Origin of the sequence: Bradyrhizobium iriomotense, assembly GCF_030160715.1 — a bacterium.
In the GTDB taxonomy this organism is placed as follows: Bacteria; Pseudomonadota; Alphaproteobacteria; order Rhizobiales; family Xanthobacteraceae; genus Bradyrhizobium; species Bradyrhizobium iriomotense.
Genome location: NZ_BSOW01000032.1, coordinates 1 through 57,671, shown reverse-complemented (window position 1 = coordinate 57,671; position 57,671 = coordinate 1). Strand labels below are relative to the sequence as shown.

Genomic DNA, 57,671 nt, shown 5'->3' with positions numbered 1-57,671 from the left:
ATCAGGTGGTGCAACGCATCCTCTTCGAAGAAGACGTCGCCTTCAAGAAGGAAGCAGTCTCCGGAAAGAAGCGCGTCGCGTGCCAGCCAGAGGGAGTAGGCGCTGCCGGTGCGGTCGAAGACGGACGATTCGACATAGTCGATCTCGAGGCCGCCGAAGTGCTTGCCGCAGGCATACTCGATAGCGTCCTTGCGGTAGCCGACAACAATTGTGACGTTTTCCACGCCTACCGCTTCCAAATGCCCCAAGGCGTTATGGAGTATCGGCGTTCCATTGACCTCGACGAGCGGCTTGGGCCGCAGATCGGTCAGCGGTCGCAAACGGGAGCCGAAGCCGGCGGCAAGAATGACGGCTTTCTTAGGAGGCGCTTTGGTGGTCATTTCATTCCCTCGTCATTCTTCGTATCGTGTCCGCGCTCCCAAGCGTTAAGGACTGAGACCGAGTCTGTTCGAACCAATCCAGGAACTCAGTTCCACTTATGCAGAGCCGGTCAGACCCCGCGGCACTCGGATCGGTGGACTCGCCAAATCTCGAAAGACCAGCTTGCCGCCGCCCACGACCCGTTGGGCCGCGGACGTCCAATGGGGCGCGGGGATCAGCACTTCGTTCCCGGGATTCCAACGAACCGGGTCGGATTGACGAGCGCCTGATTGGCGCCGGTCATCACCGCAATTTAATGGCCGATCGGAGTTGACCGGTCTCGGCAGAACTCCTGAGCTTAGAGGGATGGCGCTCCCCCATCAGACCGAGCGCTTCAGTGCAGCGCTTGACGTTTAGCTCATTACGTCGCGTGCCTCCGCGCCGGCAATTACACGGGCTTGCTGCAGGTCTCTTCGGCGGTGAATCGATGGTTTCCTTGCCAATCGTGGCAACTGCATCTGTGGAGTCATTGCGGCAGCGGTACCCGACGATTTGAACAAGATGGTCCCTTGCGCCGGCACAAGCGCTTGCGTCCGGTCCACAGGGTCATTTGGTTCCATGAAGAACGGACCCCCGTAGCTCAGGAGAGATGGATCGTCGTCCGCGTTTGGCATTTCCAAAAAGAAATGCGCTCGTGGCTCTTTGTCGGTGATTGGATGGGTCGTGAGATCGGGAAAGCGGGTCGAGATATTGTGGCAATGGACAGATCGGCCGCGTAAGAGCGAGCGCGGCAGTCGGTGTTATGCTCAATTTCAGGATCGAAAACCTGTGCTTTGCCGGTACATGCGGCTGAGCGCAAGGAAAAGGGAGCCGGCTGCATGGCGATGGTCCTTTGTGCACGGGTGTGTTCCAGCATGAACGAGACGTTAGCCCTCAGTCAGGAGGTGTGAAGATAACGAGCTTCCGCACGCGCGAGTTCGTCGTACCTTAATAGTTCGAAAACCTCATCGAGGGTGGCGATATTTGGCTCAATGCGTGCAGTATTCTCCTCAGCGAGGATGCGATGGCAAACCTGCCGCATCGCCGCTGTTGCCGCTCGCATGGAGTGGTTAGCCCAGATCACTGTAGAGATGCGGGCGTTTCGATACGCAGAAACCGGCGTTCGATAGTATTTGGTTGGAACGATCAAGACCGGTAACCGGTTCTGCCAGGCACTTGCGAACGCAAGGATCTCGTCCGCGGCCCTCCTTCGCGAATGAATGAGGATTGCGTCGGCTCCGGCGTCAGCATAAGCGTGAGCCCGCAGGATTGCTTCGTCCATTCCATGGCCGCCGATCAGCGCTTCAATGCGAGCAACAAGAATGAAGTCTTCCGCGACTGCATCCTTCACTGCGCGTAGACGGCCAGCGAATTCGTCGATATCGGCGAGGGGATGCCGATCACCAATTAGCGAGTTCATCTTCGGAAAACAGCTGTCCTCCAGCGCGACCCCGCCGGCGCCACGCTGCCGGAGTTTGCGTGCCAGCAGACGAGCATTGTTGAAGTTGCCGAAGCCACCATCGCCGTCAACCAGAACAGGCAGGGTGGTGGAGTCCACGATCCGCTCAACCGCGTCAACGAGTTGGCTCCATGACGCCTCGTTGGCATCGCGGTAGCCGAGAGAGCACGCGATCGACAGGCCTGATGCCCAGAGACCTTTGAAACCTGCGCGTTGGGCGATCGCGGCGGAGAGCCCATCATGCGCCTCCATGAGGAAAGAGAGTTCAGTGCTGAAGCAGAGTTCAGCAAGGGAAGAATGAGCGCTTTGATCAGGGCCGCTGGCGAGGACGGAGTGGGATTGGTATTGCATGCTGAGGGCCTGCGCGTGCCGACTGACCGAGTGACGTTCATCGGTGCAAGGTGACATGTTTCTGTCATCTCGGTAAATGACGAGGATTGGTAGTTGACCGGGCCGCACACTCGTTGCGTCTCGCATAGATGGTGTTACGGCCGTTGGTGGTGCAAGCTGGAGGAATGGGGGTGGACGGCGGCCAATGCGTAGCTTGAGTGCGCCCGCTGCATCGGTCACATTGCAACCCGGCGTGAGACTCGAAAACGTTAGCCGCCGTGAATTCCTTCGTTCGACGGCGGCTTTTGCGGTGTTTGCTGTGGCTGACGAGATTTCCGGCCTGGCGCCGGCCCTGGTCGGATTTGACCCTATGTTCGCCCTTGGGTGGCCCGCTTGGCGGCGAGCCTTACGAGGGGCGCGCCGGATGAGCCGGCGCGGAGCCTGAGGCATGCGAAGCGGGCCTGACGAACGTATAGCCGGCCTTGAGCAGCGTGCTTTCGATGCAGCAAGTATTTTTTCGCTGCTCTATGCCGGATCCCTACGACGGAGGAATACTTGTTGAACTAACCCATTTCCTGCCTTCTCTACTCATCCCCGTCGCCGATCTCATGTTGCGATTGGCGCTCGACGGGGGCGGTCGTGGCGGTCACTTCAATTCATTCGGAAGCCTTCTCGCGTGGCGCACGCATGCTGCGCACCGCGCTTGGCCCCGCGATTGCCACCTTCCTTGAAGATCCCTCGATCGTCGAGGTGATGCTCAACCCCGACGGTCGGCTCTGGGTCGACCGGCTGTCCGGCGGGCTGGAGGATAGCGGACGGACGATGTCCGCGGCGGATGGCGAGCGGATCGTGCGCCTGGTCGCGCACCATGTCGGCGCTGAGGTGCATGCCGGAAGCCCTCGCGTCTCCGCCGAGCTTCCCGAGACGGGGGAGAGGTTCGAGGGGCTTCTCCCGCCCGTCGTTGCGGCGCCAACTTTTGCGATCCGCAAGCCTGCCGTTGCTGTCTTCACGTTGGATGACTACGCGGCGGCCGGTATCATGACGGCCGGCCAGGCAGGCGTGCTCCGCGAAGCCGTCGCCGCCCGCAAGAACATCCTGGTGGCTGGCGGCACCTCGACCGGCAAGACTACGCTGACGAACGCGCTGCTGGCCGAGATCGCCGGCACCACCGATCGCGTGGTTCTCATCGAGGATACGCGTGAACTGCAATGCCGCGCTCCGAACCTGGTCGCGCTGCGTACCAAGGATGGCGTGGCGTCGCTATCCGATCTGGTTCGGTCCTCCCTCCGCCTACGCCCCGACCGGATTCCGGTCGGCGAGGTGCGGGGCAGCGAAGCGTTGGAGCTCCTCAAAGCCTGGGGCACCGGCCACCCCGGTGGGATCGGCACGATTCACGCCGGCACGGCGCTGGGCGCGCTTCGCCGCCTCGAGCAGCTCATCCAGGAAGCGGTCCTCACCGTTCCCAAGGCGCTGATCGCCGAGACTATCGATCTCGTCGCAGTGCTGCGCGGCCGCGGCAGCGAACGCCGCCTCGCCGAACTCGCGCTCGTCGGCGGCCTCGATCCCGCCACCGGCGATTACCGCGTCCAGTCCGCCAAGGCGGGCGGCCAATCCTCGCTTTCCAAGGAGCCATCATGATCGAGTGCCCTTCCGCGATCCGTCACGCTCGCCGCGCGGCGATTGCCTTCATCTCCATCGCTTTCGCGCCCGCAGCCTACGCCTCCGGCTCGTCGATGCCATGGGAGACGCCGCTCAATCAGATCCTGGAGTCGGTGCAAGGTCCGGTCGCGAAGATCATGTCGGTGATCATCATCACTGTGACCGGCCTGACGCTCGCGTTCGGCGATACGTCCGGCGGCTTCCGCCGGCTGATCCAGATCGTCTTCGGCCTGTCGATCGCCTTCGCCGCGTCGAGCTTTTTCCTGACCTTCTTCAGCTTCTCCGGCGGAGCCTTGGTGTGATGGCCGGCATCGCCGATCCGGAAGTGCCGGGCTTTTTCGCGCCGGTCCATCGCGCGCTCACCGACCCGATCCTGATGGGTGGCGCGCCCCGCACCGTTGCGATCGCCAACGGCACGTTGGCGGCCGCCATCGCGCTCGGCCTCCACCTCTGGATCCCCGGAGTGCTGATTTGGGCTGTGGGCAATGCTGCGGCCGTCTGGGCGGCCAAGCGCGACCCGCAGTTCGTGGACGTCGTTCGACGCCACCTCCGCTATCCATCTTACCTCGGCGCGTGAGGCCTCCATGCTGAACCTTGCCGAATACCGCAACCGGCCCACAAGCCTCGCCGACTTCCTGCCCTGGGCCGCTTTGGTCGCAAAGGGCGTCGTCCTCAACAAGGACGGCGCGCTCCAGCGCACTGCGCGCTTCCGCGGCCCGGACCTCGACAGCGCAACGCCTGCCGAGCTGGTAGGGGTGACCGCCCGCCTCAACAACGCGCTGCGGCGTCTGGGCTCAGGTTGGGCGATCTTCGTCGAGGCCCAGCGCATCGCCGCCCAGACGTATCCGCACAACACCTTTCCCGACGCTGCATCTGCGCTGGTCGACCTGGAGCGACGGGACGCTTTCGAGGAGGCGGGGGCGCATTTCGAGAGCCGCTATCTCTTGACCTTCGTCTGGCTCCCGCCGGCCGAGGACGCCTCGCGCATCGAGGGCTGGCTCTATGAGGGCCGCGCGCAGGGCGGCGTCGATCCGCACGAGCTGCTGCGTGGCTTCGTCGCTCGGACCAACCGTGTCCTGCAACTGGTCGAAGGGTTCATGCCCGAAGTGGCGTGGCTCGACGACGGCGAGACGCTGACCTACCTGCATTCGACTATCTCGACCCGGCACCAGAGCGTCCGCGTTCCCGAGACGCCGATGCATCTCGACGCGCTGCTCGCGGACGAGCCGCTTGCCGGCGGCCTCGAGCCGCGCCTCGGCAGCCATCATCTTCGCACGCTCACGGTGGTTGGTTTTCCGACCGCGACCCATCCGGGGATCCTCGACGAACTGAACCGGCTTGCCTTTCCCTATCGCTGGTCGACCCGCGCGATCCTGCTCGACAAGACCGAGGCGGTAAAACTGCTGACCAAGATCCGCCGGCAGTGGTTCGCCAAGCGAAAGTCGATCGCCGCGATCGTCAAGGAGGTGATGACCAACGAGGCCTCGACCCTGGTCGATAGCGATGCGGCCAACAAGGCTGCCGATGCCGATCTCGCCTTGCAGGAACTGGGCACCGACGATGTCGGCCAGGCCTATGTCACCGCGACCGTCACCGTCTGGGACGAGGACGGAGGTCTCGCCGCTGAGAAGCTGCGCCTCGTCGAAAAGGTGATCCAGGGGCGCGACTTCACCTGCATGCCGGAAGGGGTGAACGCGCTCGAAGCCTGGCTCGGCTCTCTGCCTGGACACGCCTACGCCAACGTTCGTCAGCCGCCGCTCTCGACCTTGAACCTCGCCCACATGATTCCGCTTTCGGCAGTCTGGGCCGGGCCAGACCGCGATGAACATTTCCGCAGCGCCCCGCTGTTCTTCGGCAAGACCGAGGGCTCGACGCCGTTCCGCTTTTCGCTGCATGTCGGCGACGTCGGCCACACCCTGATCGTCGGCCCGACCGGCGCCGGCAAATCCGTGCTGCTGGCGCTGATGGCGATCCAGTTCCGCCGCTACCGGAAAAGCCAGATCTTCGCCTTCGATTTCGGCGGTTCGATCCGCACGGCCGCGCTTGCCATGGGCGGCGACTGGCACGACCTCGGCGGAAGTCTGTCGAGCAGCGCGGAGGACTCCGTCTCTCTTCAACCGCTCGCGCGTATCGGCGATGCGGCGGAGCGCGCCTGGGCGGCCGAATGGGTAACCGCGATCCTCGCCAAGGAAGGCGTCACCATCGATCCGACCGCGAAGGAGCATGTCTGGTCGGCGTTGACCTCGCTGGCTTCCTCGCCGGTCGAGGAACGCACGATCACCGGCCTGACGGTTCTATTGCAATCGACCGCGCTCAAGCAGGCTCTGCAACCTTATTGCGTCGGCGGCTCCTCCGGCCGCCTGCTCGACGCGGAGGCCGAGCAGCTCGGCTTCGCTTCGGTGCAGGCGTTCGAGACCGAGGGCTTGATCGGCGCTGGCGCGGCGCCCGCCGTCCTCACCTACCTCTTCCATCGCATCGAGGGACGGCTCGACGGCCGGCCGACCCTCCTCATCATCGACGAGGGTTGGCTTGTCCTCGACGATCCGGCCTTCGCCCAGCAGCTTCGCGAGTGGCTGAAGACGCTCCGGAAGAAGAACGCTTCGGTCGTCTTCGCAACCCAATCGCTCTCCGATATCGACGGCAGCAACATCGCACCCGCAATCGTCGAGAGCTGCCCGACGCGCATCTTCCTGCCCAACGAGCGCGCGATCGAACCGCAGATCACCGCCATCTACCAGCGGTTCGGTTTGAACGACCGCCAGATCGAGATCATCGCGCGGGCGACGCCGAAGCGAGACTATTACTGCCAATCCCGCCGCGGCAATCGGCTCTTTGAGCTCGGCCTCGGGCCGATTGCGCTCGCCTTCTGCGCCGCTTCCTCCAAGGCCGACCATGCCGCGATCGAGCGGCTGCTCGCCGATCACGGCCGCGACGATTTTGTGGCCGCCTGGCTCGCTGATCACGAGCTGCTCTGGGCCGCCGATCTCATCCCTGACCTGACAAACCTGGAGGTGCAATTATGACCGCCCTTAAGACACGGCGCGCTGGCTTGGTCACCGCGACCGCTCTCTTGCTTACCGTACCAATCACGCCGCTTTTGACGGCGCCGGCCTTTGCACAGTGGATCGTCTATGACCCCACCAACTTCAGCCAGAACGTTCTGACTGCGGCGCGTGAGCTGCAGCAGATCAACAATCAGATCCAGATGCTGACCAATCAGGCGCAGAGCCTGGTGAACCAGGGAAAGAACCTCGCCAACCTGCCGTTGTCGACGCTGACCCAGCTTCAGGCACAGGTCGCACGGACCCAGTCGCTGCTGAGTCAGGCCCAGAACATCGCCTTCAACGTCGAGCGCATCCAGACAGCGTACTCCACGACATACGGCACCGCGGCGACCACGGGATCCAATGCGGCGATGTTTGCCGCGGCTCAAAGTCGTTGGCAGAACTCGGCAGGCGCCTTCGAGGACTCCCTGAAAGTGCAGGCCGGCGTCGTCGGCAACATCTCGACCAACTCCAGCGCAATGAGCTCGCTGGTGACCGCCAGCCAGTCGGCAAGTGGCGCCCTGCAGGCGGCTCAAGCCGGAAACCAGCTCCTGGCCCTCCAATCCCAGCAGCTCTCCGATCTCGTCGCGGTGCTCGCCGCGAAGGGACGGGCGGATGCGTTGGAGCAGGCCCGCGTGACGGCGACCGAATCGCAAGCGCAGCAGCAGTACAAAATCTTTTCGACACGCAGCGGCTATCAGCCCGGCAACGTCACCATGTTCAGCGGCAACTGAGGCTCGGGTCATGGAGCGCTCGGATATCCTTCGCGCAGGCGCGATGATCGTCGTGTTTGCCGTGTTCATCGCCACGCTGTCCTCCATCCATCGGCGTCCGGCGGAGCGGCCCGTGTCCGACGCCCCCTCCGTCTCTGCTTCCGATGATCTGTCGGCCGAGCTGCGCCGCTGCCGCGCGCTCGGTCCCAAGGATGCCGAAGATCCGCACTGCCAGGCGGTCTGGGAGGAGAACCGCGCGCGCTTCTTCGGCGGGCCGGCGCGGCCGCTGCTGCCACAGGCCGCGCCGGCCACACCGCCGACGATGAATGTCATACAGGGAGAAAAGTGATGAACAACGTCGGCGTCATCGACACCTTCCTCAATACTTTCACGACCTACATCGATTCGGGTTTCGGCCTGGTCAAAAGTGAGGTCACTTATCTGTCGTCGACATTGATTGTCATCGACATCACGCTCGCCGGCCTGTTCTGGGCCTGGGGCGCAGACGAGGACATCCTGCAGCGGCTGGTGAAAAAGACTCTCTACATCGGTTTCTTTGCCTTCATCATCACCAACTTCACCCATCTCTCAGGCATCATCTTCAACAGCTTCGCAGGCCTCGGACTGAAGGCCGGCGGTTCGTCGATCTCGACCGCGGACTTCCTGCGGCCCGGCAGGCTCGCACAGGTCGGGCTCGATGCCGGGCAACCGCTGCTTGACGCCGCAAGCCAGATGATGGGATTCACCAGCTTCTTTGCCAACTTTGTCCAGATCGCCGTGCTGATGGTCTCCTGGCTCTTGGTGCTGATCGCCTTCTTCATTCTGGCGGTACAGCTGTTCGTCACGTTGATCGAGTTCAAGCTGACGACGCTCGCCGGCTTCATTCTCATTCCCTTCGCCCTCTTCAACAAGACCGCCTTCCTCGCGGAGAAGGTGCTGGGCAACGTCGTTGCCTCCGGCGTCAAGGTGATGGTGCTCGCCGTCATCGTCGGCATCGGCACCGGGCTCTTCTCCCAATTCACCACCGCCTATGCCGGCGGCCAGCCAACCATCGAGCAGGCGCTCTCTGTTGTGCTAGCGGCGCTCGCCATGCTTGGCCTTGGCATCTTCGGTCCAGGCATCGCGACCGGGCTTGTCTCGGGGGCACCGCAGCTCGGCGCGGGCGCTGCAGTCGGCACCGGTCTCGCCGTCGCCGGCACGGCGATGGCGGGCGGAGCTGCACTTGGGCTCGCCGGAAGGGGAGCGATGGCCGTCAGCTCTGGTGCAGCAGCCGCCGCGCGTGGGGGTGCGGCGATGGCCGGCGGCATGTCCTCCGCCTACAGCCTCGCATCGGCCGGCAGGTCTGGCGCTGGCGGCGTCGCCGCCGGTCTCGGCGGCGCGGGCCGTGCGGCGGCTAGTCACGCGGCAGCGCCCGTCAGACGCGCCGCTTCGCAAGCAGCCGGGGCGATGACGGAGAGCTTTACCTCTGGCGCCCGTGCCGGCGTCGCCAACACGGGTGGCTCCTCGACGATGGGGACCATCGGGAGTGGCGAGGCCGCCAACGATGGAGCCGCATCTCAAGCAGCGAGCGAGAGCGGTCCGCCCGCCTGGGCCCAACGCGTCAAGCGCAATCAGACCGTCATTCACGGCGCTCAGACAGCTGCGCAAGCCCTCAAATCCGGCGACAGCCATGGCGGCGGCCACTCCGTCGACCTCTCGGCAGGAGAATAACCTATGTCGATCTTCAGCCGATCGTCCGTGCGCTACGGCCGCACGCCCGAACCCGAAACCCCCTACCAGCGCGCGGCGCAAGTCTGGGACGAACGCATCGGCTCCGCCCGCGTGCAGGCCAGGAATTGGCGGCTGATGGCCTTTGGTTCGCTGATCCTGTCTTGCGGCCTCGCCGGCGGGCTCGTCTGGCAATCCACGCACGGCACCGTCGTTCCCTGGGTGGTGCAGGTCGACAAGCTCGGCGAGGCGCAAGTGGTGGCGCCGGCCACCGCCGACTACCGGCCGAATGACCCGCAGATTGCCTGGTATCTCGCCCACTTCATCCAGATCGTACGCTCGCTCCCGGCCGATCCGATCATCGTGCGACACAACTGGCTGCAGGCCTATGATTTCACGACAACGGCGGGCGCGGCAGCGCTGAACGACTACGCCCGCGCCAATGACCCCTTCGCCAATCTCGGCAAACAGCAGGTCGCCATCGACGTCTCCAGCGTCATCCGCGCCTCGCCCGACAGTTTTCGCATCGCCTGGGTCGAGCACCGCTATCAAGACGGGGCGCTCGCCGGCACCACACGTTGGACCGCAATCCTCACCATCGCAATTCAGCCGCCCACCGACACCGATCGGCTGCGCAAGAATCCACTCGGCATCTACGTCAACGCCATCAACTGGTCGAAGGAGCTGGGACAATGACCCCGCCGATCTTATCGAAGGCCGGCGGTCCGGCTTCGCGCTTTTCCATCGTTCACCAAAACCGGAATGACAGCGATACGTGCTTCCGTAGATCCGCTTGTGCGGCTTTGCTGATGGTCGTGTCGGTGCTAGGCGGCTGCGCGCACAATTTCATCCCGCCCGACATCAACTACGATAGCGCAGAGCCGGCCACGCTCACCGTCGATCCGCCGCCGCTCGTCAAGATCGTGGAATTGCCAAAACCCCTGCCGCTGCCCGGGCAATTGAAACCGCTCTCCCCCGGCAAACGCGTCCCGGAAGCCACCGATCCGAAGGTTCGCGTCAAACAGGCCAACGCCGCGGCACGGGTGCAGCCGGTCCGCAACGGTTTTATCAACGCGGTACAGGTCTATCCGTTCTCGGGCGGAGCCCTCTATCAAGTCTATACGGCACCGGGCCAGATCACTGACGTCGCCCTCCAGGAGGGGGAGCAGCTTGTCGGCTCGGGTCCAGTCGCCGCCGGCGACACCGTGCGCTGGATCATCGGCGATACCGAGAGCGGGGCGGGCGCGACCAAGAAGATCCACATCCTGGTCAAGCCGACGCGGCCGGAATTGGTCACCAATCTCGTGATCAACACCGACCGGCGGACCTACCTCCTCGAGCTGCGTTCGACGGAGAAGACCTACATGGCCTCGGTCTCCTGGCAGTATCCCGAGGACCAGCTCATTGCACTTCGGCGGCAGAATGCGGCCGCTGAAACCGCAGCCCCCATCGCTTCCGGCGTCGATCTCGCGTCGATCAACTTCCGCTACGCGATCGAGGGTGATGATCCGGCCTGGCGTCCGCTGCGCGCCTTTGACGACGGCAACAAGGTCTACATCGAATTCCCGAGCGGCATCGTCCAGGGCGAAATGCCGCCGCTATTCGTCATCGGTCCGGCCGGCGGCTCTGAACTCGTGAATTACCGCGCGAACCGCAACTACTACATCGTCGATCGTCTGTTCGCCGCCGCCGAATTGCGTCTTGGCGACAAGGACAGCGAACGGCGCGTGCGCATTGTCCGCACCGACGGAAGGCCGCGCTCATGGCGATAGGCGGCGAAGACGAACATCGAGGCGACATCCCGCCCGTCGCGCCGCCAGACCTTCGGCTCCGAGGCGAGCGGCCGCGTGTCACACGGCTCTCGCGCAAGGTCCTGATCGGCCTCGGTGCGGTATCGGCCCTCGCAGTCGCGGGCGCGCTCGGCTATGCCCTGCAGACCGGCAACAAGTCGCAGGCCGGCCAAGAGCTGCTCAGCACCCAGGACAGGCCTTCGGCCGAGGGCCTCGCCGCCTTGCCGAAAGACTATACCGGCCTGCCGCGTCAAGCGCCGCCGCTCGGGCCACCGCTGCCAGGCGATCTCGGCAATCCGATCCTCAACGCCGGCGCTGCACCGAACACCATGGCAACGACGTCAGATCCGGAGACGCAGCACAGATCCCAGGAAATCGAGGCGGCGCGGGTCAGCCGCCTCTTCGCTCAAACGGTTCTGCAACCGCAGAGCACCGGCCAACTCATCCCGAATGCCTCCGCTGCCGCCGTGACGACCCCGGCGGCGACACCACCGGTCGATGCCGGATCCGCCCAGAACATGCAGGACCGCAAGACGGCTTTCCTCGCTGCTGCGACGGACAAGCGCACGGTCAGTCCGGACCGGCTCGAGGCTAAAGTCTCCCCTTACGTCGTGCAGGCCGGCACCGTGATTCCGGCTGCGCTCATCACGGGCATTCGTTCCGATCTGCCCGGCCAAGTCACCGCTCAGATCACCGAGGCGGTCTGGGACAGCCCGTCCGGAAAATATCTTCTGATCCCGCAGGGCGCGAAACTGATAGGTCAGTACGACAGTTCCGTCGCGTTCGGCCAGAGCCGCATCCTCCTGGTCTGGACGCGCATCATCATGCCGGACGGTCACTCGATCGTGCTGGAGCGTCAGCCTGGTGCCGACACCGGTGGATATGCCGGGCTCGAGGATGAGGTCGACAACCACTGGGGCATGCTGTTCAAGGCCGCTGGCCTCTCGACCCTGCTCAGCGTCGGAGCGGAGGCGGGCACCAGCCAAAATGAAAACAACCTTGTTCAGGCGATCCGTAGCGGCGCATCCAACAGCATCAGTCAGACCGGCCAGCAGATCGTGCAGCGCCAGCTCAACATTCAGCCGACGCTCACTATTCGGCCAGGTTTCCCGGTGCGGGTCATCGTTACGCGGGACTTGGTGTTGGCTCCGTACGGAAAGGGAGGAACGCCATGACGAAGCTCAAGCTTGGGCCGCTTGAAGACGACAAGCCGGTCAAGCTCACGATCGAGTTGCCTGCGGCGGTCTTCAGGGATCTCAAAAGTTACGCCGAGATTCTGACGCGCAGCGGAGGCGGGACGCCGCCAGCTGAGCCTGCCAAATTGATCGCGCCGATGATCGAGCGCTTCATGGCAACCGACCGTGCCTTTGCGAAGGCGCGGCGAAATGCTGCTCACTCCACCCCTGGAGCGGCCGAGAGATCCGGATAGCGCTCGCGAAGTAAGTCAAGGAATGGACGCAGCGATGGATTGCTGTTGGCCTGCCGCCAGTACGCGCGGAAGCTCATTCGTGTCGGACCGTCGGCATCATGGACCTCTCGGAAGGTGACGCCTGGATAGGTAGCGCCGGTCGCACCTTCCAAAGCCAGCAGGACACCCCAGCCTGCGCCGACCAAGGTGAGCAGTCGGTCGAGCGCTACATCATGGCGAAGCACCGGGCATACATCGGAACTTCCCAGTTTGCTGATGAGCAGCTTGTGGAATTCCGGTCCCGGGCCGTGCTGTGACAACAACAGTGTTTCCCGCCTGAGTTCCCCCCAATGAACCACATTACGGCCTGTCAGCGGATGGCTGTCGGGCAGAGCCAGAACGACACGCTCGCTCCAGACCAACAAAGACCTGTCGCTCCAGCTTGGATTGGGCTCGGCCACGAATGCGATATCAATGGCGGAGTTGATCAGGTCGGAGATCAGTTGGTCTCTCGCTCCGTCGACCAGATGCGGATCGACATCAGGGAAGCGCAGTCGGTGGTCGATGAGGGTGGCTCGCAGATTGCCGGCTGAGAGGGAGGCGTGAATGCCGATGATCAATCGGCCGCTCTCGCCGCGCGAATGGATCTTGAGGCGAGCCGTCAGTGCTTCCGTCTCGCCCACGATACGTCGAGCAGCATCGAGGAATTGCTGACCTTGAATGGTCGCTCGCGTGCCGCCGTTGGTGCGCTCGAAGAGCGCGCTGCCCACTTTGTGTTCGAGATTGCGCAGGCAGCGACTCAGCGTCGACTGTTTGATTCTGAGCGTGTCTGCCGCCTGACGAAGGCTTCGGTGTTGAGACGCGACGATCGCCCAGCGCAGATCTCGAAATTCCACTGACACGTTCGAAGCTCTACAGCGATTTGCTCGTCATAGAATCAGTCCTACATTTGCTTGTGCTGCTTCAGGCGTCGCCCCAATTCAGCCCGAGAGCGCCGTTGAACGCGCGATGAAGGCGTTGTCAGTCGGCCCACTCAGCTTCATGTAGACCCTCCTTGGTGCGCCCGTACGAGACGACGAAGTTCACGATGCCGGTTGCTCTCGAAATTCTATCGTCCTATCCGAGTTATATTGATCTGGCTGTCCGCCATTCTCCCAGGCAGGATATCCGGTTCAGGATGCTTCGCCGTTGCTGCGCTTACGCCGCGATGTACATCGAATTGTGAGAGCCTCCTCCGCGTTCAGCCGTTCGTCGAACTTGCTCAGTAGGCACGCCAGCTCAGGTATCGCCGCATCGCTTAGATGTTGGGATCGCTGATGAGCCGGCTCTGGCGGACGTTCCGATCTAGCTCTCGCGGTTCGCACCGTGTGACCGAAGCCACTCGACTCCTCCCATCAAGATGAGGGACACAACGACCATCACTGTCGCGACCGCAGCAATGATAGGCGTCAGATTGTAGTCAATATCTTCGAAGAGCTTTCGCGTGATCGTCTTGCCCTCGATGCCAGAGATGAAGAAGGCGACCGTTGCCTCATCGAAGGAAGCCAGGAAGGCGAAGACCGACCCGGCCGCGACACCGGGAGCGATGTTGGGCAGCACCACATACCAGAACGCCTGAGCGCGGGTCGCCCCGCAATTCGATGCGGCGAGTTCAAGAAGAGGATCAATCTTCTGCAGAGCGGCGGACACGGTCAACATCACGTAGGGGACCGAAAGCATAGTGTGGGCCATCGTGAAACCGATAAAGTTGCCCGTCAGGCCAAGCGGTGCGAACACGAGATAGAGCGCGACGGCCAGGACGATATGCGGAACGATCAAAGGCGCCAGGGTAAGCGCCTGCAGGGCCCGAGCGCCTGGAAGATTGCCACGCACGACCGCGAAGGAAGCCAATGTGCCGGTAATCGTGGCCAAGAGGGTCGTGGCTAATGCGATACGTAGGCTGAACCAAGTCGCACTCATCCACTCCGCATCGGCGAAGTAGGCCCGATACCAATTTAGCGTCAGGCCTTGCGGGGGAAACTGAATATACGAAGCCCCGCCCAGCGACATCGGAATGACAATTAGAGTGGGCAAGAGAAGGAACATCAATACGACGCCGACAAATCCATTCAGGATCCACCGGCCGATCACGAGCGAATGCACTGGACTACCTGCCATGGCCGGTTGCGGCGCCTCCGCGGAGCTCCCTTCAAGCAACATCGCCATCAAACCCTTTTTCCAAGGCGCAAGAACCGCCTGAACGCACCGACGAGGCCAAGCGTTACCGTGAGTAGAACGCCTGCCAACGCTCCGGCGAACGGCCAATTGAGCAATTCTGTGGTCTGCTGCCCGATCAGCGTTGCGATCGTCAGATTGTGTGGGCCGCCCACCAGCGCCGGCGTGACATAGAAGCCGAGTGAAAGGATGAAGACCATTATCGCCCCCGCATAAACGCCCGGCAGGCTGAGCGGCAGTGTGACAGCCAGGAAACTTGTCCAGGATCCGGCGCCGAGATTCCTCGCCGCGCGCTCGAGTTCAGGTGGGATCGAGCGGAGAGAGGAGAAGATCGGCAAGATCATGTACGGCATGAGCACGTGCGTCATCGCGACGATGACCGCCCCTTCCGTGTAGATCAGCTTCAAGGGTTGGTCGATCAATCCCCAGTTCAGTAGCACGCTGTTGACAATCCCTTTCCGCTGTAACAGTACGATCCAGGCGTAGGAGCGCACGAGCACGCTCGTCCAGAGCGGAATCAGGACGCAAGCGGCGACTATCATCGCGGCACGCCCGCCGAGCCGTGACATGACCAGCGCCACGGGATAGCCGAGCAGAAATGCCAACAGTGTGACGATCGCGGCCGTTTGCACCGTGCGCAGGAAGATTCGCACGAAGATCGGTTCTTGGGCGATACGCAAATACTGCTCTGCCGTGAGAGTTGGCGCGAAAATGCTGCCCAGCAGAAGTTTGGCCAGCGGCACGAGAAAGGCGAACGCCAGCAACAGGATGAGCGGAAGCGCAAGCAGAAACGAGGCGGGGCGCGAGAGCTGTCCGACCACCGAACGATCCGAGGCGGCTGTCGTATTCGGCATCCTAGTCTGCCTTGCCTGCAAAGACACAAACGGCGCTTGGGTCGAGCTGCACGAACGTTCGTCCGCGTGACGGGATGTCGCAGTCGCGTTGTGATGAAGGGATTTGGACCTGCACCTGTGTTCCATCTTCAGTCCGGACGATCAGCGTTCGATATGAACCGAGGAAGACCGAAGTTTCGATCTCACCCGCTATAGCCCCCTCCGCTTCCTGAGCTGGACTGAGGCTTTCTGGCCTGACCGCAACCTGTACTGAGCGCCCGACGGCGACCTCTTCGCGCCCACTGATTTGAGATCGTGCAATATCGAACGTCTGTCCCGACACCGCGACCTTGATACGCAAATCATCCAGCCCAACTACAACTCCGCTGAGGAAATTCATTTTGCCGATGAAGTCTGCAACGAAGCTACTATTGGGCCGGTGATAAAGTGATACGGGGCTACCGAGCTGCTGGATGCGGCCTTTGTCCATGACCGCGATCCGGTCAGACATCGTCAGCGCCTCTTCCTGATCATGGGTCACGTAGATGATCGTGACGCCCAGGCTGGCGTGCAACGTCTTGATCTCAATCTGAAGTTCTTCGCGCAGCTTCTTGTCGAGGGCGCCGAGTGGTTCGTCCATCAGAAGAACCGGCGGTCGGAACACAAGGGCTCGCGCCACGGCGACACGCTGTTGCTGTCCGCCTGAAAGCTGGGCCGGCATTCGGCCACCATAATCCTGAAGCCGCACACGCGAGAGCGCCTGATCGACGAGGGGACCGATCTCGGCCTTGCTTACCCCGCGCATCTTGAGTGGAAACGCAACGTTCTGTGCCACACTCATGTGCGGGAAGAGCGCGTAGCGCTGAAAGACCATCCCGATTCCGCGCTTATTAGGTTGAACACGGGTCAGATCCCGACCGCCCAAGCTGATCGAGCCTGCGCTGGGCGTCTCAAATCCTGCGATCATCATCAGCAGCGTGCTCTTCCCCGAGCCAGAGGGACCGAGCAGCGAGAGGAATTCTCCGGCCTCGACGTGGAGGTCAACACTGTCGACGCCCATAATCGACCCAAACCGCTTCGAGATGCCGTGGATCTTGATGGCCTCGCCTTTACGCGCACTAAGCAGGGTCGTGCGCCCGTTTGGAATGTTCGCGTCATTGTCGGCCATGCCGACGCCTCCCAAAGGCATGGCAACTCGCCCTCAGCCTGAATGAATTTTGACGTATGATGTATCATAATTAGAGGTGGGATTGTCAACTGGGAGGCGCCTGCCCGAATGATGCGACTGCCGGTCCAGCGTTACGCCAAATTTTGTTGCGTCAAATATCAAAATGTGCTACGCTAGCTGAGCTGGCACCTTAGGAGACTTGGTACGATGACCAACTCAAGCACCTTGCGCATCAAGCTGCGAATGGCCGCCTATCTCACCGCTACACTCGTCCGACAGATCGGCCTCGCCATTCTGCTCACAACTGCGGCCGCAGCACAGCCGGCCGAGGTTATCGTTGCCACCACGGGTGGCATCTACGACAGGACTCTGAAGGAGGTTTGGTTCGAGCCCTTCACCAAGGCCACAGGAATCAAGGTCAGCACCGTCAGCGCCACTGATTCTGAACAGCGGGCGCGCGCCCAAGCCATGGCGAATGCAGGTCAGGTCACCTGGGACATCATCAACAATGTCGATATAATCGCAGAGTCAGCCCAGAATCGATCTTTCACCCGCGACCTCTCGGTTTTTTGCGAGCAGTTCAGGCCGCGCAAAGATCTGGCTGAAAAGACCTGCAATCCTGCCGGGGTGCGGATCACGTTCAACGCCACACTGCTCGCCTTCAACAGTGCGCGCTTCAAAGGCATCCAGCCCCGAAGCTGGGCTGATTTCTGGGATTCCGTTCGCTTCCCAGGCCCGCGTGCGTTGCCGAGCTTCAATGATCCCTGGCGCGTATTCGCGGCCGCGTTGCTGGCGGACGGCGTGCCAGCCGAAAAGCTTTTCCCGCTCGACATCGATCGAGCTGTCAAGAAGCTCGATCAGATCAAACCGCAGATCCAGCTCTGGTGGCGCACGGGCGATCAGAGCCAGCAGGGCTTCCGTAATGGGGAATATGTCTTGGGCATGATCTGGGGCACACGCGCCGCGGGCTTGAAGGCTGAAGGTCAACCTGTTCAGGTTTCCTACAATGGCGCATTCATGCTCGCCGACACAATGCAGATCCTCCGAAACGGCCCCAACTCCGGCGGAGCGGAGGCGCTGCTGAAATTTTATCTCGACAATCCGAGCGTGCAGGCGAAAGTCGCCGAGCGTCTCAACGTCACTCCGCCGAGCCTAGATGCCGCTGCGATGATGAGCGAGGCTGCACGCGCCAATATCCCGAGTTCTCCAGAAGCCCTCCAGGCGATCGTGAAACATGATTCCGTTTGGATATCGGCCAATCAGGCCAAAATGCTCGATGCCTGGAACGCCTGGATCCAGCAATAGCACGGGCACGAGCAAAGCCGACCTTTCTTCGCTTCTGTGGCACCATCGCAGAGCTCTCTCGGTGGTTTTCACCTCATCGAACCCGCAGGGACAGTCAATGAGTACCTCGGCAAGCGGCCGATTACGGAACAAGGGCGAACTATAACCTTCACGAATGGCTATTTTTGTGTCATGGCGTTTGGTGTAACATAACTTGGCCACAACACCAGACGATTGCATGCTGAACGATTCGGATATCACGACCCCCCTTGCGCCAATCGATCGGCAGGCCAGCTTGGGCGAGCTTGCCTACACCTCGCTGAAGGAATCCATCATCAGCGGGCAGATTGTGCCGGGGAGCAAGCTGACCGTCCGATCGGTGGCGCAAGCGCTCGGTGTCAGTACGACGCCTGTCCGAGATGCCATCGTCCGTTTGAGCGGTGAAGGTGCGCTTGTTAATTTGGGGCCAAAAACGGTAGTCGTGCCGGTACTTACGATCGCCACTCTAGATGAGGTGACGAAGATCCGGCTGGCACTGGAGGGCTTGGCAGCGTTTGAGGCGACCCCGCACATTGAAGACCGGGATATCTCGTTCCTTGAGGAGACACAAAGCGGAATCAACCAGGCGATGGACAAGGCGCAGTACGCCGACGTGCTTCGCCTCAACAAGGCCTTTCACTTCCGGCTCTACACGGCGTCGCAGATGCCCCGCTTGGTCGCGCTGATTGAATCGCAATGGTTGCGCATCGGGCCCTCGCTGAACGATCTCTATCCCGAATGGGCAGTTCATCGACGTGGGGTTTCGAACCACCAATGGGCCATTAGTGGGCTGAAGGACCGTGACCCTACGACAGTGCGCGCCGCGATCGAAAACGACCTGCGAGATGGATACCGCCGTCTCAGCAATCTCGTTCTGTCCCGACAAGGCGAGGCGGCTAGCCCGTAATCCTGTGCGAACCAGTGCCGCTGGAGGGTCGGCCGCAACTCCTCGGGCGCGATCCAACTTCACGCTTGCTGCAGCCACCTTTCGTGGCTCATCATTCCTCACTCTCTCCGAAAATCGAGCATGACCTCAGCATGAGTGCTGCTGCCATGTTTGCTGGTGTCCGGCTCTTCAGGTCTGAACTAGAATATGGTGTCAGCATTCATCGCAGCAGTACGCGATTGGACGAAGGGGGGAGCCAGAGCCGTGTTCGATAGGCAGCGGAGCGGCTACGAAGAGGCACCGGCGCGAGACGAGTTCCAGGTTAGCGACACATTCCAGGATTAGGATGCCGTTCGGCAGCCAATGCTTGAAGTGCCCAGGAAGAGTGCCGGTAGACACGCCATCCACTAGCGCCGCTTCGCATGCGATTGTGTCCGCCCCGACGGCACGGACCTTTCGCTCTTTGAAGAGGAGCACCAGTTCTTCATTCATGCCGGGAGCGTTACGGGCGTACCATTGGGCCTGTGTATCTCGTCTCCAGTACTGCTTCAGCCAGCCGAAGTTCACAAGTGCTATCTCATCCGGGCCCACCGAGATGCCATGCTTGCGCTCATGGGATTCAATGTCGGAGGGGGTAAGGATGTCGCCGGGCTTCCAATCTCGATCGGAGAAATCGTAGACGACCGCCTCCGCCACAAGCCGGTCGACGGAGATTGTGTCGATCGAGGCATGCATCTGGTCGGCAACAGTGTGTGCAGGGGCATCAACATGGCAGCCGATATGTTCGGCCATGCTGAGATTCTGGCAGTAATAGCCATCGTTCTCGTGCACGATGGTCGGATCAATAATTAGGTGCGGATGCGTCGGCCAGCGCGGAATCCCTCGACCCAGTGTAGGCGCAAGGTCGACTGGCCGCAGACTTCGAATGTGCCGGGCGGCCGCTCGAACTGCGTCGAACCCCCCCTTCGATGTGAGCGCGCCTGAATCGGACATTTTTTGACTCCTTGAGATGTCGCCTATCATTGCGGCACGAGGATGCCGGTCTTCTGTTGTTCGGCGGTGCGACGCGACCCGCTTCACGCGCATTTTCGTTGAATAGAGGTATTGTCGAGTTCTAGAGAGAGCCGCAATTTGCCTATCGGGACTTGGCGTGCCGGGTTCGACGATAAGGCATCGAAGCTCCGCGACAGCACGATCAAAACGTTAGGCTGGATTGCTTCGGCGCAATTTTTGGGTGCGTTCTGCATCGATCGCGAGCGTTCCTGCTGTGGCATCTCCGGTGAAGGCGACTTGATATGTTGCGCATGCGCGTTCGGTGGTTTCTCGCATCTCGGACACGTCACGCAAGACGAGGGCCGGATCTCGCTTCGCCGGATCGCCGAAGCCGCCGCCCCCGTTGGTGGTGCCCCGTAAGGCCTGTCCCTTGCGGATGACCTGGACGCCGAAGCCAGGCATCCGCTCCTCCCGGCCGTCCTCGTGAATGAAATAGGATACGCCGAGAGCTCCCGATTGCCCGCCAAGTACACCTTGCGGTGCGAACAACTGGCCGTCCGAGTTAGTGACAACTGTCATCGTGCCCTCGCGGACTCGGTAGCGCGTCTCCACGGCCAAGCCTCCTCGATGCGCTCCAGCTCCAGCGCTTCCAGCTACGAGACGCAGGTGGTCAACAATCATCGGAAACTTGATCTCGTTGATCTCGACGCTGTCGCGATAGGTCAGTCCCGAAGCTGCAGGAATGCCATACGTTCCCCAGCCGTCAGCGAATGCAGATGCCGGTCCGCCGTTTGAGGCGAGCGTAAGTTGGCTGATATAAGCGCGCCCCCCGTTCCGAAAGTCCTCACCCGAAATGACGCCAGAGTTCACCCCCATGCACAGCCCTCCTTCAGCCAAGCCGATGTCATGACCTAGGCCTGCGAGCGCGGATTGAACCAGGTTGACGAGGCGATCGGCGACATTTGTCGTGGCGATCGAGCAACTTGCTGGAAACCGCGGAATGCCGACGACGGAATTTTCACGAAGCAAAACTTTGATGCAGCGGAATGCCCCCGAATTGCGCGGCAGTCCGGTGCCCAAGCTATGATAAATCGCGGCCATAACGCTGCTGCGGGCCGTCGCTTCGGTCTGGTTGAAGCCGGCTTTGACGCAGTCGTCGTTATGGCGGAGGTCAACTGTGATTTCACCCGCGTCCGGATCGACATCGATCACGGCCTTGACCGCGATGCCATCGGGCAAAAAGCCCGGGACCGGGTCGTGCGTTGAACCCACGTCCATGTGCCCCTTCGGCAGGGTCGCGATCCGAGACGCCATGAGACGCTCGGAATAATCGAGCCACTCCTTTGATGAAGGTCTTGATTCTGGCCGTTCCGTGCTCGCGACAAAGGTCCTTCAGCCGCCGCTCGGCGATGCGAGCGGCCCCGAGTGTCGCAAGGAGATCGCCGCGCCACTGCTCTGGAACGCGAATGCGGCGCATGCCTAAGCGAATAACGTCCTCAATCGTGCGCCCGTTGCGCTGTAGCCGCATGCAGGGGAAGATGATGGCGCCTTCTTCATAGACGTCCCTCGCGAACGGATGGTAAGTGGTCGGCAGGCTGTTGCCGATGTCAGCCTGGTGCGCCTTGGCGCAGGCTGTGAAGAGATGTTCGCCATCGACGAACACCGGGACCATGACGGTCTGGTCGGCAGGATGCGTGTTGCCCGTATAGGGATCATTGTCGATGAAGGCATCACCCTCCGCTACATCAGGGTGAAGACGTGTGATATTGGCCGCCTGCATGTGCGAGTTGAACGTATGAACGGGCAGTCCGTCGGCGACGGAGATCAGTTCGCCGTCGGCACTAACAATTGCGCACGAGAAGTCACGCCCGTTGCTGACGATCACCGAGCGCGCAGAACGCAGGACCGTATTGGTCATTTCGCGAACGATTGCCTCGAAACGGTTGGCAAGCACCGCCGCCAGAACGGGATCAGTGAACGTGACCGGGATCGACTTCGCCGCCTGGTCACCGGCGGAGCTCGCGCTGAGCTGTTGCGTCATCGGTTTTACCTTTCCAGCGTCAGGAGATAGCTGCCGGTAGGAGACAGGCAGGCGGATGCATTGGGCGGCACGACGATCGTGGTCGTAGGCTCCAGGATGATGGCGGGACCAGTGACTTCCACGTCCGGCGTCAAGGCTGGACCATGATAAAAAGGTGTGTCGACGAGCCCCGGTCCGGGAAAATAGGCACCCTTTCTCTTGAGGAGGGCGCTGCACTGCTCGGCCGCGATCGGCTTGGCAGCAGGACGGGGCAGGGCGATACGCAGCCTTACTTTCCAGGTCAGGAATTCGACGATGCCGTCCGGATCGTCTACGCCGAACGTGCGCTCATGAGCCCTGTGGAAGCGCCGCGTGAGCTCGTCCGCGTTGAGTTCGCCGTGGATTGAAAAACCGGGAAGAGGAACCTCGAGCTCCCATATTTGCGCCCGGTAGCGGGCATCGACCGCGATTTCGAAGCTGCAAGCTGCCTCCCGGGCAATCTTCAGGCCTGACCGCAATGTCTCAAGTGCTGCATGGGCGCGCGACAAGGCTTGTCGAACCACGGTTTGATCGAAAGCATCGGAGCTTGTGATGCCGCTCGCTGCCTCCTCCGCAACGACGTCGGAGAACTGCATACCGCAGGCGCTAAGTGCGCTCGCCGTCTGCGGAAGAAGAACCGTTCTGCAGCCCAAAGCCCGGGCCACTGACGCGATATTGAGCCCTGCAGCGCCCCCGCCTGCCACGAAGACGCTCTGCCGGGGATCCACGCCTTCGGAAACGGTGATATCCTGGATAGCGGAGATCATGGTCTCATCGGCAATCGTCAGGATTGCGAGAGCGGTCTCCTCCGCAGAAAGCGAAAGCCGGTCAGCAACTGTAGCCACGGCAGTCCGTGCCGCGGCAGCATCGAGAGTGATACGGCCGCCCAGAAAAAGATGCGGGTCGATATAGCCAGCAACCACAGCGGCGTCGGTGACAGTTGGTAGGGTGCCGCCGCGTGGATAACAGGCAGGCCCCGGCACCGATCCGGCACTCTGCGGACCAACGCGCAGCAGTCCCCCATCGTCGACCCATGCGATTGAGCCGCCTCCAGCGCCCACGCTGCGAATGTCCACGGAGGATAGAGCGAGTAGTTCTCCGGTGTAGCGGGGCCCAAGCCAGGTCTCGCGCGTACGAACGACCTCGCCATCACGGATCAGGCCGACGTCGAAGGTTGTGCCGCCCGTGTCACAAATAATGACGTCGCCGTTTGAGGTAATCCGGCCGGCATATTCTCGGGCAGCCAGCGGGACCATGGCGGGTCCGGACTTGGCGAGGTGAACGGGGCGGCGAGCTGCCGAGGTGACCTCGATGCAGCCGCCCACCGTCGTTGAAACGAGCAGATCGCCCGAGAAGCCGAGCTGGCCGAGATCGGCCGCCATGTCCTCCAGAAACTTCTGCATCACGGGCTTGAGCGATGCGTCGAGTACAGTTGCCGACGCACGGCGGTATTCTCGTGGAATAGGCAGCATCTCATGTGACAGCGTGACCGCCACATTAGGAGCATGCTCCTTGAGAATCTGCGCAACGCGCAGTTCGTGCGCCGGATTGACAATCGACCACAAGAGGCAAACGCCAACCGCCTCAACACCGATGTCAGCTAAAGCACGTGCGGCAGTGATTACGCCAGCCTCGTCAAGGGCCGTCTCCACGCCACCTTCGGCGTTGACCCTCTCATTGATTTCGAAAGTCAAACGGCGCGGCACGTAGGGTTCGGGGAAGGGAGTGCGAAAGTCGTGCGCATCCTTCTTGCCGCCCTCCCTGAGGTAAAGGATGTCTGGAAAGCCCGCCGTTACGAAGAAGGCGGTTCGTGCCGTCGATCGCGTTACGATCGCGTTGGTCGCACGGGTCGTCCCGAAAATGAGCCGGCCTGCATGACGGATTGCGTGCTCAGGCGTCACATCGAGCAAACGGGCTGCCGCGGAGATCGCACCAAACATGCCTTCGAATGCGCGTTTGGGAGTCGTCAACGCCTTCCCGATGGTCAGCCGGCCAGCGTCGTCCTGGATGACTGCGTCTGTGAATGTTCCTCCGGTGTCGATCGTGATCACGTAAGACATGGTAACTTGTACTCTCCAAAGGTCGATGACAGTTGTTGCTCGATCCGCAGCTCAGCTTCGTTGCGCCCGAAGGCGATCGAGCAGCACGCCGGCGACCACGATGACGCCGAGCACGATCATCTGCACATAACCGCTGATCTGGACGAGGTTCATGCCATTCGACAGAACGATAATGAAAAGAGAACCGAGGAGGGCCGTCCCCGCACTACCGCTGCCGCCCGAAAAGCTTGCGCCCCCAACAATGGCTGCGGCCGCGGACTGCAGTGACAGGGTGCCACCAATACTCGGTTCGCCGGAGCCCGTCCGCGCCGTCAAAATCATCGCGCCGAGCGCCGTCAAAACGGAGCTCAGGATATAGGCCGACATCAGGATGAGCCGGATCGGAACACCCGCAACTTCGGCGGCTCGTGCGTTGGTGCCGATCAGGTACAGGCCGCGCCCGAACACAGTTCGACGCAGTACGAAATGGATCACGAGGCCCACAGCGATAGCGATAACAACGGGAGCGGGCAGGCCCAGCATTGTCCCCGTGCTGAGAAGCTGGAAGAACAGCTCCGGCATGCCCTGGACCGGATGACCGCCCGATAAAGTCGTGGCGATACCTGTCGCAATATTGAAGCTTCCGAGCGTCACCACGAAAGGAGTGACTCGCAGAAAGCCGACAACGGATCCGTTGAAGACCCCGACGAGGGCGCCGAGTACCGCGCCGGCCGCAAGGCCAGCCAGCACGATCACCGGCTCGCCGGCATGTCCGGTGCCAAGCACCGCCATCGCGAGCGCGGACCCGACACTCACCATCGACGCGGTCGGACCAAGAGATAGATCAAAACCCCTGCCTATAATCACGATCGTCTGCGCCATGGCGAACAGAAACAGAAAGCTCGTCTGCTGCAGAATGTTGATGAGATTTGCCGACGACATCACCCGGTGATCTGCCAGGGCGAAACCTGTGAACAAGATCACGACGCCGGCCGGCAGAATCAGCTGCACGGGCGAAACATGGATCCGGCCTGCGAGCGCGGCAGGAGAGGGGGCGCTCATGCTGGCCTCACGATCAGTCATGGACGGTCCTCCGGCGCCGGATTTCATCGAGCGCCACGGCGCAAATCAGGATCACCCCGATAAAAATGGGCTGGATTCGGGAATCAACGCGCAACAGGTTGAGCGCATTGGACAGGATGCTCAGAAAGATCGCGCTTAGAGCGACCATCCCGAAGCGTCCCACGCCCCCGTGTAGGCTCACCCCGCCGATCACGGCAGCGGCGATTGATTGCAGCATCATGAGGTCGCCGCCGAAGCTCGCTTGGCCCGATCCCACAAGTGCGGTTAGAAGTAGCCCAGTCACTGCTGCAAGCAGGCCAGATATCACATAGGCGGCTATCTGGTACCGGCGCGTCGAAATGCCGGAGACGATCGCTGCCTCCGAGTTGCCTCCGATCGCGTAGAGATAGCGTCCAAGGACTGTCCGACGTTGGACGAACGCGAGCACAAGCAGGATGGCAATCGCGACGTAAGCTGCGCTCGGAAACTCGAACCAGCGTGCTCGACCGAACTGGGTTATGAATGACTGCGGCAGGCCATACACCGGAATGCCGTTCGTGATGATCAGCGCGATGCCAAGCGTTACCGACATTGAGCCCAGTGTCGCGATGAAGCCAGATATTCGGAGCACGGCTACGCAAATTCCGTTGACAAGGCCGACCAGAATTCCCGTTCCAAGCGCCGCGCCGACACCGAGCGCGATGATAAGAGCATCCTGCTCGGGAAACGCCGTCCCAGCCCAGCGCATGGTTACGGCAGCAATTTCGCTTGCGAGGGCAACGATCGCACCAACCGACAGATCGAAGCCGCCGGCGATAAGCACGAGGGCCTGGCCGAACGCGACGATCGCGAGCACGGATGCGTTTCGAAGAATGTTCGTTACGTTGGCAACTCCGGAAAACCTTGGATCGATGATGCACATCCCCAAAATCAGGACCGTTAGGAGGACCGGCAGAATGCCGATGGCGGATATCCAGCGCGAAAGCGCCCTCAGATCGCCCCGCGAAGACGAGCGCATGTCTGCTTCTTCAACGGTCAAGACGCTGCTCCTGTTGCGGCATTCGCTTCACTGCGGAAGAAGCTGGCCAGAACGTTTTGCTCGGTCTTCTCGCTCCCCTCGAGCTGAGTGACGATTCGTCCGTGATGCATCACATAAAGTCGGTTCGACAAGGCCAGGACCTCAGGAAGTTCGGAAGAAACCACCACCACTGCGGCACCGGCCTGGAGAAGTCTGCCCATGAAGTCGTAGACTTCGCGCTTCGCGCCAACATCAATGCCTACAGTCGGCTCGTCGAATAAGAAGACCGAAAGGTCGCGCATCAGCCCCCTGGCGAGCATCACCTTCTGCCGGTTACCGCCGGAAAGCCTGCCGGCTGGTCGTTCAAGGTTGGGGGGACGCAGTTTCAATCGATCAACTGCTTGCTGGACAAGGGAACGCTCGTTCCGCGTATCCAAAAGGCCCAGTCGGGCGATTTCCCGAACGTCCAAACTCGACATCGAGGCGTTTTCCCGCACAACACGCGCGAGCGCCAAACCTTCCGTTGCGCGATTAGCAGGGAAGTAGACGACGCCACGACGGAGACTATGCCTTGGCGATAACGTGTTCTGCGCCACGTCATGAAGCCGAATCTCTCCGTGCTCGATCTGTTCAAGCCCGTAGATGGCGCGCACCAACTCGGACTTGCCGCAGCCAACGAGGCCTGCGATGCCCGTGATCTCGCCTGCGTGGGCCACGAAGTCCACGTCGCAGACCGCACCTCGGGCAGCCGACAAGCCTTGCACTTCGATGGCAACGCGCCCCGGTTTGTGGTCGAAAGTCGGGAACAGGCCGTCGATCTTGCGACCGGTCATTAGTTCTACAAGGTCCGCGTCCTGTACTCCGGCAGCCTCGAGCGTTCGCACAAGCTGGCCATCGCGAAGCACGGTGATGCGGTCAGCAAGCGCTCTGATTTCCCGCATGCGATGCGATACGTAGATAATTCCGACGCCTCGTGCCTTGAGCGCTGCCACGAGCTCGAAAAGGCGCCCTGCTTCTCGTTCCGTAAGGGATGCCGTTGGCTCGTCGAGAATCAGGATTCTTGGTTCTCCGAGCAGCGCCTTCGCAATTTCGACCATTTGTTGATGTGCTCGCGACAGCATTCCGACCTGGCGGTCGAGCTCAAGGTCGAAGCCCAATTCCTCAATGAGATCAGAAGCGCGCCGTCGCATTGTCGCAAGGTCGAGAATCCCTCCGCGTCTAATTTCACGGCCAAGGAAGAGGTTCTCAACCACCGTCAGGTTTGGCGCGAGCGAAAACTCCTGAAACACGGCGCAAATGCCCGCACCGCGCGCACGGTGAGGGGTGAGATGGCTTAGATGTAGCCCATCGAACCGGTAGGCGCCCTCGTCAGGCTGGAACGTACCTGCGATGATATTGATCAACGTTGACTTGCCGGCGCCGTTCTCACCGAAGAGCACATGGACTTCGCCGGCTCGGACATCGAAATCAACCTGCCTTAGCGCGGTGATGCCCTGGAAGCGTTTGGTGATCCCTCGAAGGATCAGAATCGGCTCAGAAGCTTCCTCTTTTGCCATCTGAGATGTCTCCACAAGCGCTTCCGACACTTGTCGCCTACGAACGCAACCGGTTACTGCTTGACGCTGTACACAGGGCTCCAGCTGGCTGGCGCCAGCACCGTGGACATGTCCATCTTGCCCATCGTGGTCTTGTCGATCACGCCCGCGATCGGCTGCACCAGTCGGATAAAGGGCTTCTTGTCGAGGATGCGCACCGCCTGGTCGATCGCCACTCGGCCCTCGATAACCGGGTACTGAGTCGTAAAGGCGGTAATGTCGCCGCGCTTGAGTGCATCAAGCATCGCCTGGTTTTCGTAAGTCGAGATGATTTTGACGTCGCTACGACCTGCCTCGGCCAACGCTCCGATGGCAGCTTCTGCTGTTGGAGCGGTCCCCCAGATGTAATTCATGGAGGGGTAGGCCTGCAGCGCGTCCTGAACCAATTGTAGCTGCACCGCGACACCGGTGTCCCCGAACTTGGAGGAGAGCGTCTTCACGTTCGGATTATTCGCGACGACAGTCTCGAAATCCTTGTTCATGGTCTCTGCCCAGCCCGAACCGGCGGGGCCAGGGAACGTCACGACGTTTGCGGCTTCGCCCGCCTTGACGCTGGCGAGCAGTGCGTTGGCAGAGGCGCTCGCCATCGACTTGAGATCAACGAACACGCCGGCAGTCAGGTCACGCGAAATGAAACTGTTTGTCACAGCGATGACAGGGATGCTCTTCGCCTTCGCCGCCAGGACCTGTTTGGCAACGCCGACGGTGGAGATCACACCGATGACGATCGCGTCTGCGCCGCTCGCAACGCAGTCGTCAAACTGCGACAGCTGCTTGGGCAGATTGTCGTATCCGCCCGCCTCATACAGATTCATGTTCACGCCGAGCGCCTTCGACTGCTCGGTGATGCCGTAGGCGACAGCAACCCAGAAGCTGTCCTTCATGTGCGGGAACAGCACGCAGATCTTGTGACGCTTTTCGGCTTTTTCGACGGGCGAATAGTCGACGACCTTCACCGTATCCGCCGAGGCGTCGTTCATCTTGAAGGGATACCACTTTGCGTCCCCCGCAGACGCGGGCGCGACCTTGATCGCGAACGGGAGGGCAACAGAAAACAAGAACAATCCGAAGAACTTTTTCATCAATGTCCCCATCCTTTGAGAAATGGACTGACAGGCGACAAGCCAACCAGACGTGCTCATGTATCAAATATGATGCAACAAAAAGTCTTCGGCAATCAAGCAGGGGAATGCTGAAAGTTTGGGCAAGTATAAAGGTTTTGCACCGCAAAGCGGAACGTTGTCAGAGCGTCCATATTTTTGTTGCATCAAATATCAAATCGCGCTACTTGCAGACCTCCAGTCAAACGGGTGAGGAAGTCGTGACAAGGGGTCGGGCAGGTTCGAATACGAGGACGGAATTTGCGCGTGCTGGGCAAGGCTCTAAAGACAGCTTCGCTCGGGCGCGGCTTGTTTTCCCGGACGGGACCTCGCGGGTCACCATTGAGCGGGACCCGGAGCCGGTCTACATCGAGCGCGGATCAGGCAGCTACGTGTTCGACATCGATGGCCGGCGATTCCTGGATCTCAACTGCAACTTCACGACGCTGATCCATGGTCATGCATTCGCGCCTGTTGTCGAAGCGCTAACCGACCAACTGCAGCGCGGTAGTTGTTTTGCAAATCCGACCCGCGGCGAAATCGAGCTCGCGGAGCTGCTTTGCGACCGTATTCCACGGGTCGACCGGGTTCGTTTTGTCAATACGGGGACCGAGGCGGTGCTCTTTGCGGTCAAGGCCGCTCGGGCGTTCACCGGTCGGTCAAAAATCGCCAAGCTCGAGGGTGCCTATCACGGCGCCTATGATTGGGTTGAGGTGAGTCAGGCGGCGACGCCGGATAATTGGGGTGATCCTGCTTCGCCCAAGTCTGCGCCCTTCTATCGCGGCATGCCTCAAAGCGTGCTCGACGAAGTCGTCGTCCTCCGCTTCAACGATGTCGAGGGGGCGCGCCGCCTGTTGTCGTTGCATGCACGCGACCTTGCGGCCGTTGTTCTGGATCCCATGCCAAGCCGCGGTGGTCTGACTGCGCCTAGTGCGGAATTCATCGCTGCGGTTCAGCAGACAGCTCGCGAAAATGGCGTGCTGGTGATCGCTGATGAGGTCTTGAATCTTCGGCAGAGTTTCGAAGGGGCTGCGGCGCGCTATGGCCTCGTTCCGGACCTCGTCACAATGGGCAAGATTATCGGCGGTGGTCTGCCCATTGGAGCAATCGGTGGCCGCGAGGACGTGATGAAGGTGTTTGACGCCTCGGCGGGCCGGCCGATGCTGCCACAGGGCGGGACGTTCTCCGCCAATCCCTTGTCGATGATCGCCGGCCTTGCCTCGATGCGGCACCTGGACCACGCGGCCTTTGCTCATCTTGAGACGCTCGGTAATTTCGTGCGGGACGGAATTAGCCGGGTGATCCAAAAGAGGGGCGTCTCGCTCTGTGTGACGGGGGCGGCCTCTCTGTTTCGTATTCATCCGATGGCACGAGCACCTATTGATTATCGCGATGCATATCCGACTGCAGGCGGGGCGGCGGTCATGAAGGAACTTACGCGCTTCTTCGCCGCCAACGGCATCATTCTGCCATATGGCGCAGCAGCTGCGCTCTCGACGCCGATGATGCGCGCCGACGCTGAAATCATTATCGAAGTGTTCGAGGGTTTCCTCGACAATCATCAAGACCGGTTGGAAGCCATTGAGGTGCAGAAGTGACCGAAGTAACAGTTGCGCAGCGTATTGCTCTGGCCTTGCAACGCCATGGCGTGAAGCTGATTTTCGGGCAAAGCCTACCCTCAGCGGTCATTCTCGCTTGCGAAGCGATCGGTATTCGCCAGCTCGCCTATCGCCAAGAGAACATGGGCGGCGCGATGGCCGACGGCTTTGCACGCGTTTCCGGGCAGATCGCTGTCGTTGCTGCTCAGAATGGGCCTGCGGCCACCTTGCTCGTCCCGCCTCTTGCCGAGGCCTACAAGGCGAGCGTTCCCATCGTCGCCTTGGTCCAGGAGGTCGAACGCAACCAGCTCGACCGGAATGCATTCCAGGAGCTTGATCACTTCGCGCTGTTCTCGTCCTGCGCTAAATCAGTGCGGCGGGTCATCACGGCCGATCGCATCGATGACTATGTCGATGCAGCCTTTGTTGCCGCCGGCAGCGGCCGGCCTGGGCCGACTGTTCTATTGCTACCGGCCGACCTCTTGCGCGAAAAGGCTCCCACATCAACTCGCGAGCGCCGGTCGAGCTTTGGGGAATGGCCCATCGATCGGACGCGTCCGAGCGAGGCAGAGATTTGCGCGGCGGCGGCATCGATCGCAGCGGCGAAGGCTCCGGTCGTCGTTGCTGGCGGCGGCGTTGCATCTCCCGCCGCCGCCGCTGCTATGGCCAAGTTGCAGAACATCGCGCATCTGCCGGTCTTTACCACAAACATGGGCAAAGGCGCAGTCGACGAAACGCACCCGCTCTCCGCGGGTGTCCTTGGCGCTTTGGTCGGTCCTCGCTCGCTCGGCAGACATACCTTGCCGATCCTCCAGGAGGCCGATCTCATCATTCTTGTCGGGACGCGCACCAACCAGAACGGAACTGACAGCTGGCGACAACTTCCCGCAAATGCACGCGTCATCCACATCGATGTCGACCCCCAGGAGATCGGGCGAAATTATGAGGCAACGCGCCTCGTTGGCGATGCCGCAGCAACATTGGAGGCGCTTGCTGCCGCCATCGAACACGTTGACCTCTCAGCTCGCCGCGATATGCGGGCTGGTCTGGAGAAGCGTATCGCTGCGGCCTGGAAGAGTTTTGAAGAGGAGCGCTCGGTATTTTCAGGCAGCAACGGCAACCCGATCCGGCCTGAGCGCGTGATGCGCGAGCTCCAAGCGCGTCTAACGCCAGAAATGATCGTCGTCGCCGACGCAAGCTACTCGTCGATGTGGGTTGTCGGTCAGCTTCGGAGCCGGACCGCAGGCCAGCGCTTCATCACGCCCCGCGGTTTGGCGGGACTCGGCTGGGGATTGCCGCTTGCTATCGGCGCCAAGCTCGCCCGGCCGGCCAGCCCTGTCGTTGCCTTGGTCGGAGACGGCGGTTTTGCGCACAGTTGGGCTGAACTTGAAACCTTAGTCCGCAGCAATGTGCCCGTCGTCGTCATCGTGCTCAACAACGGCATTCTCGGCTTTCAAAAAGATGCAGAGACGGTGAAGTTCGGCAGCTACACGACCGCCTGCCACTTCTCACCCGTTGATCATGCTGCGATCGCCCGCGCGTGCGGTTGCGGAGGCGCGGTGGTTTCAGCACCAGGTGAACTGGGTAAGACGCTCGATCTTGCGCTGGCAGAGAAGAGACCGTGGTTGATCGAGGTCACAACCGATCCTTCGGCTCATCCTCCCATCTCGCTTTTCGACGGTACGCTTGATCATGGCCTCGCTGCTGTTTGAGAAGAACATGTGTGGGGGCGGCGCAATATAAGCGTGCGTCCTCGAAGGAGAATGGGTATCGGAGGCTCGCCCAGGGGCGAGCTCTTCGGAACCCTTTTTGGATTTGTCGCTGCGTCTGATGGCCGACACCGCCAATGGGCGCAGCCATAACGATTTGCCTAGAACAACTGAGACTGCAATGAACGTTCATCAACACTATATCGCCGGACGCTGGGTTGACTCGGCCAAGACCCTTGACGTCATCAACCCCTCCGACGGCACTAAAATCGCGGAGATCGCGTGTGGTGGCGCGTCGGAAATTGACGCTGCAGTTGCGGCAGCTCAAGCCGCTCGCAAGGGACCTTGGGGAAAGATGGACGCGGTCTCGCGCGGCCGGCTCCTCTTTAAGCTGGCTGATCTCATTCGCCGCGACGCGGAAAATCTTGCAAAGCTCGAAAGCGACGACGTCGGAAAGCCGATGACAGTCGCACTTAGCGACGTTGCTGTTTGCGCGAGGTACTTCGAATATTATGGCGCTGCCGCGGACAAGGTGCATGGCGAGACCATCCCGTTCCAAAGCGGCTTCACCGTGATGACATTCTACGAGCCGCACGGCGTGACCGCCCATATCGTCCCCTGGAACTACCCGCTTCAAATGACGGGCCGATCGGTCGCCCCCTCGCTTGTCATGGGCAACGCGATTGTCCTTAAACCTGCCGAGGACACGTCCCTGTCGGCGCTTGCACTGGCAAAGCTTGCCGAGGAGGCGGGCTTTCCGCCAGGGGTGTTCAATGTCGTGACGGGCCTTGGTGAAGAGGCTGGCGCGGCGCTGTCCGTGCATCCAGGCATCGGACATATCAGCTTCACGGGGTCTCGCGAGGTCGGTCGCCTGATCCAGATCGCCGCAGCCAGAAACACCATTCCGGTCACACTCGAACTGGGCGGAAAATCACCGCAGATCGTCTTCTCGGATGCGCCTCTCGAGGAGGCCGGCGCCACGATCGTCAGGGGCATCGTGCACAATTCCGGTCAGACCTGCAGCGCAGGCTCGCGCGTCTTGATCCAGGACGACATCTACGAGAAATTTACAAACCAGCTCGCCAAGAGGTTCAAGGCGCTTCGTGTCGGCTCCGCTAGTCAGGACCTCGATCTCGGTCCCGTTGTCAACGCTGCGCAGCGGACCCGGATCGAGGGTTATCTCGACAGCGCGCGGCGCGATGGATTGCAGATTCTGGCGGAGGGCTCCTTCGGTACGAACCTGCCTTCCGGCGGCTACTACGTCAAACCGACCCTGATCGGTGAAGTCCCAGCAGAGCATGCATTGGCACAAGAGGAGATCTTCGGCCCCGTGCTGGTTGCCTTGCGCTTCCGTGACGAGGAGGACGCGCTGCGCATCGCCAACGGTACACCCTACGGGCTTGTTGCCGGTGTGTGGACGTCCGACCTTGGCAGATCGATGCGCCTGTCCCGCAATATCGAGGCGGGGCAAGTGTTCGTGAACAATTACGGTGCCGGTGGTGGCGTCGAATTGCCGTTTGGTGGTGTGAGGGGATCCGGTTTCGGCCGGGAGAAGGGATTTGAGGCGCTGTATGGCTTTGGCGTTCTGAAAACCGTGACGATCCATCATGGTCTCTGAGAGCCGCAAACTGTATCGGGCGCACGTGAATCATGCACCGAGCCTGACGTGTTCGTTTCGTTCGTCGCAACAGTCTTCCTCCCTCGACGAACGTCAACTGGCCGTCCCTTCATGGGGCGGCCACTTTTTCTCTTTCGAGCCGAGCCCTTTTGGGCGGGCTCTAGATCCAGTTCGATGAGATGACTGACGATGAGCAAATCAATCTATGGCGGTCCCGTTTTCGAGATGGCGAGGCAGCAGTTCGACCAGGTTGCTGATCATCTGCAGATCCCAGAGATGGAGAGGGATCGGCTGCTTTATCCCAAGCGCGCAATCGCAGTGTCCTGCCCGATTCACCGGGATGATGGCCGAACGGAAGTTTTCCAAGGCTACAGGGTGCAGCATCACCTGACGCTGGGGCCTACGAAGGGCGGTACAAGGTTCGCTCCCTCCGTCGACGTCGGCGAGGTTGCTGCACTGGCTGTGTGGATGAGCTGGAAATGCGCGCTGGCGGGACTTCCCTATGGCGGAGCAAAGGGAGGCATCACCGTCGATCCGTACACGCTGTCACCGCGCGAACTCGAAGCGCTGTCCCGGCGCTATATGCAGGAGATGATACCCTTCGTCGGGCCGCATACCGATGTCATGGCGCCGGACATGGGCACGAATGAGCAGGTCATGGCTTGGTTCATGGACACGTATTCCATGTACCAGGGCCAGACGATCAACGAGATCGTAACCGGAAAGCCAGTGTCGGCAGGAGGTACACTTGGCCGCCGCGAAGCGACCGGGCGCGGGGTCGCTTATCTGGTCGGCCGGGCCCTCGACCATCTTGGGATCAAGGCGGGCAATGCGACTGCAATTGTCCAGGGGTTCGGTAATGTCGGGTCAGTGACAGCCTATTCTCTTGCGGAGAAAGGCGTGAAAGTCATCGGTGTCAGCGATCATACCGCCGCATACTATGATCCAGCGGGGCTGGATGTTGCGGAGCTACAGAGACACGTCGCCAAGCGGGGTCGGCTGGCAGGCTTTTCGACCCAGAGCGCAATCGAGCCTTCGGAGCTGCTGCTGCGAAAATGCGATGTGCTCGTACCAGCTGCGATGGAGCAGGTGATTACAGGTCAAAATGCCTCCGAGCTTAAATGTCGCATTCTCGCCGAGGGCGCCAACGGTCCAACGACACCTGAAGCCGATGCCATTCTCGATCGGCGCCGCGACGAGATTTTCGTGCTGCCTGATATTCTCTGTAACGCGGGCGGGGTCATCGTCAGCTATTTCGAATGGGTGCAGGATCTGCAGCGGCTATTCTGGGAAGAGGCCGAAGTGTTCGAGCGCCTCTACCGCATTCTCGAGCGCTCCTTCCGGCAAGTGATTGCCCGCGCCAAGCGCGATCGTATTTCTCATCGCTTGGCGGCCATGGCTATCGGCGTAAGTGTTGTGCAATCAGCCAAGAGTACCCGAGGTCTTTTTCCGTAATGACTGTTGTTCCGACCCATAGCACCGAAACGGAGAGACCAATGCTTGTTGCCCCCTGGCGGATCGGAATCGACATCGGAGGCACCTTTACCGATGTGGTGGCAATCGACGCCAACGGTCAAATCGAGGTCCTCAAATCGCCTTCGAGGCCCGACGATCCGACCGCTGGCGTGATGGCGGCACTTGAGGGGCTCGCGCGGCGCCTTGGACTTGCCACCAAGGATCTGCTTCGCGGATGCTCGATGCTGGTGCATGGTTCGACGATTGCGACGAACACCGTGCTCGAAGGCAAGGGCGCAAAAGTCGGGCTTCTCACCACCAAGGGCTTTCGCGACACGCTTGAAATCCGGCGGGGCATCCGCGAGGTTCCCTGGAACCATCGTCCGTCGTTTCCCAAAGTGCTCGTGCCACGCCGCTGGCGCCTGCCAGTGGGGGGGCGGCTCGACAAGGATGGGCGAGAGCTCACGGCGTTGAATGAAAGCGACGTCAAGGCGGGATCTGCGGCATTCAAGGCTGCCGGCCTCGATTGTGTCGCAGTGTCCTTCCTCCACAGCTACGCCAACGGCGCGCAGGAGCGTCGCGCCATGGAGATCCTTTCGGCGGACTGGGATCCGGACGCGATCTTTTGCTCCCATGAGATCTCGCCTTATGCTGGCGAATATGGTCGCACGTCCTCGACTGTCCTTGCGGCCTACGTCTCAAGACGTGTCGTTCCCTATCTGCGGTCTCTGGAAGGCATTTTGCGGCAGAACGGACTGTTCGGTCCGCTGCTCCTCATTCAAAGCAACGGGGGTATCGCATCCGTTGACGAAATCGCGCGCAATCCCGCCTGCCTGCTTCTGTCAGGACCTGCGGCACAAGTAGGTGCGCTGAGACATGTTGCGGCGACGGCGGGGACCGACAATCTGATCTCCCTGGAAATGGGAGGGACGAGCTGCGACCTCGCCTTGATGGAAGGGGGCCGCGTCCATTCGACCGACCGGATCGATATTGCGGGATACCTCGCCCTTGTGCCGAGCGTGGACATTCATTCTGTGAGCGCCGGCGGGGGCAGTATTGCTCGTCTCGATGCTGGCGGAATGGTCACGCTCGGGCCCGATGGCGCCGGATCGATACCCGGCCCGGTCTGCTATCGGCGCGGCGGACAGAGCCCGACCAACACCGACGCCCAGCTCGTCCTCGGACGTCTTGCACCCGGGCCCTTCGCCGGCGGCACGCTCGATCTTGACGATCAGGCGGCCCGGCAGGCACTGCAGCGCGTCTATGGCGACACTGTCGGCCTTGCACCCGAAGCGGCCGCGCTTGGCGTCGTCGAGCTGATGGACCAGAACCTGCGCCATGCTGTGGAGCATGTGAGTGCGGAGCGCGGCTTTGACCTTCGCGACTTTACGCTCGTTGCCGTTGGCGGCGCCGGCGCGTTGCATTCATCTTCCGTGGGGCGAAGCCTCGGCTGCTCGACGGTTTACATCCCGCGGCTTGCCGGCGTCTTCTGCGCGTTCGGCATGCTCAATTCCGACGTGCGCCTCGACGAGGTCCGAACGATCCGCCGGCCCTTCAATCAGCAGGCCCTCCAGGATCTGGAGCGGGTTGCGTACGAGCTGGAAATTGGGCTGCGCACACGTCTCATGGCGTACGGCGAGGCCGGCAGCCATCCGCGCTTCACACGCTACATCGATCTCAATTACCTGGATCAGCAGTCTCAGCTCTCCATTGAGTGGGCGGATGATGATATCGACAGCATCGTCTCGGCCTACGAGGAGCGTTATAGCCTTCTCTATGGTCACGCTCACAAGCATTCGCCGATCATGACGTGCGCGCTACGTGTCAGCGGATCTCGACAGTTCCCGGGCGTTTCAATCCAAAAAATGCCCGTTGCCGATTACGTTCCGCGGCCTTCTGGTCAGCGCCGTGTCTACGTCAGCCGTAATGTCGGAGCTTTAGATGCAAACGTCTATGAAGGCTCGGATCTGCGGCCAGGCGCGCATCTTATCGGACCTGCAGTCATCAACGATATGACGACCACCGTGTTCATCGGAAAGGATGACAGGTTGGAAGTGGACGCGACAAACAACTTCGTTGTTCGGCTGGCTGTTCCGGCTCAAGGAGGCAAGGCATGAAGGCGATCGATCCAATCAGCTTGGCGCTCGGCCAGAAGCAACTCGATCATATCTGTCGCACAATGGGCTGGGTAATGGCGCGCACCGCGCGAAGCCCGATCTTCAGCCAGTCGCACGACTTTTCCTGCTTCATCGGAAGCAGATCCGGTCAGGTCGTATCTCAGGCCGATGGTATTCCAATTCATACCGGGGGTGGCGGCATTGCGCTGACACGGCTCTTGGAAACATTTGAAGGTCGCATCAATCCCGGTGATTGTTTCCTCGCGAATGACCCGTATGTCGCGGGCGGCAATCATTTGCCGGATTTCACAGTCATGCGACCGGTGTTCCTGAACGACGCGCTCGTCGCGTTCACCTGCAACCGTGCGCATCAATCCGATATCGGCGGCGGCGCGGCCGGAACCTACAATCCGAAGGCCGAGGAAATCTTTCACGAAGGGCTGCGCATACCCGTCATCAAGCTGGTCTCGCAAGGAGAAATCCAAGATGATCTTTGGCGCCTGATCCTTCTGAACTCGAGAACTCCCGACCTTCTCGACGGCGATCTCCGTGCCATGCTGGGCTCCACCGAAATCGGCGCCAAGCGCGTTCAAGATATGGCGCGCCCCATGGGAGGTGAGGGACTCAACCAGTTGTTCGCGTCGCTGCTCGACTGGGCAGAGGAAAGCTTCCTGGCGGCCATTCGTAAGCTGAAGCCTGGAACATACACCGGCGAGGACTTCTTCGACCACGACTGCTTCGAGCCCGTCGACGCACGCATCAAGACGACAATTACCATTGGTCCGGGTGGTGTTGTCGTCGACTTCGCAGGCACGAGCCCTCAGATGCGCGGCTTCAAGAACAGTTCTCTGGCGAATACGCGATCAGCCGTGCTCTTTGGTCTAATTTCGTTTCTCGGGGCACACATCCCGCGCAACGACGGTGTCTTCCGCCGCGTTCGGGTCGAGGCGCCTGAAGGATCGCTCGTCAACGCGAAGCCGCCAGCCCCCGTCACCTCCGCAACCACGTATCCAGCCCATCAAATTATCCATGCGATCTGGCAGGCATTGAGCCCAACTGCTCCCGAGCTGAGCTGCGCAGGCTGGAGTCGGATCTCGCATTGCAACACGTCGGGCACGGATAGCAGCGGAAGATACTACGTTGCATATCAGTGGCTGGCGCAACCTGGAGCCGGCGCTGTGAAAGGTCGAGACGGATTCAATGTCATGGGACAGATCACCACGCTCGGCGGTCTCGCATTGCCAGACGTCGAAGACTTCGAAACAAGCTATCCCTTCCTCGTTGAGCGTCAGGAGTTTGTCACCGATGGTGGTGGTCCCGGCCGCTACCGGGGCGGCACCGGTGCGGTAGCAACCGTCAAAGTGCAGCACCCCGCAGAGTATTCATTCCGCGGCGAAGGCAACGGTAACCCGACGTCCTTTGGCGTTCTAGGTGGACATGCCGCCGGCACCGGGAGCTGTTCAATCAAGTTCGAGGATGATTCGTCTTACGCGCCACCTCGCTTCGGGGTCGAAAGGCTTCTCCCGTTGACACTCACGATCAAGGCCGCCGGCGGCGGCGGCTTCGGATCGCCATATCTGCGGCCCCCGGAAGAGGTCCTCAACGACGTTCTCGATGGAATGGTCAGCCGTGAAAAGGCAGAGGCAGACTACGGAGTGGTCCTGACCGGCAAAGATCTGCACATCGACGAGGAGGCAACGAGCCTACGGCGTCAGCAGGTCCAGAAAGCTGAAAGCAGGGCATAGCCAAACTGTGCTTCTGAAGGGTTGGACCACGCAAAGCCCTACGTTCGGAGGGCGAAGTGCATGACTTGAGCGACCTCAGCAAATCAGCCCTGCTCACACGTCCTGATCTGCAGGGAGCGACGGAAGGCAAGTTCAAGGGCTGGCGAACCTGGACGTTCGATAGTTTCCTGAACCAGAAGGGACCTTTTGGCATCGTGTGGACGCGGCCGAACAGTGGCGGACGGATCGCTGCAGAGTTTGGTCTGTACTCAAGTTTCATAGAAGCTGACTAGCTGAGCCGGCGACAGAGTCCGTGTGCCTTGATGGTCTGGCATTGTTCCTGATTTGGACCGGCTGGTTCGCGTTGCCCATGAGCTCGCATGCAAGAAATTTGGGCCTCAGTTGCCTCAAAAATTTTGTTGCATCAAATATCACGCAACAGTAGGACTCTTCTCCAGAACGCCCGTTATCTGCATCGGAAGAACCCATGGCGCCGAAACTCACCGGACCGCTGCTCCTCGTCAGGCCAACGCGCAAGGAAGTGCCCGCCTTTGCGAGCACCCTCGCTGCATCCTTCGCGCCCTAGGGAGTGGTGTCGTGGCGCCTACGTCTCCTTCAAAACAGCACGCCCGGTTCAGCAATTCATCGGTCGCGTTTGCCCGTGAGCGTGAGGTCGTGCCCGGCGGCAGTATGAGGAATGCTACCTGGTTCGCGCCGCATCCTCCGTACGCCGCAAAAGGCACCGGTTGCTGGGTAGAAGATATAGACGGCCACCGATTTCTGGATTGTGCGAATAACTTCTTCTCTTTGATCCACGGCCACGCCTTCGCTCCGGTGGTTGAGGCCATTGGTGCCACGGTTGGCAATGGAACGGCTTTCGGATTGCCGACCGAGAAGGAGATTGCGCTAGCCCAATTGATTACAAGTCGGTCGCCGAGCTGCGAGCAAATCCGCTTCTGCATGTCAGGGACGGAGGCAGTTATGTTTGCGGTAAAGGGTGCTCGCGCTCTCACTGGGCGAAGCGCATTCGCGAAATTTGAAGGCGCCTATCACGGGTCATACGACTGGGTCGAGGTCAGCCTCGCGCCCGATCCTGACGCCTGGGACGATCAAAGCGGTAACCCGGCATCAATCGGCGGGTCTGAGAGCGTGCCCAAACACGTGTTGGACGATACCATCGTCTTGCCATGGAACGATCCAAGCCGCTGCGCCGCAATTCTCGCCAAAGAAGGTTCTCGGCTCGCCGGGCTCATCATCGATCCTGTTCCGTCTCGGGCAGGTATGGTGCCCGTGTCCAGAGAGATGATCGATGTCATCCATACTGCTCGAGAGAAGCACGGATTCTTGATCATCAGTGATGAGGTGATTTCGTTCCGGCTTTCATACGCCGGCGCTCATCCCTTGTTTGGTCTGCGTCCTGACCTGATCACGCTTGGGAAAATCATCGGCGGTGGTATGCCCATCGGTGCCGTCGCAGGCGGTGCCCATGCGATGGCGGTTTTCGATCATACGCAAGGCAAGGCACGCGTTGCACTTGGGGGCACCTTTAGTGCCAATCCACTCGCAATGGCTGCCGGCCTTGCGGCTATGACTGCGCTGGATGAGCCCACGATTGCTCGCCTGAACCAGCTTGGCTCTGACCTCCGGGCGGCAATCAATCTCGCTTTTATTGAAAGGCGAATTCCAGCCCAAGTGACAGGTAGTGGGTCATTGTTCAGGCTCCATCTGACCTCTAAGCCCATCACCGACTATCGATCCTGCCGCGCTCCCGCACCTAAAACGCTTCAAGCCGTTCATGCGGGTGCACTCGACTACGGCGTGCTCCTCACCCCGAATTGTTCGGGAGCAATTTCAACTCCGATGGATTCCGCAAGCATCGACCAATTGACTGCGGCACTCACGCAAGCTGTCGCAGATGCCTTCACGCGTCAACCTTGGGAGAAATGGCCCGGTGCCGGCAGCGGTCAGGGAGGGTGATCCTCACGAGTAGCTGCGCTTCCGATAGCTGATCCCGGGACTCCCGGCGAGCGCAACGCGTTGTCTCGGACTTGTCTGCAGTTTTCAAACATTCATCGCTCATTTGAGGAGAATTCACATGATGCCTCTCGATCGCCGTGACGTACTAAAGTTGGCCGGTGCGGCTGCAGTTGGACTTGCTGCTCCTGCTCCTGCTCTTGCTCAAGCCCGCCCAGCACTGAAGATCGCGTCGGTCGAAACGCTGAGCGGTCCAGGATCTACCGTTAACCGTTTGTGGTCGCTGGGTCTGAAGTACGGCATCGAGAAAATAAATGCCGAAGGCGGCTGGAACGGGCAAAAGATCATCTATGCAGAGTACGACACCGAGGGAACGACTGGTGGCGCTTCGCAGAAGACCCAGGCGGCTATCGCAGACGGCGCCCACATTATCGCCCACGGCGGGTCCTCTGCCATCGGCGGTCAGATCACCGAAGATGTCCGCAAATGGAACCTGCGCAATCCAGCGGCGAAAGTTCTGTTCTTCGGATTGGGCATTGAGGCACTTGAGCTGACCGGAGCCAAATGTCACTACCACTTCTTCCGCTTTGCGACCAACGCCGACATCCGGATTCGAGCGCTTGTGGCAGGTATGAAGGCAGAAAATGCTCTCGGCAAAAAGGTGTTCTCGATCAACCAGAACTATTCCTGGGGCCATGATATCCAGGCAGCGCTTGAGCAGAGCGCGGGCGAGAATGACTTCACCCTCGTCGATAAGGTGCTGCACGACGTCAACAAGATCCAGGATTTCAGCCCCTATGCTGCCCGTATAGCTGCCTCGGGTGCTGATACGGTTTTCACCGGCAATTGGGGAAATGATCTTTCGCTTCTGCTCAAGGCGGTCCAGGCCGCAGGCCTCAAGGTAAGGTTCGCCACCACCTTCCTGGACCTTCCCGGCGCACTTTCGTCAGCAGGATCAGCCGCGCTCGGCTATTTCCATGCCGAACTGTGGAATCCGCAGGCATTTGGCGCATTCGGCCAGGAACTATGGACCGACTACAAGGCTAGGATGGGCACCGTTCCGTCAACAAGCGAAGCGAAGTCGATTCTGGCTCTCCTGTTCCTGCAGCAGGCGCTGAAGAGCATTCCAGAAACTTCAAAAATCGACGTCGATCAAATTGCCCAAGCGTTGGAACGGACTTCCTATAAAGCGCCGACCGGCGATGTCACTATGCGTGCAACCGATCATCAGATCGCTTGGCCGATCGTCGTTTCCAAGGTGGAGCAGGGGGCCAAGTTCGCCACCGACGGCACGGATATGGGCTTCGTCCCAATCAAAGTAATCCCCGGCGGTGAAGTGCTCAATGCCGTGCAGGCAAGCTGCAAAATGCAGCGGCCATCCTAAGAGGGCGCCGTGACCTATCTTCTCACGTCGCTCGTGAACGGCCTAGTCTTTGGCCTGCTGCTCTTCATGGTGTCAGCGGGCCTTACGCTCATCTTCGGGATGATGGGAGTTCTGAATTTTGCGCACAGCTCGCTGTACATGCTTGGAGCTTACCTTGGCTACTCCATTGGAAGATGGACCGGCTTCTGGACAGCCCTGCTGCTCGCCCCGCTGGCCGTTGCCCTTCTAGGCGCCTCTATCGAGCGCTTCATGCTTAGGCGTGTCCACCGGCATGGGCATGCTCAGGAGCTGCTTCTTACGTTTGGTTTGGCGCTGATCATACATGAGATCGTCAAGCTCGTGTATGGCCCATACCCGGTTGAATACACCATTCCGACGGAGCTTGCCCGCACCGCCTTCAATGTGAACGGGTTGAATATCCCGCTATATCGGCTGTTCATCGGCGCGGTCGCGGTATCAATGTTCGTATCGCTGTTCCTGATGATGAAATATACCCGCGTGGGACTGATCGTGCGTGCAGCACTTTCGCAGCCACTGATGGTCGAGAGCCTCGGCCATAACGTCGGGTTCATCTTTCTCCTTGTGTTCGCTATCGGGGCAGCTCTGGCGGGGCTCGCCGGGGCCGTCGCCGGGGCGTTCTACCCCACTGGCCCGAACATGGCTGAGGATCTCGGATCGATCGTGTTTGTCGTCGTCGTGGTCGGCGGGTTGGGCTCACTCGAGGGTGCACTCGTGGCGTCCTTGGCTATCGGGCTCTTGACGACCCTGACCGTCGGGCTCGACTGGACACTGGCTGGCGCGCTTGCCCCCTTGGGACTTTCCGGGTGGGCGGCCTCGATCGGTGGGCCGTTTTCGATCACTCTCTCGAGCCTGACCGGCTCGCTGCCATTCATCATCATGCTCTTTGTTCTGCTGGTCCGGCCCGCCGGTTTGATGGGAGAGCGGGCGTGAAGCTCTATGTCCGAATAGCCTTGTGCCTTGCAACAGGCGTCGTGCTGCTCGCTCCGCTCACATTCAGCGACAGATATGCGAACCTTGCGATCCGTATGCTGGTCGCTGCACTGTTTGCCAGCGCATTCAACCTCTTGTGGCGGCAGGCGAGACTCCTATCATTCGGCCACGGCGTCTATTTCGGGGCCGGCATGTTTGCCGTCGTGCATCTGATGCGCGCCAACGAGGCAGGCTTGAATGTGCCGCTCATCCTGGTGCCGCTCGCTGGCGCGTTGTCCGGGTCGATCATCGGTGTCCTTTGCGGCTTCGTCGCAACACTGCGCAGCGGTGCCTATTTTTCGATGATCACACTGGCCATTGCCGAACTGATCTATTCGCTTGGTCCGCGTTGGCAGGCCCTGTTTGGAGGTGAAGCGGGGGTTTCAAGCATGAGACTACCCAGCATGGGCCTCAGTTTCGCCGCGCTGAACGAAGTCTATCTGATCGTTCTCGGCTGGAGCGCGGTCGGTTTTGCAACCATTTGGTTTTTTGCAAAGACGCCGCTTGGTCAAATCGCCTTCGCGCTGGGTGACAATGAACGGCGGCTCCAGTTTCTTGGCTACCGCACGCATGCTGTCAAAGTGTACCTGTTTGCGCTCTCGGCCGCGCTTTCTGGGTTGGCCGGAGGCCTATTGGGGGTCGCCGCCGAAAACGTGGACTATACCGTGTTTGGCCCGGCTTCATCTGCCGCACCAGTCATCCAGACCTTCATCGGCGGTGCCGACGTTCTTTTCGGGCCGGCCTTCGGTGCAGCACTTCTCACCGGCTTTGGCAACGTGTTCTCCGACGTCACGCGCTTGTGGCTCCTTTATCAGGGAATCGCCTTCGTCTTGGTGGTCATGTTTCTTCCCGCAGGGATCGTCGGATCACTCCTCATGGGTAAGAAGCGACCGTTACGAGAAGCCATCGCCAATACACTAGCGGTCCTTCTTTGCTCAGCTAGCTTGATCTTTCTGTGCGAAAGCGCGTCGATCCTGCTGAGCGACTCCTATTCGTCACTTCGGGCAAGCCAGGACGGGTCGTGGGTGAGCTATCGTCTGTTCAACATGGAACTCGCGCCTGGCTCGCCGATCGTATGGGGACTTCCCTTGATTGCGGCACTCACTGGACTCATCATTTCGTGGAAGCTCAAGGGACGTGAGGAGACGGCATGAGTGCCATTTCTCTGAGCGCTGTGACGAAACGGTTCGGCTCGAGCGAGATCATCCGGGGGGTCGATCTCACTGTGAACGTGGGAGAGCGTCACGCTCTGATTGGCCCCAACGGAGCCGGAAAATCCACACTGTTTAACCTGATCAGCGGACAGTTTCGTCCGACCAGCGGACAGATCTCTCTGAATGGGCGACGCTCTGACCGCGAGTCGCCGGAGACGATTGCCCGGCGAGGGGTGGCCCGTTCATTCCAGATTACAAGTCTTTTTGCGAGGCTTACCGTCTTCGACACGGTTCGGCTAGGGGTTATGGCAAATCACGGCGTACGCTTCTGCTTCTGGCGCACTGCCGCGTCTCAACGCGCGGTGACAAATGATGTTCTCGCCTTGCTTGAAGACGTCAATCTGTTGCACCGGGCCAGTGTGCTTGCAGGGGAGCTTCCGTACTCGGAACAACGCGCGCTCGAACTGGCAGTCACTTTGGCTTTGCGACCCGAAATCATCTTGTTGGACGAGCCGACTGCCGGCATGTCGGTGGAAGAAGCGGCGCAAACGGTCGCCCTGGTCCGACGGCTCACCGCTGGTCGAACGCTTCTCGTCGTCGAACATGACATGGACGTTGTCTTTTCGTTGTGCGACCGCATCTCAGTGCTTGTCCATGGGCAAATAATCGCCACCGGCGCGCCCGACGAGATCGCCAAGGACGGAAGAGTGAATGAAGCCTACCTTGGAAAGGGCTTGCATTGATGGGGCTGACAGTCACCGGCCTGCATGCTCACTACGGCAAGAGCCACGTTCTTCGCGGCGTCACGTTTGAGCTGCCACCACAAAGCATCTACAGCCTCGTAGGCCGCAATGGGTCTGGTCGCTCAACGACTCTGAAGAGCATCATGGGTATCGTTCGGCCCACTGAAGGATCTATCCTCCTGGATGGGGCCGAACAATCCGGACGCGATATACGAAATATCGTACGGGCAGGCATAGCTTATGTGCCCGAGGATCGGCTGGTTTTTCCAACCTTAACTGTCGCTGAGAACCTGCGTATGGGGCAGCTCCGCCCGTTGCCGGGCAGGGTGGTGTGGACCGTCGATCAGATGTACGAATATTTCCCTCGCCTCCACGAAAGGAAAGACACCAAGGCCGGCAAGCTGTCGGGAGGAGAGCAGCAGATGCTGACAATGTGTCGCTCCCTGCTCGGTAACCCAAAATTCCTCTTGCTCGATGAGCCGACGGAAGGATTGGCCCCCAAAATCGTAGAACGTCTCGTCGAAGCTATTCTTGACGTTCGCAAGCATGGCGTATCCGTACTCTTGATCGAGCAACGATTGACGATTGCCTTGGATATCAGTGATCGTGTGCTCGTTATGGGCCATGGGCACATCGTGTACAACGGAACACCAGACAGTCTTCGCAATGATGCAGATGTACAACGAAACTGGCTCGCTGTGGGGACGAGTGTAAGCTAAGCTGACCTGCTGGAACAGCGCCGTTACCAGCGACTATCCCGAAGAGCTGAAAAGAATAGCGAGCGGGACACGGGCGCGATCACGCTTGAGGAGTCTGCGAAACGTCCCTGGATTTCAGCCTCTCGCCTATTGAGAGCGATCGTCCTAATGTTTCCGCCGCATTGCGTAGTGCAGCCAAACGCTCCGCTAATTGCTCGTTCATGATCCGCTGCAGCGGCCCCGTCATTCCGAGAGCGTAAAACACACGCCGATCAGATAGAAAGACAGGAACCGCAATGGCGGCCAGTCCTTCGTCGATCTCTCCGATGCACGTAGCATAGCCTCTACCCCTGACCGCAGCGAGCTCCTGTTCGACCCATGCACGGTCATTTCGCGTGTTCGCTGTGAGCAGAGGAAGATCGGCCGACATCGCCTCTGTCAACACGACTTCGCTTTGATAGGCGATAATCGCCTTGGCCGTTGCAGCTGCGTGCACCGGCATCTCGATCCCCGGCTGCACGTAACTTCGCCAGCGCACATCTGGTGAAACTGAGATCGCAACGACAACGCGTGCGCCGATCAGGCGCGTGAGATAGCAAGTCTCGGACGTCGCGTCGGTCAGTTGCTGCAGATGTCCGCGAGCAAGGGCGGCAATCCATCCATCGTCCGCAGTTGCGTGCAATAGCCGGAGCAAGCGGTCACCGAGCTGATAAGCGCGCCCGCCGACATTGTCCTTCGCAAGCCCAGCGCGCACGAGGCCCTTGAGCAGCCGATGTGCAGATGTCTTCGGAAGATCAAGCAACGAGGACACGTCTGCCAGCGTCAGGGCCCCGGGAAAGGTCGCGACGAGTTCGAGCACTTGCATGTAGCGGTCCAGAGGACCCGCCGTTTCATCTGAGGTCGTCATTCAGGGGCCTTCCCAAGGCGGAAACTTTGTGCATGGGCGCCTCTGCAACGGCTTGACTCAGCGAGCCAGAGCAGATTAGCGTTACGCAATATCGGAATATTGTTCCGGAAAACGGAACGCGAGTCAATAGCGATTTGAGGGAAGCAGCATTCGTGGTGCTGCGACCCACGGGAGCGTCACGAGGCACATCATGAAGATGACGAGGCAGGAATTTCTGAAGGCTTTGCTTGCGGCGACCGCTATGCCGTGGGTGGCAGCCGCACGCGCCGAGCAGGGAAGCCCGATCGTCGTCGGCGCTACGGTGCCGATGACCGGGCCCTTGTCGCTGACTGGCAAGCAGTATCACAACTCCCTGATGATGGCCGAAGAGGACATCAACAAGGCAGGCGGCATCAACGGGCGCAGCCTCAAGATCGTCTTCGAAGATACGCAGGCCTCCAACAGCACGGCGGTCAATGCGTTCGTCAAGCTCGCACAGGAAAACAAGCCGTCGTTGTTCTTCCTGTCGAGCTATTCGACACAGAATCTGGCTGTGGAGCCTGAGCTGAAGAAGATACAGGTGCCGGCATTCTATGCGGGGGGTGCAGATGTCGTGGCCGAGGCTGGCAACGAGTGGATGTTCCGCGTGCGGCCGGCCGACAGCGTGTCGGCCGAAGGCATGGTGCAGTGCGCGCTCAATGTGCTGAAGGCGAAAAAGCCGGGCATTCTCTACATCCAGAACGACTTCGGACAAGGTGGTGCCCGGACAGCGGTTGAGCGTTTCGGGGCCGCGGGCGTGACCGTCGCGGGCATGGGGGCCTATGGCCAGAACGACAAGGATTTTTCAGCGCAGCTTCTCGGCCTGCGTGGCAAGGACATCGATGTCCTTTTGATCTTTAACTATCCGCAGGACGGTGCGCTGGTGCTGCGTCAGGCAAAAATGCTCGGCCTCAAGATGCCGCTTGTGACATCTTCGGCCGCATTGGTGCCGGCGGCGCTGCAGCTGTTATCTCCCGCTGATCTCGACGGTGTCTGGGGCGTGGTTGATACCTTCATCGATCCGTCGGTCGGTGGGCGCATGCAGGATTTTGTCGAGCGCTTCAAAGCGAAATTCGGCACCGATCCGGACCCCTACGGCCTCGCCTATTATGATGGCGCGATGCTGGCGGCAGAGGGTCTACGCAAGGTTGGTACCGATCCCAAGGCCTTGCGAGACTGGTTTGCCACTGTGAAAGGCTGGCAGGGAATTGGCCATCTCTATTCCTATGACGCCAAGGGCAACGGCGTATTTGATCTGGCGGTCGTCAAATCCAAAGCCGGGACCAAATCGCTGGAATTGGTTCAGACCATCAAGCTGAACTGAGCCTTGGCTGCCGGCGCGCGGACGCTTTCCGCGCGCGCATCACTGCATCAACCAGCCGGCCCGCAGGATCTCTCCCCAATGATGGCCGACGGTTGAAAGACCGGTTTGAAAAAAGACAAGGACGATATGACGGATCTCATCCAGCTGCTCATTAACGGCCTAGCAATTGGTAGCGTCTATGCGCTCGCCGCGATCGGCTTCGTCATCGTCTACTCGGCAACCGGCGTCGTGAATTTTGCTGCCGGGCAATTTGTGATGTTTGGCACTTTCGCCGGCGTCGCCATGCTGCTCAATGCACAACTGCCCTGGCCCGTGGGCTACGGTGCTGCTCTGCTTGCAATGGCGCTGTTCGGAGCTCTGTTCTTTGTGGTGCTATATCTGCCGCTGCGCGCAAGCCCCGTCGTGACCATCATCATTGGCACGGTCGCGATCGGCATCACCATGCAGAACGCGGCGCTCCTGGCGTTCGGCTCATGGCCATTCCGGCTGCCGTCGCCGGTCGAAAGCGTGAATCTCACGATTGCAGGCGCAACTATCTCCGGCCATGCGGTCGCTGTCGTGATCGTCACGGCCTTGATGGTCGCACTGCTGTGGCTTTTGTTCTTCCGCACCTCACTCGGCATCGGGATGCGCGCCGTAGCACAGGATATCAAGGCTGCTCGGCTGATGGGCCTCAAGGTCAATCGTCTGCTCGCACTATCTTGGATCCTGGCTGCGCTGCTCGCGGGAATTGCCGGCTTGATGCTCGGACCAATGTGGTTCGCCGACACCAGCATGGGCGATCCCATCGCGCTCAAGGCGTTCGCAGCCACAATCATTGGCGGCTTTGGCAGTCTGCCGGGCGCTATTGTCGGCGGGCTGTTCGTTGGTCTCAGTGAAGTGCTCGGCGCATCCTACGTTTCCTCGGCCTACAAAGACCTGATCTCCTTCGGCATCATGATCTTGTTCCTGCTGGTGCGCCCGCAGGGGGTGTTCGGCGAACGTATTCAGGACCGGGGCTGATCGATGTCGATACGCGTTCCGCTCCTGGTCGGCGCCGTGATTTTGATCGCAGGTCTTACCCTGTCGATGCTGCTTACCGACTACCACCTTCGGCTGCTCAACCTTGCCGCCCTTTCGGCCATCGCAGTCATCGGGCTTAATTTCGCCTTCGGCTATGCGGGGCTGATCTCGCTCGGTCATGCGGCTTTCGTCGGGGCGGGCGCCTACGGCGTTGCGCTGCTGACGACGCTCTTCGCGTGGTCACCGTGGCTGGCCCTGCCTGCCGCGGTTGCCGGTACGGCTGTGCTGGCCATGTTGATTGGCGTTCCGCTTCTGCGGCTGAAGGGCCACTATCTCGCGCTGGCAACGCTTGGCTTCAACGTGTCCTTCTCCATTGTCGCTGCCAACTGGATCGAAGTGACCGGCGGCACCAACGGGATCTCTCGCATTCCCGAGCTGCAAATTGCCGGCCATGCCCTGACCGACGAGCGCAGCTACTTATGGTTCGCTCTGTTGGTGCTCGCGGTTTCCGCCGCCGTCGCCGCGCTCATTCATGGCTCACGTCATGGCCGAGCGATGATCGCGGTACGCGATGACGAGACTGCCTCGTCGATGACGGGCATCGACGTCCCTCGGGTCAAGCTCGCGGCTTTTGTGCTCTCGTCAGTCTACGCCGCCGTGGCCGGAGGCCTCTTTGCGTTCCATATGCGCTTCATTTCGCCTGAGGACTTTGGCTATGCGCACTCGATCACTTACCTCGCGATGCTGGTGGTCGGCGGCGAGGGATCGATTGTGGGCGCCATTCTGGGGGCGTTGCTCGTGACTTTTCTGCCCGAATGGCTGCGTTTCCTCGGCTCCGCCTATCTCGCATTCTTTGGCCTTTTTGTCCTTGCCATCCTCATCTTCCTGCCTTCCGGGCTTGCCGGGATTCGGCGGCCGCGCAGCTTCCGCCGCCACGGGCTTATGAAATGGCCGGCTTTGGTCGCTGCCTCAAAGGAAGCGCGCCCATGAGCCTGCTGCAGGCCACAGAAATCGCCAAGCGCTACGGCGGGCTTGCCGCACTCGCGGACGTCGACCTGTCGGTCGGGGAAGCCGAATTTGTCGCCGTCATCGGCCCAAACGGCGCGGGAAAATCGACGCTTCTAAACGTCCTTACCGGGCTTGCTTTGCCTGACAAGGGCAGGGCGCTGCTCGACGGATGGGATATGACGCGCGCCGCTACGCACAAGCGTGTGCGCGGCGGCCTCGGGCGCACCTTCCAGCACGGCCGACCGTTCGAAAGATTGAGCGTGCTCGAGAACGTCATGACCGGTGCGGCCATCCAGAGCGGCCGTAGCGAGCTGGAGCTGCGCGAGAGGGCTATGGCTGTGCTTGATCAAATGGGGCTTGCGGCGGAGGCGCAGCTACCGATCGGATCCCTGTCCTATGGTCATCGCCGAATGGTCGAGATGTGCCGGGCGCTCGCCTGCGAACCTCGCGTGCTGCTGCTCGACGAACCTGCCGCCGGACTGAATTCCGCCGAGGTTGATCAGCTGGTCGACCGGCTCACAGATTTGAGGACTAAACATCGGATCGCCATCGTTCTGATCGAACACAATATGGGGATGGTGATGCGCCTGGCGGAGCGGATCATCGTGCTGAACTTCGGCTGCAAGATCGCCGAGGGCACGCCATCCGAGATCCAGAGCGATCCCGCAGTGCTGTCCGCCTATCTCGGCGAAGGTTATCGTCATGCTGGCGTGTAACGATCTGACGGTCGCCTATGGCGAGATCGTCGCGCTGCAGGGCGTGACGCTGGAGGTGGGGCGAGACGAAACGGTTGCCCTGATCGGCGCCAACGGTGCCGGCAAGACCACGCTCTTGCAGGCGATCTCTGGTCTGAATCCGGTGAGGTCGGGCGAGATCGTATTCGAAGGGGCCTCGCTGGCTCAGCTCGGCAGTGACCACCGGGTCGCGCTCGGTATCTCCCAAGCGCCTGAGGGACGGCGGATCTTTCCCGGCCTGACTGTGGAGGAGAATCTCTCACTCGCCACAGTGAACTGGCGGCGCTGGCGTCAGTCGATCGCCGACGATCTCGCACGGGCATTTGACCTCTTCCCACGCCTGAAGGAACGCCGCCGGCAACTCGGCTGGTCTTTGTCCGGAGGTGAGCAGCAGATGCTGGCCATCGGTCGGGCGCTGATGGCGCGGCCACGTTTGCTCCTGCTCGATGAGCCTTCGCTTGGGCTTGCACCGCGTCTGGCGGAAGAGGTCTACGAGCGCGTCAGGCAGATCGCTGACAGTGGGCTCACGATCCTGGTCGTGGAGCAAAATACGGTGCTGGCATTGTCGGTGGCGGACCGGGCCTATGTGCTGGAAACGGGCCGCATCGTCCTTCAGGGCACGGCCGATGACCTCAAGCAAAACACGCGCGTCCGCGAAGCTTATCTCGGACGCTAATCCCTCGGGCGAGGAAAACAACAACATGTACCCAGATACAAATTCAAAGTCGAAAGCGCTCTACGATCGCGCACTGTCGAGTCTGCCAGGCGGCAACACCCGCACCACGGTGTTCATGAAGCCTTATCCGATCTACGCTGCACGTGGAGCGGGCTGCCGGGTTTGGGATGTCGACGGCAACGAACTGATCGACTGCATCAATAATTTCACCTCGCTGATTCACGGTCACGCCCATCCGGCGCTGGTCGAGGCGGCGACGCGCCAGCTCGCGCTCGGTTCTGCCTTTGGGATGCCGACCGAGTCGGAGATCAATCTTGCCGAGCTGCTTACCGCGCGGCTGCCATCAGTCGACCAGGTCCGGTTTGCCAACTCCGGGACGGAGGCCGTGATGATGGCGCTGAAGGCGGCGCGAGCGTTTACCGGCCGGCCGAAGATCGCCAAATGCGAGGGCGCCTACCATGGTTCCTACGATTATGCCGAGGTCAGTCTGGATCCGAAGCCGACCGACTGGGGCGGCAACGCGCCAGTCTCGGTTGCCTATGCCAAAGGTACGCCGGACAAGGTGCTGGCCGACGTCGTCACGATTCCATTCAACGATATCGATGGCGCCGTCAGCCTGATCCGCGAGCATGGCCGCGATCTCGCCTGCGTGCTCGTCGATCCGATGCCAAACCGCGCCGGCCTCGTCCCCGCCGACAAGGCCTATCTCGAAGCGCTGCGCCAGGCGACCCGCGACGTTGGCGCGCTACTGATCTTTGATGAGGTGATATCCTTCCGTCTCGGCTACCACGGCGCCCAAGGGCTGTGGGGCATCGATCCTGATCTCACCACGCTTGGCAAGATCATTGGGGGCGGGTTCCCAGTGGGCGCAATCGCCGGCAAGAGCGAAGTCATGGCCGTCTTCGATCCGCGCCATGGCAAGCCCGCGTTGCCTCATGGCGGTACATTCTCGGCCAACCCGGTCACGATGCGAGCGGGGCTTGCGGCTATGGAGCTCTTGGACCAGAACGCGTTCGCGCGGCTGGATGCGATCGGTGAAGCGGTACGAAAGGGCATCAATGATGCGTTCCGCCGGCATGGCGTGCCGGGTACCGCGGTTGGTCTTGGATCGCTCTTGAAGTTGCATTTCGGCGAGCGCCCTATCCGCGACTACCGCTCGGCCTACATGAGCGAAGCCGAAACCAAACGCCAAAGTGTGTTCAATCTCGAGTTTCTCAATCGCGGCGTTCTCGCCGCCGGCTACGGGTTGATGGCGCTGTCGCTGCCGATGCGGGACGCGGATATCGAAAGCATCATTCGCGCGGCCTCGGATGCACTTGCACAGGTCGCGTCCAAAACCTGACGCGCCCTTGAGCTCTTGAAGTCGGTAAGTCTCGCGTGGGGCATTGAGGCCACCACGCCGCGAAACACTAATGCCTGAAATAGGTGCGAGAATGGCCCACAAGGTTGATCCCATCACGCGATCCGTCGTTCAGCATCGGTTGAGCTCGATCGTAGCCGAAATGGGCGAAGCGATGCTTCGCACATCCTATTCGCAGATTCTCAACTCGAGCCGAGATTTCTCATTGGCGATCTGCGACGTCCAGTCCCGGCTGATCGCCCAGGCCGACCACATCCCGGTCCATGTCGGCGCGCTGCCTTGGGCGACACGCGCGGTCGAGGAGCGTTTCAAGGATGTCGCGCCCGGCGACGTGATCCTGATGAACGATCCCTATCATGGCGGCAGCCATTTGCCCGACCTGACCGCATTCGTGCCGGTCTTTGAAGGTGGCCGGAGGCTGTTCTGGAGCATCGTGCGTGCCCACCAGAGTGATATCGGCGGCGCAACCCATGGCGCCTACAACCCTGGTGCTACTGAAATCTGGCAGGAGGGGTTGCGCATTCCTCCGATCAAGCTCTACGAGGCCGGCCGGCTGCGCGAGGACATTCTCGATATGCTGGCACTAAATGTGCGCAACGCTCACGATTTCCGCGGCGATCTTGCCGCCATGATCGGAGCCGCGCACATGGGCGAGCGGCGAATGGGACGGCTGTTCTCCGAATTCGGCGCGCCGGTGGTCGAGGCCGCGATCGAATCCATCCTCGATGCCGCCGAACAGCAGACGCGCGCGGTGGTCTCGAGCTGGAAGGATGGCACCTTTTACGGTGAGGCCTTCCTTGATGACGACGGCCACGGGCGCAGCGATATCCGGATTGCAGCCAAGGTCACGAAGGCTGGCAGTCAGATCGAGGTCGATCTGTCGGAATCAGATCCGCAGAGCACGAGCTTCGTCAATTCATCGCACGCCAATATGCATGCGGCAGTCGTGATGGCTTTTGCTTATCTGATCGACGCCGAGATTCCCAAGAACGCGGGTGCCCTGCGGCCGCTCACTGTCATTGCCAAACAGGGCACGATTGTGTGGGCAGATCCGGGTCGGCCGGTGACGCTGTGCACCAGCCATCCCTCCAACGAGATCGTGGAGGCAGTGGTCAAGGCATTGTCTGGATCTTGCCCGGATCGAGCCATGGGTGGCTGGAGCAGGCGTTTCCGCATCGCTGTCCAGGGCGAGGATCCTCGCAGCGGGCGCAACTTCATCTGGCATATGTTCCAGGCGCGCCCTGGTGGTGGCGCTTCGTCTCGCGGTGACGGCTGGTCCTCGATCGGCGAATGGCACACGGTTGGTGGCCTCAAATTCGGCAGCATCGAGGTCGCCGAAGCACGCTTTCCCCTTCACTTCCGTCATCATGAGTATCGGCCGAATTCAGGCGGTGATGGTCAATTTCGCGGCGGCCTCGGCGTCAGCCTTGATCTCGTCTTCGAAACTGAAAAGCCCGCACTTGGTAACACCGCGGGTGATGGTGTCCGCCATGGCGCGTGCGGCATGCTGGGCGGCAGGGATGGCGCGCCGCATCACTATCGCCTCGTATCGGGGGGGCGGCCGCCGCGCGTGCTGCGAACCAAAGAGGTCGGAATCCAAATCCACCCGGGAGATTGCCTCGAAGTGCGCTCCGCCGGCGGCGGGGGCTGGGGCCCTCCCGAGCGGCGCACGCATCAGGCCCGCCAGCGCGATGAGGTGCAGGGCCTTGTAACTTCAGGCGCAACGACAGAAGTGGTTAGTTAAAGATGTTGACGATTGGCATTGATGTAGGCGGCACGTTTACGGATCTTGTCGCGATCGACGGGACCGGGCGCACTGTGTTCGCGAAATCTCCTTCCACGCCACAGGATCAGTCGATCGGCGTGATGAATGGGCTCAACGAGCTCGCTCGGCGCCTCGACATGTCGCGTGGCGATATGTTGGCTGCGACACAGCGGTTGGTACATGGCACCACCGTTGCAACGAATGCGCTGCTGGAAGGCAAGGGCGCGAAAGTTGCTCTGCTGACCACGCAAGGACACCGCGACATCATCGAGATGCGCGAGGGATTGAAAGGCAATCGCTATGATTTGCGGACCCCGCCGCCGGAGCCGCTGGTGCCGCGCGAACTGCGCTTCGGTGTTCGCGAGCGATTGCGGCCGAACGGCGACGTGCTCCTTCCGATCGACGATGATTCACTCAGTGAGGTCATCGCGGCAATCCGCGCCTCTGGCGCCACGTCGGTCGCGATCTGCTTCCTGCATGCCTATCGTAATCCCGCCCATGAGATCGCAGCCGCAGAGCGGCTTGCACGCGAGTTGCCGGAAGTGAGCGTGTCGCGCTCAAGTGACGTGCTGCCACAGATCAAGGAGTATGAGCGCGTCTCCACTACGATCGTGAATGCCTATGTCGGTCCCGCCGTGCGACACTATCTGACCCGGCTCGAGCGCCGCTTGGTCGAAGCGGGGTTTAAGGGGAGCCTGTTCATCATTCTCTCCCATGGCGGTATGGCGCCGGTCGAGGAGGCGGGGCGTCTTGCGGCGGCGACCGTGCTATCGGGTCCCGCGGGCGGAATCTCAGGTTCCCGGCGCTGTGCGGAATTGCTGGCAGTACCGGACTTGGTGCCCTTCGATATGGGCGGCACGAGTACCGACATCTCCTTGATTGCCGATGGACGCGCGGCGCTGTCGGCTGACGGCGGGCTGGCGGACCAGCGCATCGCACTGCGCAGCCTGGACATCGCCAGTATCGCGGCGGGCGGGGGCTCGATCGCCAGTGTCGATTCAGGCGGCATCTTTCGGGTCGGCCCAGAAAGTGCCGGGGCGATACCAGGCCCAGCGTCTTATGGCAATGGCGGTACGGAACCGACCGTGACAGATGCGAACATTGTGCTGGGTTATCTTGATGCCGCCGCCTTCATGGGGGGACGGCGACCGCTCGATCGTGCGGCGGCGGAGGCAGCAGTCGATCGCCTTGCAGCTTCACTTGGCGTGACACGCATCGAGGCGGCGGCCGGCATCTATCGTCTCGTCAATCTGAAAATGGCAGACGGAATCCGACTGATGACCCTGCGTCGGGGCGTCGATCCGCGCAAGTTCGCGCTCCTAAGCTTTGGCGGCGCCGCAGGCCTGCACGCTGCCGAGGTTGCCCGCGAGCTCGAGATGACGCGCATCATTGTGCCGACGGAAGCTTCGGTTCTCTCGGCGTGGGGCATGCTGACCAGCGACTTGCGCTACGAGGTCAGCCGCACTCACTTTGAGGCAGGCGCCCGGACGACCGCCTCTGAAATTCGCGACATTTTTGCCAGTCTGGAGGAGCAGGCGGTCGAGCGGCTGCGCAGCTGGTTCGACGGGCCCATCATGACCGAGCGCTCCGCCGAGATGCGCTATGGCGAGCAGGTGTTCGAGGTCGATGTACCGCTCAGCGACGTCGACCTCAACGCGCCATCCTTGGTCCCCGAGGTCGAAGAGCGCTTTCATCGCCGTCATGAGGAACTCTATACCTACGCTTCGCGCGATCAGGAGGTTGTGTTCGTCAACGCGCGGCTCGCCGCTGTTGGGGCGGTTCCTCGAATTGCGCGAGCTAACAAGCCAGTGCCCGTGTCTGACCCAATTGCGTTGCCCGCCGGCAAACGGCAGGTCTTCTTTGGCGCTTGGCGCGAGGTGCCGATCTATGCGCTGGAGAAATTACGTTCCGGACACGTGCTGGAAGGCCCCGCAATCATTGAGGCGGAGACGACGACAGTCGTCATCAATGGTGGGGATCGCGCGACAGTTAATGCGCTCGGATGGCTCGATATCGAACTTGGGTGTGCGAAAGTCTAGGTGACAAACTCACCTCGCTGCAGCGAAATCCGGTCGTCCGCCCAGCATCTCATCGTGCCCTGGAGACACGCCCGGATTTTACTGACCTGAAGCTATGGCCACAGCCCGAACGAGGATTTAGGGCTGGACCTGTTTGTCAAGCCGGATACCTCACGAGTGCAATTCCCGCCGGCCATCTATGTGGACGCAGAAACAAGCAGCATCATGGGGCGTTCCAGTTCTTCCGCGAGTTGCGGTATCTGCCGGATCTACTCGGATGTTGGAGCAAACCTTTGACTCACAGTCGGTCTACGTAGCCAAGCGGGGGAACGGACGTCTCGACCAATCGCAAGAATCGAGTGCGGCGAGCCCCCGCAAACGTCGACTCCTGCGTAACGCCGACCGCCGGAGCAGACGTTCCATTCCGTCGGGATCGGGTGTTGCGTGTCCGGGATTTGAACCTACTCGGCGATTGTTTGGGCGGTGATCCGCCTTGAACACGCCATCGACACTGTTAGCTGTTGGATCGGCCCATTGCAGCCACTCATTCCCTCCAATGCGATCCACTCTTCGACGCTGCGTCCCTCGATCTCGGGCGGCCGCGGCGCCCATTGATCGCAACGCCGTCAGAAAATCGCGCACGCCGGGGAGCACGCGCCAGTCCTGCGCTGATCGCCGTTCCATCTCCAGGGATATGTACCAATAGGTCCGGAATGGTGTTCGAGACCTGCAAATTGCGCAGCATCTCATGACCTCGCTCATCAACTTCGCCATTAATTAACGGTGAACGGCGATGTGCTTAAAGCGGGATGGGGTTAAGTTGAATCGATTTGGGATTCCCAAATCAGCCCGTTTCTGATTCACCATGCTGGCTGGAAGGAGGCCAGCATGGATGG

49 protein-coding genes (1 of these 49 running past the window's edge) are annotated in these 57,671 nt (G+C 60.8%); 34 read left to right on the top strand and 15 right to left on the bottom strand.

Annotated elements, in window-relative coordinates:
- Positions 1 to 380 carry the beginning of a phosphocholine cytidylyltransferase family protein gene (locus QQL28_RS34970; protein WP_284273037.1) on the bottom strand. 436 nt of this gene lie to the left of the window's left edge, so the window shows 380 of its 816 coding nt (coding positions 1-380); it begins with the start codon at positions 378 to 380; the stop codon falls past the left edge of the window.
- 917 nt (positions 381 to 1,297) lie between these two features.
- Positions 1,298 to 2,209: a phosphoenolpyruvate mutase gene (gene aepX / locus QQL28_RS34965; protein WP_284273035.1), complete on the bottom strand. Its 912-nt coding sequence runs from the start codon at positions 2,207 to 2,209 to the stop codon at positions 1,298 to 1,300.
- A 618-nt stretch (positions 2,210 to 2,827) separates the two neighbouring features.
- Here aepX and trbB point away from each other — a divergent pair.
- The 11 genes from trbB to QQL28_RS34910 are packed head-to-tail and all read left to right on the top strand — an operon-like array spanning position 2,828 to position 12,530.
- Positions 2,828 to 3,826, top strand: coding sequence for a P-type conjugative transfer ATPase TrbB (gene trbB, locus QQL28_RS34960; protein WP_284273033.1), 999 nt, complete (start codon positions 2,828 to 2,830; stop codon positions 3,824 to 3,826).
- Positions 3,823 to 4,149: a TrbC/VirB2 family type IV secretion system protein gene (locus QQL28_RS34955; RefSeq protein WP_284273030.1), complete on the top strand. Its 327-nt coding sequence runs from the start codon at positions 3,823 to 3,825 to the stop codon at positions 4,147 to 4,149. Before trbB ends, QQL28_RS34955 begins: the two co-directional genes overlap by 4 nt.
- Positions 4,149 to 4,424, top strand: coding sequence for a VirB3 family type IV secretion system protein (locus tag QQL28_RS34950; protein ID WP_284273027.1), 276 nt, complete (start codon positions 4,149 to 4,151; stop codon positions 4,422 to 4,424). The genes QQL28_RS34955 and QQL28_RS34950 overlap by 1 nt, the downstream gene beginning before the upstream one ends.
- 7 nt (positions 4,425 to 4,431) lie before the next feature.
- Positions 4,432 to 6,870 (top strand): conjugal transfer protein TrbE, encoded by a 2,439-nt coding sequence (gene trbE, locus QQL28_RS34945; RefSeq protein WP_284273025.1) that lies wholly within the window; start codon positions 4,432 to 4,434, stop codon positions 6,868 to 6,870.
- A complete protein-coding gene (gene trbJ / locus QQL28_RS34940) occupies positions 6,867 to 7,625 on the top strand; it encodes a P-type conjugative transfer protein TrbJ (protein WP_284273023.1) in 759 nt (252 codons plus the stop codon). The genes trbE and trbJ overlap by 4 nt, the downstream gene beginning before the upstream one ends.
- A 10-nt stretch (positions 7,626 to 7,635) precedes the next feature.
- A complete protein-coding gene (gene trbK-alt, locus QQL28_RS34935; protein ID WP_284273021.1) occupies positions 7,636 to 7,953 on the top strand; it encodes a putative entry exclusion protein TrbK-alt in 318 nt (105 codons plus the stop codon).
- Positions 7,953 to 9,314: a P-type conjugative transfer protein TrbL gene (gene trbL / locus QQL28_RS34930; protein ID WP_284273020.1), complete on the top strand. Its 1,362-nt coding sequence runs from the start codon at positions 7,953 to 7,955 to the stop codon at positions 9,312 to 9,314. Before trbK-alt ends, trbL begins: the two co-directional genes overlap by 1 nt.
- Positions 9,315 to 9,317: 3 nt before the next feature.
- Positions 9,318 to 10,007: a conjugal transfer protein TrbF gene (gene trbF, locus QQL28_RS34925; protein ID WP_431309694.1), complete on the top strand. Its 690-nt coding sequence runs from the start codon at positions 9,318 to 9,320 to the stop codon at positions 10,005 to 10,007.
- The gene (trbG, locus tag QQL28_RS34920) at positions 10,004 to 11,083 is read left to right on the top strand and encodes a P-type conjugative transfer protein TrbG (protein ID WP_284273018.1); all 1,080 of its coding nucleotides are present in this window, start codon (positions 10,004 to 10,006) and stop codon (positions 11,081 to 11,083) included. Before trbF ends, trbG begins: the two co-directional genes overlap by 4 nt.
- Positions 11,074 to 12,276 carry a TraB/TrbI/VirB10 family type IV secretion system protein gene (locus QQL28_RS34915; protein ID WP_284273016.1) on the top strand — a complete coding sequence of 401 codons (1,203 nt, stop codon included), beginning with the start codon at positions 11,074 to 11,076 and terminating at the stop codon, positions 12,274 to 12,276. Before trbG ends, QQL28_RS34915 begins: the two co-directional genes overlap by 10 nt.
- Positions 12,273 to 12,530: a DUF2274 domain-containing protein gene (locus tag QQL28_RS34910; protein WP_284273014.1), complete on the top strand. Its 258-nt coding sequence runs from the start codon at positions 12,273 to 12,275 to the stop codon at positions 12,528 to 12,530. The genes QQL28_RS34915 and QQL28_RS34910 overlap by 4 nt, the downstream gene beginning before the upstream one ends.
- Here the strand turns inward: QQL28_RS34910 and QQL28_RS34905 are convergent.
- The 4 genes from QQL28_RS34905 to QQL28_RS34890 form a co-directional block, all read right to left on the bottom strand.
- A complete protein-coding gene (locus QQL28_RS34905) occupies positions 12,494 to 13,411 on the bottom strand; it encodes a LysR family transcriptional regulator (protein WP_284273013.1) in 918 nt (305 codons plus the stop codon). The genes QQL28_RS34910 and QQL28_RS34905 overlap by 37 nt on opposite strands.
- A gap of 442 nt (positions 13,412 to 13,853) precedes the next feature.
- Positions 13,854 to 14,666: an ABC transporter permease gene (locus tag QQL28_RS34900; RefSeq protein WP_284273165.1), complete on the bottom strand. Its 813-nt coding sequence runs from the start codon at positions 14,664 to 14,666 to the stop codon at positions 13,854 to 13,856.
- A 47-nt stretch (positions 14,667 to 14,713) separates the two neighbouring features.
- Positions 14,714 to 15,577, bottom strand: a complete 864-nt coding sequence (locus QQL28_RS34895; RefSeq protein ID WP_284273164.1) for an ABC transporter permease — start codon at positions 15,575 to 15,577, stop codon at positions 14,714 to 14,716.
- A 1-nt stretch (position 15,578) separates the two neighbouring features.
- On the bottom strand, positions 15,579 to 16,724 hold the full coding sequence (locus tag QQL28_RS34890; RefSeq protein WP_284273010.1) for an ABC transporter ATP-binding protein: 1,146 nt from the start codon (positions 16,722 to 16,724) through the stop codon (positions 15,579 to 15,581).
- 207 nt (positions 16,725 to 16,931) lie between these two features.
- Between QQL28_RS34890 and QQL28_RS34885 the strand changes: the two genes are divergently transcribed.
- Positions 16,932 to 18,029, top strand: a complete 1,098-nt coding sequence (locus QQL28_RS34885) for an ABC transporter substrate-binding protein (protein WP_284273008.1) — start codon at positions 16,932 to 16,934, stop codon at positions 18,027 to 18,029.
- 217 nt (positions 18,030 to 18,246) lie between these two features.
- Positions 18,247 to 18,954: a GntR family transcriptional regulator gene (locus QQL28_RS34880; protein WP_284273006.1), complete on the top strand. Its 708-nt coding sequence runs from the start codon at positions 18,247 to 18,249 to the stop codon at positions 18,952 to 18,954.
- A gap of 192 nt (positions 18,955 to 19,146) precedes the next feature.
- On the opposite strand, the gene QQL28_RS34875 is transcribed toward QQL28_RS34880, so the two are convergent.
- The 8 genes from QQL28_RS34875 to torT form a co-directional block, all read right to left on the bottom strand.
- A complete protein-coding gene (locus QQL28_RS34875; protein ID WP_284273004.1) occupies positions 19,147 to 19,926 on the bottom strand; it encodes a cyclase family protein in 780 nt (259 codons plus the stop codon).
- Positions 19,927 to 20,136: 210 nt separating this feature from the next.
- A complete protein-coding gene (locus QQL28_RS34870; protein ID WP_284273163.1) occupies positions 20,137 to 21,219 on the bottom strand; it encodes a hydantoinase B/oxoprolinase family protein in 1,083 nt (360 codons plus the stop codon).
- The gene (locus tag QQL28_RS34865; protein ID WP_284273002.1) at positions 21,110 to 21,967 is read right to left on the bottom strand and encodes a hydantoinase B/oxoprolinase family protein; all 858 of its coding nucleotides are present in this window, start codon (positions 21,965 to 21,967) and stop codon (positions 21,110 to 21,112) included. The genes QQL28_RS34870 and QQL28_RS34865 overlap by 110 nt, the downstream gene beginning before the upstream one ends.
- 5 nt (positions 21,968 to 21,972) lie before the next feature.
- Positions 21,973 to 24,045 (bottom strand): hydantoinase/oxoprolinase family protein, encoded by a 2,073-nt coding sequence (locus QQL28_RS34860; RefSeq protein ID WP_284273000.1) that lies wholly within the window; start codon positions 24,043 to 24,045, stop codon positions 21,973 to 21,975.
- 51 nt (positions 24,046 to 24,096) lie between these two features.
- Complete coding sequence (locus tag QQL28_RS34855; protein ID WP_284272999.1) at positions 24,097 to 25,107, bottom strand: ABC transporter permease; 1,011 nt, start codon at positions 25,105 to 25,107, stop codon at positions 24,097 to 24,099.
- The gene (locus QQL28_RS34850; RefSeq protein WP_284272998.1) at positions 25,100 to 26,125 is read right to left on the bottom strand and encodes an ABC transporter permease; all 1,026 of its coding nucleotides are present in this window, start codon (positions 26,123 to 26,125) and stop codon (positions 25,100 to 25,102) included. Before QQL28_RS34850 ends, QQL28_RS34855 begins: the two co-directional genes overlap by 8 nt.
- On the bottom strand, positions 26,122 to 27,660 hold the full coding sequence (locus QQL28_RS34845) for a sugar ABC transporter ATP-binding protein (RefSeq protein ID WP_284272996.1): 1,539 nt from the start codon (positions 27,658 to 27,660) through the stop codon (positions 26,122 to 26,124). The genes QQL28_RS34850 and QQL28_RS34845 overlap by 4 nt, the downstream gene beginning before the upstream one ends.
- A gap of 53 nt (positions 27,661 to 27,713) precedes the next feature.
- Positions 27,714 to 28,781 carry a TMAO reductase system periplasmic protein TorT gene (torT, locus tag QQL28_RS34840; protein ID WP_284272994.1) on the bottom strand — a complete coding sequence of 356 codons (1,068 nt, stop codon included), beginning with the start codon at positions 28,779 to 28,781 and terminating at the stop codon, positions 27,714 to 27,716.
- Between the two features lie 107 nt (positions 28,782 to 28,888).
- On the opposite strand from torT, the gene QQL28_RS34835 reads away from it, so the two are divergent.
- The 13 genes from QQL28_RS34835 to QQL28_RS34775 all read left to right on the top strand — a co-directional run bounded on the left by QQL28_RS34835 (position 28,889) and on the right by QQL28_RS34775 (position 45,984).
- Positions 28,889 to 30,397, top strand: coding sequence for an aspartate aminotransferase family protein (locus tag QQL28_RS34835; RefSeq protein ID WP_284272992.1), 1,509 nt, complete (start codon positions 28,889 to 28,891; stop codon positions 30,395 to 30,397).
- Positions 30,394 to 32,109 (top strand): acetolactate synthase catalytic subunit, encoded by a 1,716-nt coding sequence (locus QQL28_RS34830; protein WP_284272990.1) that lies wholly within the window; start codon positions 30,394 to 30,396, stop codon positions 32,107 to 32,109. Before QQL28_RS34835 ends, QQL28_RS34830 begins: the two co-directional genes overlap by 4 nt.
- A gap of 178 nt (positions 32,110 to 32,287) precedes the next feature.
- A complete protein-coding gene (locus QQL28_RS34825; RefSeq protein ID WP_284272988.1) occupies positions 32,288 to 33,724 on the top strand; it encodes an aldehyde dehydrogenase family protein in 1,437 nt (478 codons plus the stop codon).
- A 189-nt stretch (positions 33,725 to 33,913) separates the two neighbouring features.
- Entirely contained in the window at positions 33,914 to 35,179 is a 1,266-nt protein-coding gene (locus QQL28_RS34820; RefSeq protein ID WP_284272987.1) for a Glu/Leu/Phe/Val family dehydrogenase, read from the top strand.
- Positions 35,179 to 37,296: a hydantoinase/oxoprolinase family protein gene (locus QQL28_RS34815; protein WP_284272985.1), complete on the top strand. Its 2,118-nt coding sequence runs from the start codon at positions 35,179 to 35,181 to the stop codon at positions 37,294 to 37,296. Before QQL28_RS34820 ends, QQL28_RS34815 begins: the two co-directional genes overlap by 1 nt.
- Positions 37,293 to 39,041, top strand: coding sequence for a hydantoinase B/oxoprolinase family protein (locus QQL28_RS34810; RefSeq protein ID WP_284272983.1), 1,749 nt, complete (start codon positions 37,293 to 37,295; stop codon positions 39,039 to 39,041). Before QQL28_RS34815 ends, QQL28_RS34810 begins: the two co-directional genes overlap by 4 nt.
- Before the next feature lie 65 nt (positions 39,042 to 39,106).
- The gene (locus QQL28_RS34805; protein ID WP_284272981.1) at positions 39,107 to 39,313 is read left to right on the top strand and encodes a hypothetical protein; all 207 of its coding nucleotides are present in this window, start codon (positions 39,107 to 39,109) and stop codon (positions 39,311 to 39,313) included.
- Positions 39,314 to 39,617: 304 nt separating this feature from the next.
- On the top strand, positions 39,618 to 40,997 hold the full coding sequence (locus QQL28_RS34800) for an aspartate aminotransferase family protein (RefSeq protein ID WP_284272979.1): 1,380 nt from the start codon (positions 39,618 to 39,620) through the stop codon (positions 40,995 to 40,997).
- Positions 40,998 to 41,115: 118 nt separating this feature from the next.
- Positions 41,116 to 42,378, top strand: a complete 1,263-nt coding sequence (locus QQL28_RS34795) for an ABC transporter substrate-binding protein (RefSeq protein WP_284272977.1) — start codon at positions 41,116 to 41,118, stop codon at positions 42,376 to 42,378.
- A gap of 9 nt (positions 42,379 to 42,387) precedes the next feature.
- Entirely contained in the window at positions 42,388 to 43,329 is a 942-nt protein-coding gene (locus QQL28_RS34790; protein ID WP_284272975.1) for a branched-chain amino acid ABC transporter permease, read from the top strand.
- The gene (locus tag QQL28_RS34785; RefSeq protein WP_284272972.1) at positions 43,326 to 44,522 is read left to right on the top strand and encodes a branched-chain amino acid ABC transporter permease; all 1,197 of its coding nucleotides are present in this window, start codon (positions 43,326 to 43,328) and stop codon (positions 44,520 to 44,522) included. Before QQL28_RS34790 ends, QQL28_RS34785 begins: the two co-directional genes overlap by 4 nt.
- Positions 44,519 to 45,265 (top strand): ABC transporter ATP-binding protein, encoded by a 747-nt coding sequence (locus tag QQL28_RS34780; protein WP_284272970.1) that lies wholly within the window; start codon positions 44,519 to 44,521, stop codon positions 45,263 to 45,265. Before QQL28_RS34785 ends, QQL28_RS34780 begins: the two co-directional genes overlap by 4 nt.
- Positions 45,265 to 45,984, top strand: a complete 720-nt coding sequence (locus QQL28_RS34775) for an ABC transporter ATP-binding protein (protein ID WP_284272968.1) — start codon at positions 45,265 to 45,267, stop codon at positions 45,982 to 45,984. The genes QQL28_RS34780 and QQL28_RS34775 overlap by 1 nt, the downstream gene beginning before the upstream one ends.
- A 79-nt stretch (positions 45,985 to 46,063) precedes the next feature.
- Here QQL28_RS34775 and QQL28_RS34770 read toward each other — a convergent pair whose 3' ends face one another.
- On the bottom strand, positions 46,064 to 46,870 hold the full coding sequence (locus tag QQL28_RS34770) for an IclR family transcriptional regulator (RefSeq protein WP_284272966.1): 807 nt from the start codon (positions 46,868 to 46,870) through the stop codon (positions 46,064 to 46,066).
- Positions 46,871 to 47,060: 190 nt separating this feature from the next.
- Between QQL28_RS34770 and QQL28_RS34765 the strand changes: the two genes are divergently transcribed.
- The 8 genes from QQL28_RS34765 to QQL28_RS34730 all read left to right on the top strand — a co-directional run bounded on the left by QQL28_RS34765 (position 47,061) and on the right by QQL28_RS34730 (position 56,796).
- Complete coding sequence (locus QQL28_RS34765; protein WP_284272964.1) at positions 47,061 to 48,212, top strand: ABC transporter substrate-binding protein; 1,152 nt, start codon at positions 47,061 to 47,063, stop codon at positions 48,210 to 48,212.
- Positions 48,213 to 48,338: 126 nt separating this feature from the next.
- A complete protein-coding gene (locus QQL28_RS34760; protein WP_284272962.1) occupies positions 48,339 to 49,214 on the top strand; it encodes a branched-chain amino acid ABC transporter permease in 876 nt (291 codons plus the stop codon).
- Positions 49,215 to 49,250: 36 nt separating this feature from the next.
- A complete protein-coding gene (locus QQL28_RS34755; RefSeq protein ID WP_284272960.1) occupies positions 49,251 to 50,204 on the top strand; it encodes a branched-chain amino acid ABC transporter permease in 954 nt (317 codons plus the stop codon).
- Positions 50,201 to 50,938: an ABC transporter ATP-binding protein gene (locus QQL28_RS34750; protein WP_284272957.1), complete on the top strand. Its 738-nt coding sequence runs from the start codon at positions 50,201 to 50,203 to the stop codon at positions 50,936 to 50,938. The genes QQL28_RS34755 and QQL28_RS34750 overlap by 4 nt, the downstream gene beginning before the upstream one ends.
- Positions 50,925 to 51,632 (top strand): ABC transporter ATP-binding protein, encoded by a 708-nt coding sequence (locus tag QQL28_RS34745; protein ID WP_284272955.1) that lies wholly within the window; start codon positions 50,925 to 50,927, stop codon positions 51,630 to 51,632. The genes QQL28_RS34750 and QQL28_RS34745 overlap by 14 nt, the downstream gene beginning before the upstream one ends.
- 25 nt (positions 51,633 to 51,657) lie before the next feature.
- On the top strand, positions 51,658 to 52,974 hold the full coding sequence (locus QQL28_RS34740) for an aspartate aminotransferase family protein (RefSeq protein WP_284272953.1): 1,317 nt from the start codon (positions 51,658 to 51,660) through the stop codon (positions 52,972 to 52,974).
- A gap of 70 nt (positions 52,975 to 53,044) precedes the next feature.
- Complete coding sequence (locus QQL28_RS34735; RefSeq protein ID WP_348522542.1) at positions 53,045 to 54,736, top strand: hydantoinase B/oxoprolinase family protein; 1,692 nt, start codon at positions 53,045 to 53,047, stop codon at positions 54,734 to 54,736.
- Positions 54,737 to 54,738: 2 nt separating this feature from the next.
- On the top strand, positions 54,739 to 56,796 hold the full coding sequence (locus QQL28_RS34730) for a hydantoinase/oxoprolinase family protein (RefSeq protein WP_284272951.1): 2,058 nt from the start codon (positions 54,739 to 54,741) through the stop codon (positions 56,794 to 56,796).
- Positions 56,797 to 57,671 lie beyond the last annotated feature (875 nt).

Bases quoted from the DNA above. Each gene is read 5' to 3' on its own strand.
- QQL28_RS34890 (WP_284273010.1), bottom strand. From the start codon at position 16,724: ATGGCCGACAATGACGCGAACATTCCAAACGGGCGCACGACCCTGCTT.
- QQL28_RS34900 (WP_284273165.1), bottom strand. From the start codon at position 14,666: ATGGCAGGTAGTCCAGTGCATTCGCTCGTGATCGGCCGGTGGATCCTG.
- QQL28_RS34955 (WP_284273030.1), top strand. From the start codon at position 3,823: ATGATCGAGTGCCCTTCCGCGATCCGTCACGCTCGCCGCGCGGCGATT.
- QQL28_RS34820 (WP_284272987.1), top strand. From the start codon at position 33,914: ATGAGCAAATCAATCTATGGCGGTCCCGTTTTCGAGATGGCGAGGCAG.
- trbE (WP_284273025.1), top strand. From the start codon at position 4,432: ATGCTGAACCTTGCCGAATACCGCAACCGGCCCACAAGCCTCGCCGAC.
- trbJ (WP_284273023.1), top strand. From the start codon at position 6,867: ATGACCGCCCTTAAGACACGGCGCGCTGGCTTGGTCACCGCGACCGCT.
- QQL28_RS34815 (WP_284272985.1), top strand. From the start codon at position 35,179: ATGACTGTTGTTCCGACCCATAGCACCGAAACGGAGAGACCAATGCTT.
- QQL28_RS34845 (WP_284272996.1), bottom strand. From the start codon at position 27,660: ATGGCAAAAGAGGAAGCTTCTGAGCCGATTCTGATCCTTCGAGGGATC.
- aepX (WP_284273035.1), bottom strand. From the start codon at position 2,209: ATGCAATACCAATCCCACTCCGTCCTCGCCAGCGGCCCTGATCAAAGC.
- QQL28_RS34760 (WP_284272962.1), top strand. From the start codon at position 48,339: ATGACGGATCTCATCCAGCTGCTCATTAACGGCCTAGCAATTGGTAGC.
- QQL28_RS34810 (WP_284272983.1), top strand. From the start codon at position 37,293: ATGAAGGCGATCGATCCAATCAGCTTGGCGCTCGGCCAGAAGCAACTC.
- QQL28_RS34895 (WP_284273164.1), bottom strand. From the start codon at position 15,577: ATGCCGAATACGACAGCCGCCTCGGATCGTTCGGTGGTCGGACAGCTC.
- QQL28_RS34775 (WP_284272968.1), top strand. From the start codon at position 45,265: ATGGGGCTGACAGTCACCGGCCTGCATGCTCACTACGGCAAGAGCCAC.
- trbF (WP_431309694.1), top strand. From the start codon at position 9,318: ATGTCGATCTTCAGCCGATCGTCCGTGCGCTACGGCCGCACGCCCGAA.
- QQL28_RS34860 (WP_284273000.1), bottom strand. From the start codon at position 24,045: ATGTCTTACGTGATCACGATCGACACCGGAGGAACATTCACAGACGCA.
- QQL28_RS34875 (WP_284273004.1), bottom strand. From the start codon at position 19,926: ATGTCCGATTCAGGCGCGCTCACATCGAAGGGGGGGTTCGACGCAGTT.
- QQL28_RS34855 (WP_284272999.1), bottom strand. From the start codon at position 25,107: ATGACTGATCGTGAGGCCAGCATGAGCGCCCCCTCTCCTGCCGCGCTC.
- QQL28_RS34730 (WP_284272951.1), top strand. From the start codon at position 54,739: ATGTTGACGATTGGCATTGATGTAGGCGGCACGTTTACGGATCTTGTC.
- QQL28_RS34795 (WP_284272977.1), top strand. From the start codon at position 41,116: ATGATGCCTCTCGATCGCCGTGACGTACTAAAGTTGGCCGGTGCGGCT.
- QQL28_RS34740 (WP_284272953.1), top strand. From the start codon at position 51,658: ATGTACCCAGATACAAATTCAAAGTCGAAAGCGCTCTACGATCGCGCA.
- QQL28_RS34770 (WP_284272966.1), bottom strand. From the start codon at position 46,870: ATGACGACCTCAGATGAAACGGCGGGTCCTCTGGACCGCTACATGCAA.
- QQL28_RS34950 (WP_284273027.1), top strand. From the start codon at position 4,149: ATGGCCGGCATCGCCGATCCGGAAGTGCCGGGCTTTTTCGCGCCGGTC.
- QQL28_RS34745 (WP_284272955.1), top strand. From the start codon at position 50,925: ATGCTGGCGTGTAACGATCTGACGGTCGCCTATGGCGAGATCGTCGCG.
- torT (WP_284272994.1), bottom strand. From the start codon at position 28,781: ATGAAAAAGTTCTTCGGATTGTTCTTGTTTTCTGTTGCCCTCCCGTTC.
- QQL28_RS34910 (WP_284273014.1), top strand. From the start codon at position 12,273: ATGACGAAGCTCAAGCTTGGGCCGCTTGAAGACGACAAGCCGGTCAAG.
- QQL28_RS34825 (WP_284272988.1), top strand. From the start codon at position 32,288: ATGAACGTTCATCAACACTATATCGCCGGACGCTGGGTTGACTCGGCC.
- QQL28_RS34880 (WP_284273006.1), top strand. From the start codon at position 18,247: ATGCTGAACGATTCGGATATCACGACCCCCCTTGCGCCAATCGATCGG.
- QQL28_RS34780 (WP_284272970.1), top strand. From the start codon at position 44,519: ATGAGTGCCATTTCTCTGAGCGCTGTGACGAAACGGTTCGGCTCGAGC.
- QQL28_RS34835 (WP_284272992.1), top strand. From the start codon at position 28,889: ATGCTGAAAGTTTGGGCAAGTATAAAGGTTTTGCACCGCAAAGCGGAA.
- QQL28_RS34865 (WP_284273002.1), bottom strand. From the start codon at position 21,967: ATGACGCAACAGCTCAGCGCGAGCTCCGCCGGTGACCAGGCGGCGAAG.
- QQL28_RS34885 (WP_284273008.1), top strand. From the start codon at position 16,932: ATGACCAACTCAAGCACCTTGCGCATCAAGCTGCGAATGGCCGCCTAT.
- QQL28_RS34915 (WP_284273016.1), top strand. From the start codon at position 11,074: ATGGCGATAGGCGGCGAAGACGAACATCGAGGCGACATCCCGCCCGTC.
- trbL (WP_284273020.1), top strand. From the start codon at position 7,953: ATGAACAACGTCGGCGTCATCGACACCTTCCTCAATACTTTCACGACC.
- trbK-alt (WP_284273021.1), top strand. From the start codon at position 7,636: ATGGAGCGCTCGGATATCCTTCGCGCAGGCGCGATGATCGTCGTGTTT.
- QQL28_RS34735 (WP_348522542.1), top strand. From the start codon at position 53,045: ATGCCTGAAATAGGTGCGAGAATGGCCCACAAGGTTGATCCCATCACG.
- trbG (WP_284273018.1), top strand. From the start codon at position 10,004: ATGACCCCGCCGATCTTATCGAAGGCCGGCGGTCCGGCTTCGCGCTTT.
- QQL28_RS34765 (WP_284272964.1), top strand. From the start codon at position 47,061: ATGAAGATGACGAGGCAGGAATTTCTGAAGGCTTTGCTTGCGGCGACC.
- QQL28_RS34750 (WP_284272957.1), top strand. From the start codon at position 50,201: ATGAGCCTGCTGCAGGCCACAGAAATCGCCAAGCGCTACGGCGGGCTT.